Source organism: Streptomyces sp. NPDC025833 (assembly GCF_055558055.1).
The window spans coordinates 57672-102153 of record NZ_JBVHNF010000024.1; the positions used below are offsets into that span (position 1 = coordinate 57672).

The 44482-nt window shown below is 73.3% G+C and carries 41 protein-coding genes and 3 pseudogenes (1 of these 44 running past the window's edge); 27 read left to right on the plus strand and 17 right to left on the minus strand.

Translation table 11 applies throughout. The features are described from left to right. The 9 genes from ACZ4K2_RS33335 to ACZ4K2_RS33375 form a co-directional block, all read left to right on the plus strand. Window positions 1-110: the 3' portion of a geranylgeranyl reductase family protein gene (locus ACZ4K2_RS33335; protein ID WP_467479336.1), read on the plus strand. It extends 1171 nt beyond the left edge of the window; the window shows 110 of its 1281 coding nt (coding positions 1172-1281); its start codon lies beyond the left edge, outside the window; the stop codon is at window positions 108-110. 248 nt (window positions 111-358) lie between these two features. Beyond that, window positions 359-991: an ABC transporter ATP-binding protein gene (locus tag ACZ4K2_RS33340; protein WP_467479334.1), complete on the plus strand. Its 633-nt coding sequence runs from the start codon at window positions 359-361 to the stop codon at window positions 989-991. Continuing rightward, window positions 988-1782 carry a hypothetical protein gene (locus tag ACZ4K2_RS33345; RefSeq protein ID WP_467479332.1) on the plus strand — a complete coding sequence of 265 codons (795 nt, stop codon included), beginning with the start codon at window positions 988-990 and terminating at the stop codon, window positions 1780-1782. Before ACZ4K2_RS33340 ends, ACZ4K2_RS33345 begins: the two co-directional genes overlap by 4 nt. A 316-nt stretch (window positions 1783-2098) precedes the next feature. After that, complete coding sequence (locus tag ACZ4K2_RS33350) at window positions 2099-3136, plus strand: C40 family peptidase (protein WP_467479331.1); 1038 nt, start codon at window positions 2099-2101, stop codon at window positions 3134-3136. A 638-nt stretch (window positions 3137-3774) separates the two neighbouring features. Next, window positions 3775-4620: a hypothetical protein gene (locus ACZ4K2_RS33355; RefSeq protein ID WP_467479330.1), complete on the plus strand. Its 846-nt coding sequence runs from the start codon at window positions 3775-3777 to the stop codon at window positions 4618-4620. Next, window positions 4617-6749, plus strand: coding sequence for a bifunctional serine/threonine-protein kinase/ABC transporter substrate-binding protein (locus ACZ4K2_RS33360; protein WP_467479329.1), 2133 nt, complete (start codon window positions 4617-4619; stop codon window positions 6747-6749). The genes ACZ4K2_RS33355 and ACZ4K2_RS33360 overlap by 4 nt, the downstream gene beginning before the upstream one ends. A 2-nt stretch (window positions 6750-6751) precedes the next feature. Further along, entirely contained in the window at window positions 6752-8887 is a 2136-nt protein-coding gene (locus ACZ4K2_RS33365) for a bifunctional serine/threonine-protein kinase/ABC transporter substrate-binding protein (RefSeq protein ID WP_467479327.1), read from the plus strand. A gap of 144 nt (window positions 8888-9031) precedes the next feature. Beyond that, the gene (locus ACZ4K2_RS33370; protein WP_467479325.1) at window positions 9032-9358 is read left to right on the plus strand and encodes a hypothetical protein; all 327 of its coding nucleotides are present in this window, start codon (window positions 9032-9034) and stop codon (window positions 9356-9358) included. Further along, complete coding sequence (locus ACZ4K2_RS33375; RefSeq protein WP_467479324.1) at window positions 9355-9858, plus strand: hypothetical protein; 504 nt, start codon at window positions 9355-9357, stop codon at window positions 9856-9858. Before ACZ4K2_RS33370 ends, ACZ4K2_RS33375 begins: the two co-directional genes overlap by 4 nt. Before the next feature lie 33 nt (window positions 9859-9891). On the opposite strand, the gene ACZ4K2_RS33380 is transcribed toward ACZ4K2_RS33375, so the two are convergent. Then, entirely contained in the window at window positions 9892-10320 is a 429-nt protein-coding gene (locus ACZ4K2_RS33380) for an ATP-binding protein (protein ID WP_467479396.1), read from the minus strand. Window positions 10321-10805: 485 nt separating this feature from the next. On the opposite strand from ACZ4K2_RS33380, the gene ACZ4K2_RS33385 reads away from it, so the two are divergent. Next, window positions 10806-11138 carry an STAS domain-containing protein gene (locus tag ACZ4K2_RS33385; RefSeq protein WP_467479322.1) on the plus strand — a complete coding sequence of 111 codons (333 nt, stop codon included), beginning with the start codon at window positions 10806-10808 and terminating at the stop codon, window positions 11136-11138. 330 nt (window positions 11139-11468) lie between these two features. Here the strand turns inward: ACZ4K2_RS33385 and ACZ4K2_RS33390 are convergent, their stop codons facing one another. Beyond that, window positions 11469-12035 carry a hypothetical protein gene (locus tag ACZ4K2_RS33390; protein WP_467479320.1) on the minus strand — a complete coding sequence of 189 codons (567 nt, stop codon included), beginning with the start codon at window positions 12033-12035 and terminating at the stop codon, window positions 11469-11471. Window positions 12036-12486: 451 nt separating this feature from the next. On the opposite strand from ACZ4K2_RS33390, the gene ACZ4K2_RS33395 reads away from it, so the two are divergent. The 3 genes from ACZ4K2_RS33395 to ACZ4K2_RS33405 all read left to right on the plus strand — a co-directional run bounded on the left by ACZ4K2_RS33395 (window position 12487) and on the right by ACZ4K2_RS33405 (window position 14610). After that, window positions 12487-12837, plus strand: a complete 351-nt coding sequence (locus ACZ4K2_RS33395) for a globin domain-containing protein (protein WP_467479318.1) — start codon at window positions 12487-12489, stop codon at window positions 12835-12837. Window positions 12838-12932: 95 nt separating this feature from the next. Continuing rightward, the gene (locus ACZ4K2_RS33400; protein ID WP_467479316.1) at window positions 12933-14039 is read left to right on the plus strand and encodes a globin domain-containing protein; all 1107 of its coding nucleotides are present in this window, start codon (window positions 12933-12935) and stop codon (window positions 14037-14039) included. A 10-nt stretch (window positions 14040-14049) separates the two neighbouring features. Continuing rightward, on the plus strand, window positions 14050-14610 hold the full coding sequence (locus tag ACZ4K2_RS33405) for a DivIVA domain-containing protein (protein WP_467479314.1): 561 nt from the start codon (window positions 14050-14052) through the stop codon (window positions 14608-14610). A 206-nt stretch (window positions 14611-14816) separates the two neighbouring features. On the opposite strand, the gene ACZ4K2_RS33410 is transcribed toward ACZ4K2_RS33405, so the two are convergent. Continuing rightward, window positions 14817-15116, minus strand: coding sequence for a DUF1876 domain-containing protein (locus ACZ4K2_RS33410; RefSeq protein WP_467479312.1), 300 nt, complete (start codon window positions 15114-15116; stop codon window positions 14817-14819). Between the two features lie 511 nt (window positions 15117-15627). Here ACZ4K2_RS33410 and ACZ4K2_RS33415 point away from each other — a divergent pair. Then, window positions 15628-16071: a universal stress protein gene (locus ACZ4K2_RS33415; RefSeq protein WP_467479310.1), complete on the plus strand. Its 444-nt coding sequence runs from the start codon at window positions 15628-15630 to the stop codon at window positions 16069-16071. A 112-nt stretch (window positions 16072-16183) separates the two neighbouring features. Here ACZ4K2_RS33415 and ACZ4K2_RS33420 read toward each other — a convergent pair whose 3' ends face one another. Both ACZ4K2_RS33420 and ACZ4K2_RS33425 read right to left on the minus strand, forming a co-directional pair. Then, window positions 16184-16642, minus strand: a complete 459-nt coding sequence (locus ACZ4K2_RS33420; protein WP_467479308.1) for a CBS domain-containing protein — start codon at window positions 16640-16642, stop codon at window positions 16184-16186. 240 nt (window positions 16643-16882) lie between these two features. Next, window positions 16883-17087: pseudogene (locus tag ACZ4K2_RS33425) on the minus strand (CBS domain-containing protein); the annotation flags it as partial. Between the two features lie 239 nt (window positions 17088-17326). On the opposite strand from ACZ4K2_RS33425, the gene ACZ4K2_RS33430 reads away from it, so the two are divergent. Both ACZ4K2_RS33430 and ACZ4K2_RS33435 read left to right on the plus strand, forming a co-directional pair. Next, on the plus strand, window positions 17327-18232 hold the full coding sequence (locus tag ACZ4K2_RS33430; RefSeq protein WP_467479307.1) for a universal stress protein: 906 nt from the start codon (window positions 17327-17329) through the stop codon (window positions 18230-18232). A 230-nt stretch (window positions 18233-18462) separates the two neighbouring features. Next, a complete protein-coding gene (locus ACZ4K2_RS33435; RefSeq protein WP_467479306.1) occupies window positions 18463-19533 on the plus strand; it encodes a zinc-dependent alcohol dehydrogenase family protein in 1071 nt (356 codons plus the stop codon). A 228-nt stretch (window positions 19534-19761) separates the two neighbouring features. Here ACZ4K2_RS33435 and ACZ4K2_RS33440 read toward each other — a convergent pair whose 3' ends face one another. The 6 genes from ACZ4K2_RS33440 to ACZ4K2_RS33465 form a co-directional block, all read right to left on the minus strand. Next, a complete protein-coding gene (locus ACZ4K2_RS33440; RefSeq protein ID WP_467479305.1) occupies window positions 19762-20415 on the minus strand; it encodes a CBS domain-containing protein in 654 nt (217 codons plus the stop codon). A gap of 43 nt (window positions 20416-20458) precedes the next feature. Then, complete coding sequence (locus tag ACZ4K2_RS33445; RefSeq protein WP_467479304.1) at window positions 20459-20917, minus strand: cyclic nucleotide-binding domain-containing protein; 459 nt, start codon at window positions 20915-20917, stop codon at window positions 20459-20461. 588 nt (window positions 20918-21505) lie between these two features. Beyond that, complete coding sequence (locus ACZ4K2_RS33450) at window positions 21506-21793, minus strand: hypothetical protein (RefSeq protein WP_467479303.1); 288 nt, start codon at window positions 21791-21793, stop codon at window positions 21506-21508. A gap of 217 nt (window positions 21794-22010) precedes the next feature. Next, window positions 22011-22610, minus strand: coding sequence for a DJ-1/PfpI family protein (locus ACZ4K2_RS33455; RefSeq protein WP_467479301.1), 600 nt, complete (start codon window positions 22608-22610; stop codon window positions 22011-22013). Then, window positions 22607-23578, minus strand: a complete 972-nt coding sequence (locus tag ACZ4K2_RS33460) for a GlxA family transcriptional regulator (protein WP_467479299.1) — start codon at window positions 23576-23578, stop codon at window positions 22607-22609. Before ACZ4K2_RS33460 ends, ACZ4K2_RS33455 begins: the two co-directional genes overlap by 4 nt. Window positions 23579-23695: 117 nt before the next feature. Further along, window positions 23696-24283, minus strand: coding sequence for a TetR/AcrR family transcriptional regulator (locus tag ACZ4K2_RS33465; RefSeq protein WP_467479297.1), 588 nt, complete (start codon window positions 24281-24283; stop codon window positions 23696-23698). A 78-nt stretch (window positions 24284-24361) separates the two neighbouring features. On the opposite strand from ACZ4K2_RS33465, the gene ACZ4K2_RS33470 reads away from it, so the two are divergent. The 3 genes from ACZ4K2_RS33470 (at window position 24362) to ACZ4K2_RS33480 (ending at window position 27781) form a co-directional block, all read left to right on the plus strand. Further along, the gene (locus ACZ4K2_RS33470) at window positions 24362-25582 is read left to right on the plus strand and encodes an FAD-dependent monooxygenase (RefSeq protein WP_467479295.1); all 1221 of its coding nucleotides are present in this window, start codon (window positions 24362-24364) and stop codon (window positions 25580-25582) included. A gap of 417 nt (window positions 25583-25999) precedes the next feature. Continuing rightward, window positions 26000-26914, plus strand: a complete 915-nt coding sequence (locus ACZ4K2_RS33475) for a YceI family protein (RefSeq protein ID WP_467479395.1) — start codon at window positions 26000-26002, stop codon at window positions 26912-26914. A 213-nt stretch (window positions 26915-27127) separates the two neighbouring features. Continuing rightward, a complete protein-coding gene (locus ACZ4K2_RS33480; RefSeq protein ID WP_467479293.1) occupies window positions 27128-27781 on the plus strand; it encodes a YceI family protein in 654 nt (217 codons plus the stop codon). Between the two features lie 56 nt (window positions 27782-27837). On the opposite strand, the gene ACZ4K2_RS33485 is transcribed toward ACZ4K2_RS33480, so the two are convergent. After that, the gene (locus ACZ4K2_RS33485; RefSeq protein ID WP_467479291.1) at window positions 27838-30306 is read right to left on the minus strand and encodes an MMPL family transporter; all 2469 of its coding nucleotides are present in this window, start codon (window positions 30304-30306) and stop codon (window positions 27838-27840) included. A gap of 170 nt (window positions 30307-30476) precedes the next feature. Here ACZ4K2_RS33485 and ACZ4K2_RS33490 point away from each other — a divergent pair, with 170 nt between their 5' ends. Beyond that, the gene (locus ACZ4K2_RS33490) at window positions 30477-31061 is read left to right on the plus strand and encodes a TetR/AcrR family transcriptional regulator (RefSeq protein WP_467479289.1); all 585 of its coding nucleotides are present in this window, start codon (window positions 30477-30479) and stop codon (window positions 31059-31061) included. 216 nt (window positions 31062-31277) lie between these two features. Then, window positions 31278-32483 (plus strand): PP2C family protein-serine/threonine phosphatase, encoded by a 1206-nt coding sequence (locus tag ACZ4K2_RS33495; RefSeq protein ID WP_467479287.1) that lies wholly within the window; start codon window positions 31278-31280, stop codon window positions 32481-32483. A gap of 72 nt (window positions 32484-32555) precedes the next feature. Here ACZ4K2_RS33495 and ACZ4K2_RS33500 read toward each other — a convergent pair. Both ACZ4K2_RS33500 and ACZ4K2_RS33505 read right to left on the minus strand, forming a co-directional pair. Further along, window positions 32556-32642 (minus strand): annotated as a pseudogene (locus ACZ4K2_RS33500) (VOC family protein); the annotation flags it as partial. A gap of 94 nt (window positions 32643-32736) precedes the next feature. Further along, on the minus strand, window positions 32737-34038 hold the full coding sequence (locus ACZ4K2_RS33505) for an alpha/beta hydrolase family protein (RefSeq protein ID WP_467479285.1): 1302 nt from the start codon (window positions 34036-34038) through the stop codon (window positions 32737-32739). Between the two features lie 297 nt (window positions 34039-34335). Here ACZ4K2_RS33505 and ACZ4K2_RS33510 point away from each other — a divergent pair. Further along, window positions 34336-34464, plus strand: a pseudogene (locus ACZ4K2_RS33510) (IS481 family transposase); the annotation flags it as partial. A 23-nt stretch (window positions 34465-34487) separates the two neighbouring features. Here the strand turns inward: ACZ4K2_RS33510 and ACZ4K2_RS33515 are convergent. Beyond that, window positions 34488-35678, minus strand: coding sequence for an MFS transporter (locus ACZ4K2_RS33515; protein ID WP_467479283.1), 1191 nt, complete (start codon window positions 35676-35678; stop codon window positions 34488-34490). A 108-nt stretch (window positions 35679-35786) separates the two neighbouring features. Here ACZ4K2_RS33515 and ACZ4K2_RS33520 point away from each other — a divergent pair, with 108 nt between their 5' ends. Continuing rightward, window positions 35787-36629: a LysR family transcriptional regulator gene (locus tag ACZ4K2_RS33520; protein ID WP_467479282.1), complete on the plus strand. Its 843-nt coding sequence runs from the start codon at window positions 35787-35789 to the stop codon at window positions 36627-36629. A gap of 149 nt (window positions 36630-36778) precedes the next feature. Here the strand turns inward: ACZ4K2_RS33520 and ACZ4K2_RS33525 are convergent, their stop codons facing one another. Beyond that, window positions 36779-37789: a metallophosphoesterase family protein gene (locus ACZ4K2_RS33525; protein WP_467479281.1), complete on the minus strand. Its 1011-nt coding sequence runs from the start codon at window positions 37787-37789 to the stop codon at window positions 36779-36781. A 178-nt stretch (window positions 37790-37967) separates the two neighbouring features. Then, a complete protein-coding gene (locus ACZ4K2_RS33530) occupies window positions 37968-38504 on the minus strand; it encodes a hypothetical protein (protein ID WP_467479279.1) in 537 nt (178 codons plus the stop codon). Window positions 38505-38875: 371 nt separating this feature from the next. Here ACZ4K2_RS33530 and ACZ4K2_RS33535 point away from each other — a divergent pair, with 371 nt between their 5' ends. The 4 genes from ACZ4K2_RS33535 (at window position 38876) to ACZ4K2_RS33550 (ending at window position 44264) form a co-directional block, all read left to right on the plus strand. Next, complete coding sequence (locus ACZ4K2_RS33535) at window positions 38876-39619, plus strand: SOS response-associated peptidase (RefSeq protein ID WP_467479277.1); 744 nt, start codon at window positions 38876-38878, stop codon at window positions 39617-39619. Window positions 39620-40004: 385 nt separating this feature from the next. Then, a complete protein-coding gene (locus tag ACZ4K2_RS33540) occupies window positions 40005-40637 on the plus strand; it encodes a serine/threonine-protein kinase (RefSeq protein ID WP_467479275.1) in 633 nt (210 codons plus the stop codon). Beyond that, a complete protein-coding gene (locus ACZ4K2_RS33545) occupies window positions 40559-42247 on the plus strand; it encodes an MFS transporter (protein ID WP_467479273.1) in 1689 nt (562 codons plus the stop codon). The genes ACZ4K2_RS33540 and ACZ4K2_RS33545 overlap by 79 nt, the downstream gene beginning before the upstream one ends. A gap of 190 nt (window positions 42248-42437) precedes the next feature. After that, window positions 42438-44264 (plus strand): glycoside hydrolase family 3 protein, encoded by a 1827-nt coding sequence (locus ACZ4K2_RS33550; RefSeq protein WP_467479271.1) that lies wholly within the window; start codon window positions 42438-42440, stop codon window positions 44262-44264. Window positions 44265-44482 lie beyond the last annotated feature (218 nt).

A 44482-nucleotide genomic window follows, 5' to 3' on the forward strand; every position in this document is an offset into this window, starting at 1 on the left:
TCCTGCGGAGCCTGATGTTCAAGCTGTGGGCCAACCTGTCCGACCCGCACAGCAAGGACGCGCTCGACCGCGTGATCACCGCCGTGCAGCGCCTCGTGCCGCCGGCCTGACGTCCGTGCGCCCGGCGGGGCAGGGTCTGGGGCGGGCCCGCCGGCCGTGCCCCGGCGGGCGTGTGCGTCGTTGAGGCTCTTGGCCGTGTGCATCCGGCCGCACGCCGTCGCAGGGGAGTTCCGGTGCCAGAGGTGAGTCCACCGCCCGTCGAGCGGGAGAACCGGTGTCCGCGAGGGCGCCGGGGGGCCGACCGCCGCCGCGGCCCGCGGCACGGCCGTGGCGCCGTCGCCGCGGGGCGGGCCCGCGGATGAGGCGGGAGCCGGCCGTGCTGCTGCGCGTGAGCGGGGTGCGCAAGGCCTTCGGTTCCCGGCGGGTGCTGTGCGGGGCCGGCTTCACGGCACGGGCCGGGCAGGTGGTCGGCGTGGTCGGTGAGAACGGTGCCGGCAAGACCACCCTGCTGCGCGTCCTCAGCGGTGACCTGCCTCCCGACGAAGGCCGCGTCGACCTGGCGGGCCGGTGCGGCTACTGCCCCCAGCAGCCGGTCCTCGACGCGGAGCTGACCGTACGCCAGCACCTGCGGCTGTTCCAGATCGCCTACCGGCTGCCCCACCTCGCGCGCGCCGAGCGGCTCGTCGAGATCCTGTCGCTCACGGCCTACCGCGACGAGCCGGTGCGGATCCTCAGCGGCGGCACGCAGCAGAAGCTGAACCTGGTGCTGGCCTTGATGCACGACCCGGAGGTGCTGCTGCTGGACGAGCCCTACCAGGGGTTCGACTGGGAGACGTACCTGCGGTTCTGGGAGGTCACCGAGGAGCTGAAGAGCCGGGGCCGCGGCGTGGTCATCGTCTCCCACCTCGCGCACGACACCGCTCGGCTGGACACGGTGTACCGCCTGCGGGACGGGCTCCTGCACGCCGGGCCCGCGGCGGGCACCGCGTGAGCGCCTTCCTCACCGCCTGCCGGTACGGCCTGCTGGCCATGGCGAAGAACCGGCTGGCGGCCGTGCTCCTGGTCGTGTTCATCCCGCTGTGGATCACCGTGGCCAAGACCGTCACCACGCCCAGGAGGTTCCCCTTCCGGCTGCGGGCCACCGGCACCTGGCTGCATGCCGGCGGCGACGAGATCACCATGATCAGCGGCTCGTTGAACGCCGTGTCCCTGCTGGTGGGCTTCCTGATGTTCAGCACCGCCCGCCGCACCCGGGCCTTCGACCGGCGTCTGGCGGCGGCCGGCTATCCCCGTACCGCGCTGATCGCGGCCAAGCTCACGGCCCTGCTCACCGCCGCCGTCTTCGTCAGCGCGTACGCCACCGGCTGGATGCTGGTCTTCTGGTCCCCCGCCCAGCCCGTGCTGCTCGGCGTCGCCGTCCTGGCCGTCGCCCTGGTCTACGGCGTCATGGGCACCTGCCTGGCCGTCTTCCTGCCCGGCGAAGTCGAAGGGCTGGTCACCATCATCATGGTCAGCATCATCGACCTGGCCCCGCAGAACCCCGTCGCCGCCACCACCGCCGACAACGCCCTGGTGGAACTGCTCCCCAGCTACGGTTCCCTCCAGACCAGCCTCGCCGCCGGCTACACCCACCAGACCGTCCTGACCCCGCTCACCCACAGTGCCGCGTGGCTGGCCGCCCTCGCCGCCACCAGCGTCGCCGCCTTCACCCGCCGCACCCGTACGTACCCGACCTCGTCCCCGGACGCACCGGGCGGAAGGCGGAAGGGCAGGCGCCGCTGACCGGGTCCGGAGCGCCTGCCGGCCGCCGCCAGGCGGTCGCCGCGGCCCGGGCCCGTGTCGGGGTGTTAATTCTGCCGGTGGTTCTGCATGGTCCCGCCCCACATGCCCGTGATCGACTTGCCGGGGGTGCGGGGACGCCGGTTCCCCCTCCCCCTTTCGCAGGTCCGTGCCACCGGGGAGAGGAGCATGCGCGTACGGCGACCGCCCGCACGATGCCCGCCCCGCGACGACGAGGTCCCCGAAAGCCGTCTCGCCCCACCCCCGCTCAGGCCGTCGACACATCGGCCGGCGGCAGAAGGAACAGGAGTCCGACCCTGTGACGTCCCATCGACGACCCAGACAACCGAGCCGTACGCGCGTGACCGTGCTGACCACGGCAGCAGCAGCCGCCGTCGCCCTGAGCGCGAACGCCGCCGACGCCACGCCGGGGCAGCGGTCCGGCAAGGACGAGGTCCAGGCGAAGGTCGACAAGCTCTACGAGCAGGCGGAGCAGGCCACCGAGAAGTACAACGGGGCCAACGAGAAGCAGCGGAAGCTGCAGAAGGAGATCTCCACCGTCCAGGACCGCGTCGCGCGCGGCCGGCAGGAACTGAACGTGCTGCGTGACGGCCTGGGTTCACTGGCCACCGCCCAGTACCGCTCCGGGGGCATCGACCCCGCGGTGCAGCTCCTGCTCTCCTCGGACCCGGACGGCTTCCTCGCCCGGGCGTCCACCCTGGACCAGTTGAGCGGCCAGCAGGTCGACGCCCTGCGGAAGATCCAGGACAAGCAGCGGCAACTCGCCCAGGAGCGTGCCAAGGCCACCGAGAAGCTCCGGGACCTCGTCACCACCCGCACCGAGCTGGGCGAGAGGAAGAAGGAGGTGCAGGGCAAGCTCGCCGAGGCGCAGAAGCTGCTCAACACCCTGACCGCGCAGGAGAAGGCGGCCCTCGCCGCCGAGCAGCAGCGCGCCAGCCGCGCCTCCACCGAGCGGGTGGAGCTCGACCCCGGCACCCCCGCGTCCGGCCGGGCAGCCGCCGCGTTCGCCGCCGCCCAGACCCAGCTAGGCAAGCCCTACGTCCGCGGTGCCACCGGCCCGTCCTCGTACGACTGCTCGGGCCTGACCTCCTGGGCCTACGCCCAGGCGCAGGTCTCCATACCGCGCACCTCCGAGGCCCAGTCGGGCATCGGGACGCGCCTGACGCGAAGCCAGCTCCAGGTGGGCGACCTGGTGGTCTTCTTCAACGACCTGCACCACGTGGGCCTGTACGCGGGCAACGGGCAGATCCTGCACGCCCCGCGCACGGGCACGGTCGTCCGGTACGAGTCGATGGACACCATCGGCGGACCGTTCATGTTCGGCGTCCGCGTCTGACGTGACGGTCCACCGTCCCCCCGGCTGACGGGCAGCGTCCCGATCCGCCGACGGGCCGCGTCCCGGCGAGCGTCCGGTCGGCCGCGTACCGCACGGCCGGCCGGGCGCCTGCGCGGTGTGCCCGCCCGGACCGGCGGGCACCGCCCGCGGAGAGCGGCCACGGCCGTCGTCGCGAGGTGGAGGCGGACCACCCGCACCTGCTCCACGCGGAGTCGCCCTGGACGCCGCCGCTCACGGTGCCGAAGGCCGGGGCGGCGTCAGCACCTCCAGTCGCCGCGCGGCAGGAGCGACCTGTACGGGTGGAAGGTCGTCGACACCTTGCCGCCCGGCTTCACGACCTCCCCGCCCCCACACGCAGAAGTGCTCCACGTGGCAGGGTTCCGCAGCCTTCGGCTTCGACGCGGCCACGGCGGCCGGTGCGGTGTATCAGGGGACGCGGGCCGGGGAATGTCTCGGCCGTGGAACCGGACGGATACGCTGAACGACCCTGTACAGGTGCGGAGTTACCTGTTCACACCGGCGTGCGGACGCCGACGGTCCACCACCCCGGCGGCTCCCGCCCGATGACGGGCACGGGCTGTCCAGGTGGTCGACTTCGGTGCGGTACGGGCGAGTCGGTCGAAGCGGAACGGAGAACAGTGGGACACACAGGGGGGAGACGGCGGGGTGGGCGCACCGGCGCCGCGCTGGCCGTCTGCGGGGTGCTGCTCGCGGGATGTTCCGGCGGCGGCCACGGATCCGGCGCGACGGCCACGACGAGCCCGGCCGCGTCCACCACCGTGTCCGCGCCCGCCGGTGGCGGGGGCGACGCCGTGCCCGCCGGCGGCGGAGGCAGGTCGCCCTTCCGGGCCGACCCCGCACGGCTGCCGAGGACCAGGCCGGCCGCGCTGGAGTGGCTCCGGACCGTCACCGTCGGCCCGGAAGGCTTCGGCCCCGGCTACGTGCGGCGCACCCCGTACGAGAGCGACCCGGGCGACTGGCCGGTGCTCGACACCGGTTGTGTCTGGCGGCAGCAGCCGCTCCCCCGCGACGTACTGGGCAGCCTCAGCCGGTACAGCAGGCTGCCTGCGGCCGGCGGGAAGGGCGAGGTCCACACCACGGCGACCGTCACCGTGCACCGCACCGTCGCGCAGGCCGACTGGGAGATCGCCGGGACCCTGGAGGAGGCGCTGCGCTGTCCCGACCAGCAACTGCGCGCTGCCGAGCGGATCTCCGGACTGAACTCGGTCGGCTCCGGCTACGGCACCAACGACAACCTGGCCGCCGACGACGTGGTGATGGAGCTGGGCGAGTACGTCAATCCCGCCCTCGGCCGGGGCCCGCTGACCTACGCCTGGTACCAGGTGCGGCTCGGTCCCGTCACCATCGCCGTCGCGGTCCAGGGCGGCCGGGGACTCGCCCAGGGCGACCTGATGACGGTGGCGGCGCAGGCGGTGGCGGACATGGAGACGAAGGTGCGCGACACACTGGGAGCGATGAGGTGACCGACCGTACGCTGCGGCCGTCCGACCCGGCTTTCGTCGGTGGCCACCGGCTGCTCGCCCGGCTCGGCGAGGGCGGGATGGGCGTCGTCTACCTGGGCCGGACGGAGTCGGGGGCGCTCGCCGCCGTCAAGGTGATCCAGGCCGCCTACGGAGAGGACGAGGAGTTCCGCGCCCGGTTCCGCCGCGAGGTGCGGGCCGCGCGGGGGGTGGACAGTCCGTGGGTGGTGAAGGTTACCGGAGCCGACCCGGAGGCCGGACAGCCGTGGCTGGCCACCGCGTTCGAGCCGGGCCCCTCCCTCGCCGAGGCGGTCGGCACGCTCGGTCCGCTGCCGCCGCGGGCGGTACGGGTGCTGGGCAAGCTGCTGGCACGGGCGCTGACCGCCGTGCACGCGACCGGCCTGGTGCACCGCGATGTCAAGCCGGGCAACATCCTGCTGGCCGCCGACGGGCCGCGGCTGATCGACTTCGGCATCGCCAGGGCCCCGCACGACACGGCCCTCACCTCCACCGGTCTCGTGATCGGGACGCCCGGCTTCCTCTCCCCCGAGCAGGCGGCCGGCGGCACGTCGCTGTCGCCGGCGAGCGATGTCTTCTCGCTGGGCTGTGTGCTGGCGTACGCGGCGACGGGACGTCTGCCGTTCGGTGCCGGGGCGGCCGACGCGCTGCTGTACCGGACCGTGCACGACGACCCCGACCTGGGCGGGGTGGAGCCGGAGCTGGCCGACGTCCTGCTGCGGTGCCTCGCCAAGGACCCCGCGGACCGGCCCACGCCCGCCGAACTGGACGCGGCGCTGGTCGAGGACGTGCCGTCGGGCACCGCGGACTGGCTGCCCCCGGACATGGTCCGGATGGTCGCCGAGCGGTCGGCGCGGATGCTCGCCCTGCCCGAGATCGAGGCCACCCGAGCCGAGCCGCCGGCCGCCACCGGACCGTCCCGCCGCTCCCTGTTCACCGCCGCGTTCACCGGGGCCGCCGCGCTCGCCGTCGGCGGCGGGGCGGCGGCCTGGGCGGCGCTGCGCGGCCGGAGCGGCGGGCCGGCGAAGCCGGCCGCGCCCGCGCGGGCGATCGGGGTGCAGGCCGACCTCAGCGGCCCGGGGAAGGCGGCCGGGCAGGCCCAGCTCCAGGGCGCCCAGCTCGCCGTCGAGCAGTTCAACGCACGCCGCGACAGGCCGTTCACGCTGCACCTGCGCAGCGCGGACGACGGCGGCAGCCCCGACCGCGCACCCGCAGCGGCACGCCGGCTGGCCGACGACGACGGCGTGCTGGCGGTGATCGGGTCCAGTACCGACCTGACGACGAGGGCCGCGCTCGCCGTCTACGACGCCGCGCTGCTGCCGGTGCTCACCATGTCCGCCGGGCAGAACCTGTACCGGAACGTCCGCTCCTTCGTGCGCGGCCGACCGTTGCACAACGCGGTCGCGATGAAGCTGGTGTTCCACTGGGCGGCGACGAGCGCGGCGGCACCCGTCGGCCTCCTGATGGACCGCAGCGGTGGCGACCTGTCCTGGATGACCGTCCAGATGGCCAACGCCCTCGTCCGGACGTACGACCGCACCACGCACCCCCGGGTCGTGCCGCCCGGGACGAGGGACCTGCGGCCCGTCCTTGACGAGATGCGCTCCGCGGGCATCCGGGCCTTCGTGTACGCGGGCCCGCTGGACGGCGCGATCCGAGCGGCCCGCGGCCTGGCCGGTTTCACCGGACCCAGGTACGCGGCGGAGCCCGCCCTCGACGCCCGGTTCGCCGCCGAACCGGCCGCCGCGGGCTGGACGGTGCTGGCCAGCGCCATCGGCCCCGGCGCGGTCGGGGTCCGCCGCTTCGCCGAGGCGTTCCGCGCCCGCCACGGCCACCCACCCGGCTTCTGGGCCGCCGAGGGGTACGACGCGGCGAACCTGCTGATCGGGCGGCTCACGGCGGCCGGGAGCGCGCGGCCGGCCCGCAAGTCGCTGATCGCGCCGCTCCAGAAAGTGAAGTACCGCGGGATCACGAGGGACTTCGTCTTCGACTCGAAGACGGTGGGCACGCCCATGCTGGCCACGCCCGCCAGCTTCGTCCACCAGGTCCGTGACGGCGCCTTCGACTACCTGGGCCCGGCGCCGGACAAGGCCGTTCCGCTGAAGGCAGGCTGACGGTGCGTCCGCTGACCGCGGGCGACCCGGAGTCCGTCGGCGGGTACCGGCTGCTCGCCCGGATCGGGGCCGGGGGCATGGGCGTGGTCTATCTCGCCCGGTCCCCGGGCGGCGCGCTGGCCGCCGTGAAGGTGATCCGCGCCGAGCACGCCGCCGACCCCGGGTTCCGGGCGCGGTTCCGGCGGGAGGCGGAGGCGGCGGCCCGGATCGACGGGCGCTGGACGGTACCCGTGCTGGCCGCCGACCCGGAGGCGGCCCAGCCGTGGCTCGCCACCGGCTTCGTGCCCGGCCCCTCGCTCGGCGAAATCGTGGCCGGGCACGGCCCGTTGCCGCCGGACACCGTGCGCGCGCTGGGCGCCCGGCTCACCGAGGCGCTCGCCGCCGTGCACGCGGCCGGGCTCGTCCACCGCGACATCAAGCCCGGCAATGTGCTGCTCGCGCTGAACGGGCCCCGGCTGATCGACTTCGGCATCGCCCGGACGGGCGGCGCGACCGCTCTGACCCGGACCGACGCGGTCATCGGCACGCCCGGTTACCTCTCGCCCGAGCAGGCGCGGGCCCGGGGCGGTGAAGCGGGGCCGCCGAGCGATGTGTTCTCGCTGGGCTGTCTGCTGGCCTACGCGGCCTCGGGGCGGGCGCCGTTCGGCAGGGGTGTGGCGGCGGCGGTGATCTTCCGTACGATCCACGAGGCCCCGGACCTCTCCGGGGTCCCCGACGCCTCCCTGCGCGCGCTGATCGCGGAGTGCCTGGCGAAGGACCCCGCCGACCGCCCCACGGTCCCGGAACTCCGCACGGCACTGGGTGACTTCGGCACCGACGGCTGGCTGCCGCCCGGCCTGCCCGCCCTCATCGCCGAACGCTCCGCGCGGGTCCTGGACCTGCCCGAACCGGAACGGACGGTACCGGAGGGGCCGGAACCGCCGACGTCGTCGGCCGAACCGACCCGGCGCCGCTTCCTGCTGCTGGGCACCTCGGCGGCCGGCGTCCTGGCGGGCGGCGCCGCCTGGTACGCCACCACCCGCCCCACCGGGCGCACCCCTGCCGTCCCCACCCGTACGCTCGCCGTCCATGCCGATCTCAGCGGCCCCGGCAAAGCCGTGGGCGTGGGGATCGAGCAGGCCGTCCGGCTCGCCGTCGCGCAGCACAACGCGCGCACGGACCGCACGTTCGGCCTCGCGCTCCAGGTGCACGACGACCGCGGGCAGGCCGCCCGCTCCCAGGCGGTGGCCCGGCGCATCGCCGCCGACGGCCGGGTGTGCGCGGTCATCGGCCCGTCCTCGGACGCCACCGCGCTCGCCGCCCGCGACGTCTACACACGGGCGTCGCTGCCGATGGTGACCGCCTGGGCCGGCTCCACCGACCTGTACGACACCGTGTCGATCAGCCATCCGACCGTGTTCCAGCTCCGGCCTGCCGACGTCGCGATCGCCACTCCCCTGTTCCGCTACCTGACCGGCATCCGGCCGACCGGCCGCTGGACCCTGATCGAGGACAAGGCGGACCCGGCCTTCAGCTGGTGGGTCGCCAAGCCGCTGCGGAACAACGCCCCGGCCCACGGCTCGGTCGTCACCCGGACGGTCGCCGCCGGCAGCGACGACTTCCGCCCCGCCGTCGCCGCCGCGCTCGCCGCCCGCGCCCAGGCGGTCGTCTACTGCGGGAACTCACCGCACCGGGCCGCGGCCTGCGCCCGGGCGCTGCGGGCGGCCGGTTTCACCGGCACGGCCGCGGCGGCCCAGCCGGTCCTCGACCCTGCGTTCCTGTCCGCGGCCGGTGCCGCGGCCGAGGGCTGGGTGTTCGCGTCGACCTGGGTGGACCCGGCGCGCCTGGCCTCGGCCAAGGCGTTCGCACGGGCCTTCACCGGGCGGTACGGCGTGCGGAGCGTCCCGGCCGGTGCGGCCGAAGCCTACGACGCCCTCGGTCTCGTGGCCCACGGCCTCACCGCGTCCGGGACGGGCCCGGTGGACCCGGGCGCCCTGGCCCACCGGCTGCGGTCGATGTCCTACCGGGGCATCACCCGCACCTTCTCCTTCGACGCCTCGACCGGCACGGTGGATCTGAACCCCGGCCTGTTCCTCTGGCGGGTACGGCACGGCAGGCCGGACTTCCTCGGCCAGTACCAGCAGGTCAGAGGCGCGTGACGCGTGGAGTGCCGCTTCCGGGCAGGAGGTCGCCCAGAACGGCGCGGCGCCGATGCCGACGTCGGGCGCGTGCCAGCGCCTTGGCCGGGTCGCCATCACCCTCGCCAGGCCGCGGATCACCAACGCCCGCCGGACCGCGACCTGTTGACCCGGCCGACGGGCCAGGGTGCCCGTGCTCACCTGTCGGCGGCGGGGACGGTGCCGGGGGCGCTCGACCGCTTGCAGGAAGTGGTGGAGCCCGCCCGCCGCCGCGTCGCCGAGGTGCTGGCCCGCTACACCCCCGAGCAACGCGAGCTCCTCTTGGACTACTTCCGGCAGGCCGCACCCGCCTTCCGCGCGGCAACCGAGGAGATCCGGCAGGCGACCCCGCCGCGGCGCAGGAAGGCCACCGGGAACAAGGCCGAAGCTGACACGGCGGGGCAGACGGCGCGACCGCTCCGTCCGTCGGCGCAGAGAGGGAGTCACCGTTGACCGTCGCGAAACGAGTTCACCGAGGGCTCGTCCTGCCTCTCGCCCTTGGCATCCTCGGGGCCGGGGCGGGCTGCGGCCTCGTGCCCTCCGACCCCGCCGACCCGGTACTGTTCGGTGCCCGCGCCGGCGGCGGGTCCATCACCGTGAAGATCCCGCTGTGCCCGTCGGACCGGTTGGTGCGGGTCCAGGTGTACGACTTCGACCGGCCCGACGAGTCGGTGCCGGCGGTGTGGTCGGCATCCGGACTCGGGACGAACCGGGTGAAGGACGGATTCGTGGAGCTGTGGACGGGAGAGGGGTTCGCCCGCCACACCCCTCGGCCGACGCACGTGCCACGCAACCTCGACGTCGGCTACACCGACGCCTCGGGCGATGGTCGCGGCGACGTCCTGCCGTTGCGGGAGATCACCGGCGCGCACCTGCGCTCCGGCGAGTTCTGGACCGCTGACGGTCCCGCGACCGCGGCGTCGATCGACGCACAGCTCGACTGCGACCGGTGAACGGGAACCGGCCACGTCGCGCCGACGGCCGTTCTACAGGGGCAGGCGTCCGCTGACGGCGCCGCCGGGGTCGTCGGCCAGGGCGATGCGGGCGGTGATGCGCTTGCCGACCGGCTCGCGCCGCGCTTCGAAGCCCTGGGCGACCGCCATCACGATCTCCAGACCGTGCTGGCCGACCCGGCCGACGTCGGCGGCGCGGGCGACGGGCAGTACCGGGTCGGAGTCCCACACCCCGATCTCGATCACGTCGCCGAGGACACGCAGGTCCAGCAGTACGAGGCCGGGGGCGTACTTGCGGGCGTTGGTGACCAGCTCGCTCACCACCAGCCGGGTGAGGTCCATGGCACGCTGCGAGACGGGCAGCCCTTGATCGGCCTGGATGCGGGTGAGGAAGGCGGTGGCCAGCTGACGGGCCTGGGCGATGACCGCACCGTCTCCGTCCAGGGCCACCGTGGTCCGCATCGCCTGCTCGGCCAGCGTGACGCACTCCTCGCCCGCGGGCACTGAATACCGGGCAACCGCCTTCGAAATGGGTTTCACGTCGCCGCGTGTACCCGGCTCCGGCAGAACAACACCTGGTGAATTCTCCGTCCGGCCGGAACGGCGGACCGCCCGCTCCGACCGGCCGGGACCCGAGCCGAGCCGCTCGGCGCCCCGCGACCTCTCGCCCCCGCGCTCGGACCGTCGTCCGGAACGCCCCCGGGCCCCGGACGCCGGAGTGCTCCGGCGACTGGTGCCGGCCGTCCTGCCTGTGCGACGCTCGGAGCAATACCAGCCTGGTCTGGTGAGAGGCCCCGCGCGGCCTTCGGAGATCACCACCCCGGTGACCGGGGCGCGGTGCGGGTTTGTCTCGCTCGGCTGTACGCGGCCCCATGTCGCGTTCTTGGCGCCCCTCCCGCGTGGAGGGCGTGATGGGCTCGACCCCGTGAATGCGAGGGGCGAACCGAATGAGCGACTTCACCGTCGTCACCCAGCAGCACATCGACCGTACTGTGATCACCGTCAGCGGAGAGATGGACCTGCACACCTCCCCCCGGCTGGCGCACACCGCGGCCGGCATCCCGAGGAGCGGCAAACCGCTCAGCCTCGATCTGACGGACGTGCCCTTCATGGACTCCAGCGGGCTGACCCTCCTGATGCGCCTGCGCCAGCGCGCGGACGCCGATGGCGCCCTCCTCTCCGTCACCGGCCTCCAGCCCCAGCTCACGCGCCTGCTGGAGCTGACGGGTACCTACGACCTCCTCACCGACGACACCCCGACCGAGGCCCACGCCGACTGACAAGTCCGGCCGGGGCGCGCCGGGACCGGATCGGCAGACGGCCGACGATCCCGCGGAGGCCTGGGGACACGGGCGGGCCCGGCCGCCCTCCCTCGGCGGAGACGGCGGCAGCGCGCCGAGAACGGCCTGAAGTCGAGGACTTCGTCCGGCCCGAGGGCCGGCGGGCTGAGCCGGGACCGGGTCCCGCGGGAGCCGGGCGGGCCTGCGCGCCCGCGGCCCCGGGGGTGTGACGCCGGGCGGGCGCGAGCCCTGCGGGGAGCGGTAGGCCAAGGGGCGTGGATCGAGGGGCGTCGCGGAACACGGACGGCGTACGCCGGGACGCGCCGGGGTTCAGCGTCGGCCCGGACGCCGGCCGCGCTGAGGGGGCCGTCCGGACCGTCGCGCGGGCGCGGGGCGCTCCTCCTCGGCTCCCGCCGCGGCGGGAGAGGAGAAACCGCCGGGGACCCCCGGCAGCGCGGGCACCGGGACCGGCGGTGCCGACTGCTCGACGGTGCGGTGCACCCGCTCGGCACGGGCGACGACGGTGGCGTTCGGGATCAGCGGTGCGCACGCCGCGCAGACCTCTTCCACGCTCCAGACCTGGCCCACACTCGGGTCGTGCCGCAGGATCAGCACCACCGTGCCGGCGCAGTGGACCGTGCCCGGGTGCGCGGAGCACTGCTGGGAACCGCAGTGGCAGAACGCGTTGGGGCGGACGGTGGCCGCCTTCGCGTGAGCGGCGGCGTGCCGGACGGCGAAGGCCCGCAGGGCGGGGAGGTCCCGGGTGCGCGGCGGCATCCTGCAGCCTTCCCGGCTGCAGGAAAGGGTGGCGGTGTGGTCGCGGTGCCCGGTGAGCCGGATCGTCCAGGCGCGCCCGGGGACCCGCTCGGCACGGGGTTCGCTGTACGCGGTCGTCACAACAACGGCCGTCCATTCTGAGTAGCTCGGAAGTATGCGTTCACTATGAGCTACCCACGAGACGGCCACGCACCGGTTTTCGACCGGCCGGGCGCGATCCGGACTCTCCCGCCTCCGAAGTCGTCCGAATCCCCCTGGGAGCAGTCTCGCAGGAGGGTTCGCCGGCCAGGCTCGACCACCGGCCGGCGGCGGACCGACTCGCCCCCACCAGCGAACACACCGCGCTCCGCCCGCCGTCACTCCGCAAACCGCACAGTCGTCGAAATTCCCGGATGAAATGTCAGACGTGTGTCGGGAATGCGGGAGAAAGCAGACGGTCACCAACAGAACGGTTGCATCCCGGCCCCAACTTGTTCGATTAGCAAGCCTGTGGCTACAGTCGGCCGCCGTGATCGCAGACCTCTCACTCATCCGGAGCAGCTTCGCGGCTGTTCAGCCCCACGGTCTCCAAGTGACCGCCTACTTCTACGACCATCTGTTCGCCCGCCACCCAGATGTGCGCCACCTGTTCGCCCCGCACCTCGACGAGCAGCGCGACCGCCTGTGGGCGGCGCTGGGTGCCCTGGTCGCCAACCTGGAGAACGCGGACGCGCTGTCCGAGATGCTGCACAACCTGGGGCGTCGCCACGTGGGGTACGGGGCGCTGCCCGAGCACTACCCGGCCGTGGGGGCCAGCCTGATCGCCACCTTGCGCCACTACGCGGGCGAGGCGTGGACACCGGACGCCGAGAAGGCGTGGACGGCGCTCTACGACGTGATCAGCAGCACCATGATCTCGGCCGGCCCGGTCACCGCGAGTTGACGAGGCCGCCGGCGGCTCGTCGCTGACGAGCCGCCCACGGGCTCCCGACTGTTCCTGGAGGTCACCCCGTTGATGTCAACCACTGGAGGGCGGACGTGAGCGATTCACAGGCGCTGAGAGATTCCTTCGCCCTGGTCGGCAAGTCGGGGGACGAGGTACCGCGGTACTTCTACTCCTACCTGTTCATCATCGCGCCGGAGGTCCGGCCGATGTTCCCCGTGTCCATGGGGGCACAGCGCGATCGGCTCGTGTCCGCCCTCGGCCGGATCGTCGCGGAGGCCGACGACCCCGACCGGCTCGTCCCGTACCTCCAGCAACTCGGGCGAGACCACCGTAAGTTCCAGGTCGTGGCACAGCACTACGATGCGGTGGGGCAGGCGCTGCTGGCCACGCTGGCCTACTTCCTGGGCGACGCGTGGACGCCGGAACTGCAGCGCGGCTGGACCGAGGCCTACACCCTGGTGGCCCGCACCATGGTCCAGGCCGCCGAGGCCGACAGCATGGCCAACCCGCCGTGGTGGCGCGGCGAGGTGGTGCGGCACGAGCAGCGCGGCTTCGACATCGCGGTCCTCACCCTGCGCCTGGACCAGCCGATGTCGTACATGGCCGGGCAGTCCGTGATGGTGGAGGCCCCGATGCTGCCGAGCACCTGGCGGGCCTTCACCCCGGCCAACGCGGCCCGCGCCGACGGCACCGTCGAGTTGCACGTGCGGGCCGTCGACGGCGGCCTGGTCAGCCCGGCCCTGGTGTACGGGTTGCGCCAAGGTGACGTGCTGCGGCTCGGGGCTCCGGTCGGCGACCGGCTGACGCTCGGGCGGTCGGGCGGACGGGATCTGGTGCTGATCGCCGGGGGCACCGGACTGGCCCCGCTGCGCGCCCTCGTCGAGGAGGTCGCCCAGCACGGCCGGCCTCGCCAGGTGGACCTGTTCGTCGGGGCGCGCGACACCCACGGCCTCTACGACACTCCCGTGCTGAGGCAACTGGCCCGGGCCCACCCGTGGCTCCGCATCACGCCGCTGGTCGGCGCGGACGCCGGCACGTTCGACAACCGCAGCCTGGCCGGCCCGGTCCTGCGCGCGGCCATGTGGAACGACCGCTCCTTCTACGTCTGCGGCTCGCCGGCCATGGTCTCCGCGACAGTGCGCGATCTGGCACAGGCCGGTATCCCCCACGAATTGCTGCACTTCGAAAACGCTCGATGATGGGAGACACGTGAACGAGACGGGACCACACCATCCGGAGGCGCACCTGGTGACGCCCGAGGCACTGCGGTCGATGACGTTCCCCCGCGCCTCCCTGACGCGGCGCGGCTACAGCGAGGACGCCGTGCACGACGTCCTGCGGCGCTGCGAGGCGGCCCTCAACGCGCTGACGGAGGAGAACAACCGGCTGCGCACGGACATGCAGCGCCACCGGGACTGGATCCGGGCGAACAACATCGGCGACGGCACCGGCCCCACCGGCGTGCCGACCGTGGACGCCGTGCTCCAGCAGGCGCGCGCCCAGCAGTCGGCGGAGCAGACCGTCTCCGCGGCGCGCTCACAGGCCCGCAACATGGTGCGGGCCGCCAGGGCGCAGGCCGAGGCGCTCCTGCAGCAGCGGTGGGAGCAGACCGCCCAGGCGCCCGACGGCGACCAGGAGGGGACCGAGCGGCTCATCTCCTACCTGCGCGAGGTCGCGCAGTCCCTGACCGTCACCGCGGACCAGTACGCCGCCAAGCGCCCCGACACGCCGCCTCCCGCGGCCCACACCGCCGCCCCCCAGGACATCTGACCGCCACCGGCGGACCGGCACACCCGCACCGGATCCGCCGTACAGCCCGGGACACCCACTCCCCCACGGCTCTATGAGAGGGCAGTCGCCCGCGCGACACCGGCACGACCGGCTGCCCCAGCCCCCTCACCAGTACCCGCGGCCCGGCCCGCGTCCGTCCGCGGCCACCGGGCGCACCCGCGCGGTCACGGCAGGCCCCGCGGCAACTACGGCTCCGTACGCGCCCATTCACCGGCGGGCCGACGGGGGCCGGGCCGTCTGGCGGCCATGTCCCGGACATCGTGCTCGGCCGTCTCCAGCAGTTGGTGTGCGAGATCCACCAGGGCCCTGCCCGCCGCCAGCTCGTCGCCGATCTCCGGCACGTTCGTGTCCGCCGGATGGCAGTGCGCGGTTCCGTGTCCGGTGAGCGCCGTGGTGCCGGTGTCCAGCACCAGGTGTGCCTTCGTCGTTCCGTCGTCGTCCTCGAAGAGGTCGAGACGCGCTTTCCACTGTCCCGTGTGTGACATCGCCGTCTCCTCGCCTCCGCGTCCGGCTGCCCTTCCACGATCGGCCGCCGTGGCCGACGCCCACAGGGCCGAACGTCCCCACAGGACCGGTGTCCGGCCCTGGAAACCGCGTCCGGCGACGGGACACGCCGTTTGGCGCGTGGCCGTGTTGCCCGGGGGCACCGCGGGGGTGACCGTGGAGGTGGGGGGAGCGAGGGAGCGAACACCGTGCGAGCGCTCGTCCACCACGCGCCTACGAGGTGTTCGCCCAGGGCACCGGCACGGGCGCCCTCGAAGTCGTCCTGCACCGGGAGTGAGGCGCGGTCGCCGCGGTGACGCGGGAGCCGGCGGGCGCGGATCCGCGACGGGGCCGCCGTGGGCGGGAGGTGTGCACCCGGCGTAGTCCTACGCACGCCTCCGTCATGCCGCCGGCTGCTCATCACTGGCGGCACGGCGACGGGTCCCGCAGCGTGGGGAGCGGGGGCGGACCGGCCGGCCTGTCGGCACGGACACCTGAGGAGAGGTTGGACGCATGGACAAGGATGCCTCCGAGCACCGGGTGGTGGTCGGTGTCGACGGGTCGCAATCCTCGTACGAGGCCCTGCGCTGGGCCGTGCGTTTCGCGGGTCTGGTCGGCGGGACCGTGGAGGCGGTGGCGGTGTGGGAGCTGCCGGGCCTGTACGGCTGGTCGGGGCCCGCCGTGGACATGGACGTCGACGAGGAGGAGACACGGCGGAACATGGGCCGGGAACTGGCCGAGGTGCTCGGCGCGGATGCCGCCGGCTCGGTGCGGACCCGTGTGGTGCACGGCAACCCCGCCGACGTCCTGCTGCGCGCCGCCGAAGGCGCCGAGGTCCTGGTCGTCGGCAGCCGGGGAAGGGGAGGGTTCGCGCGCGCCCTGCTCGGCTCCGTCAGCCAGCACGTGTCCCAGCACGCCGACTGCCCGGTCGTGATCGTACGTTCCGGGCAGCCCTGATCCTGGGCGCGCGATCGCACCGGGCGCGCCTCGCCGGAGCACCGCGTGGTGCGTCGTACCGCCCGTCGGCCGGCCGTCCTCGCGCGGCGCGGCGGTTCCCGGCCGGGCCGGGTCACGGCCCGTGCGGCGCTCCGGGCTCCGGGCTCGGCCCGGGCGGCTCCCGCAGCACGCTCCAGGCGACCGGACCCAGCAGGTCGGCGAGGTGCCGGAAGACCTCACAGAACAGGTCGTCGATCGTCAGTACGCCGACCACCCGGCCCGCGTCCGTGACCGCAAGCCGGCGGACCCCCGTGCGCCGGAAGGTCCGGTAGGCCACCTCCAGGTCGTCGGCCGCCTCGACGGTGGCGACGGGTGCCGACATGACGCGCTCCACCGGGGCCGCCGGGCCCGAGTCGGCGCGCATGCCGCGCACGGCGAGGTCACGGTCGGTGACGATGCCGTCCAGCACTTCGCCCTCGGCGACGAGGGCGGACCCGACCGCGTGCTCGGACATGCGGCGGGCCACTTCTGCCAGGGAGGCGTGGGGCGGTACGCACAGCGGCGGAGCGCTCATCATCTCGGAGACCTTCATGCGGCAACTCCTCACTCCGTGCGACCGGTTCCGGGTCAGAGGACCACGAGCAGCCCGGCCACGGGCCGCCGTGGGCTCACCGCGCCTCGGGGGCCGTGGCCGAGCCGGAACGCGGCAGGTACGTCTCGACGGGAAGGGGTTCGAGGTCCCCGGCGGGGCGGTGCAGGACGTCCGCGAACGCCTCGGTGTCCGCGCGCTCCACGCGGTGGCCGGCCAGGAACAGCCGGACGTAGCCCGCACCGGGATCGTCCCGCAGTTCCTCCTTGGGCAGCAGGTCCGCTTCGGAGACCACGCCCACCACCCGTCCCTCGCCCTCTATCACGGGCAGGGCGCTGATCCGCCGGTCCTGCATCAGCTGCACGATCTCCTTGAACGGGGCCCGTCGGGCGACGGCGGCCACGGTCTGGGTCATCACGTCGCTCACGATGTGCGGGGTGCCGTACATGGTGACTCCACAAGCGCCTCGTCGGGGACTCCGGCTTCCTCCAGGGTGTCCCGGTGGGGAGGGAGCGCGCCAGGGCCGCCCGGCCCCCGCAGCGGCCCGTCCGGCTCGCGGAACCGCGCGGAGGGTCGGTCGGCCCCTCGTGAGGCCGTGTGGCCCCTGATCCCGCGGGCGCGGCGGCGCCACGCTGGGAGCAGCGGCCTCAGCCCGGGGGTGGATGCCTCAGCCCGGAGGTGGAGACCATGTCCCGAACCGTCATCGCGGGCCTCGACGACTCGCCCGAGAGCCGCGCCGCGGTCGAGTGGGCGGCACGCGAGGCGGTACTGCGCGACCTGCCTCTCCGGATCGTGTACGTCCGGGAGCCGGCACCCAGGTTCATGGCGCGGACCCCGCTGCTGGATCCCGGGGCCTACCGTCGCTGGTCCGAGCGGCTGACCCGGGAATCCGCCGCCGGTGTCAGGCTGCGTCATCCGGGGATCGAAGTGAGCGCCGAGCAGCTCCAGGGGGCCGCGGCCGACGTCCTGTGCGAGGCAGCGGGTGCCGCCGAGATGCTGGTCCTGGGCTCGCGGGGCTCCGGAAGGATCGGCGGCTTCGTGGTGGGCTCTGTGAGCCTGGCCGTCGTGGCCGGCGCCGAGCGGCCCGTGGTGCTGGTCCGGGCGGGTGAACAGGCCGCCGACGAGCACGTGTTCGACCAGGCGGGGGTGCCGTCCGCGGCGGCGCCCTTCCGGCCCGTCGTACTGTGGCTGGACACGGACCACCCGGACGACACGCTTCTGGAGTTCGCCTTCGACGCGGCCGCGCGCAGGGAGTCACCGCTGCGTGCCGTCCACGCCCGGCCCGAGCCGCCGGCCCCCTTCCAGCGCTTCGCCGGTGGCGCCGCGTCCCACGACGCGCTCGAACGCGGGCAGGTCTCCCTCCTGAGCGGGGCGCTGCGTCCCTGGCGGGAGAAGTTTCCCGACGTCGAGGTGTGGGAGGCGAGCCGGTGCGGCAGTGCCGCGCAGGTGCTCGTGGGCGAGTCCGGGGACGCGTCCCTGGTGGTCGTCGGCCGCCGCGTCCGCACCGGCCCGTTCGGTGCGCGCATCGGTCATGTCACCCATGCCGCGTTGCACCACGTCACCGCCCCCGTCGCGGTCGTCGCCCACACCTGACGCACCGGCCGGGGGCGGAAGGACACGTCGGGCGCCCCGGGGACGCGTGGGGGCCGCGTGGCCGCCGTCCGGTCGCCTTCGAGGGCCGGACGGCCCAAGCGCGGACGGCCGCGTCCCACGGAGCCTGAAAGGGCGGGACATGTCCGGCATCGCGCCGGAGCCGGACCGCGTCCTCTTCACACGCGCCGGAGCGCCGGTCCCGCGGCAGACCGGAAAGGCTGGGGAACGCCATGAGAGGCTTCGTCTTCCACGGGCCCGCAGACGCCTCCTGGGAGGAGGTGCCGGACCCGGCCGTCAAGGAGCCCACCGACGCGATCGTGAAGGTCGGAGCGGTGACGATCTGCGGCACCGACCTGCACATCCTCAAGGGTGATGTCCCCGAGGTCCGCCCGGGGACGGTTCTGGGCCACGAGGCGGTCGGGGAGGTCGTCGAGGCGGGCGGCGACGTGCGCACCGTACGTCCCGGTGACCGGGTGCTGCTCTCGTGCATCACCTCCTGCGGCCGGTGCCGCTTCTGCCGGGAGGGCGCCTACGGCCAGTGCCGGGGCGGCGGGGGCTGGATCCTCGGCCACCTGATCGACGGCACCCAGGCCGAGTACGTCCGTGTGCCCTACGCGGACCTCTCCGTGCACCCGCTGCCCGCGACCGTCCCCGGCGCGGACGCGGTCCTGCTGGCGGACATCTTCCCCACCTCCTACGAGGTCGGTGTCCTCAACGGACGCGTACGGCCCGGTGACACCGTGGCCATCGTCGGCGCCGGCCCCATCGGACTCGCGGCGATCGCGACGGCACGCCTGTTCGCACCGGAGCGGATCATCTCGATCGACATGGCTCCGGCCCGGCTGGAGGCCGCCCACCGGCTCGGTGCCGACGCGGTCGCGGACGTCGACGAGGCTCCCGGACAACTGGTCGCGGACCTGACCGACGGGCTCGGGGCGGACGTGGTGATGGAGGCGGTCGGCGTGCCGGAGAGCTTCGAGCTCTGCACGCGCATGGTCCGCCCCGGAGGGCGTGTGGCCAACATCGGCGTGCACGGCAGGCCGGCCACGCTGCACCTGGAGGACCTCTGGAGCAGGAACGTGACGATCACGACCGGTCTGGTGGACACCTACTCCACGCCCACCCTGCTGCGGATGGCCGCCGCCGGGCGGCTGCCGGCCCGGCAACTGGTCACCCACACCTTCCCGTTGGACGCCATGGCGGAGGCGTACGAGATCTTCGCCAAGGCGGGCGAGACCGGCGCGCTCAAGGTGGTCCTCGGTGTGGGCCAGCACGCGGAAGTGGCCGTTCCCACGGCCTGAGCGGATGAGCGCCCCGGGCCCCGGAGGGGGTGGCAGCGCCTCCCGCTCGGCCGTCGCCGGGCCCCTGGCGGGCCCGGCTCGGCCTGACACGCGGGCAGCCGGAGCGGCGCGCCGGCCCGGCATGACCTCAGGCCACCTGACCGTCCTCCCCGCCGCGCCTGCCTGGCCGCCGACGTGGATGCGCTTGCCGACGTCCCCGCCGAGCCCGGACAGCGGTCGTCGCGCGGATCAGGCCGCGTCGGCGGCCGTCAGGCGGCAGTCCACGTCCACGACGCCTTCCACGCCCCCGACCAGGCGGACGGCCAGTGGGATGCGCACGGGGTCGTCGACGCGCCCGGTGAGGGTCGCGACACCGTCGGTGACCATGACGTGCACGGGCTCGACCGGGGCCGGGAAGAGGACGTCGACGATGTCGCGGCGGATCTCGTCGGCGAGTTCGCCGTCCGTGCGGAGGAACACCTTCAGCAGATCGCCCCGGCTGACCACCCCTTCGAGCACGCCCTCCGCGTTCACGACGGGCAGTCGTCTGACGTGGCGCAGCGCCATGATGCGCGCCGCCTCGGGGAGGGTGGCGTCCGCGTGGACGGTGACGGCCGGCGTGCTCATCAGCTGCTCGGCCGAGACGGCACCGGCCTTGGCGAGGTCGGGCAGCCGGCGCAGCCTGGTGAGCCGGTCCGGGTCGGCGTCCCGGAACTCCTCCTTGGGCAGCAGATCGGCCTCGGAGACCACCCCGATCACCCGGCCGTCGCCCTCCAGCACCGGAAGGGCACCGACCTGCCACTGCACCATGCGCTCGACGACGTCCTTGAACAGGGCCTCGCGGCCCACCGCCACGACGGCGCGCGTCATCACGTCACCCACCCGGTGCGGGCTGCTGTCCATGCCGGCCTCCTCGAATGCCCGGGCTCGTCCGGCGCCCGTGCGGTCAGGCCAGGCTTCCGCTGCCGTACGGGGCGTAGAGGTCGAGCAGCCGTACGCGCGAGGCGTGCAGCCGCTGAGCGACCACACAGCCGACCCAGACCGCGACGGCCCGCCCGAACACCGCGTCCTCCGCGCAGATGAGCCGCACCACCGCGGCGTCGAACTCCCAGGCCCGCACCGGGCTCATCGTCTCGGCGCCGAGGTGCCAGAGGTACGGCGGGAACTGCCAGGACCAGCCCACCAGTTCACCGCTGCCGAGCGTCTCGATGACGGCGGAGCGGCGGCCGGGGACATGCAGGTCGAGGGCGACGGTGCCGGTGCGCACGATCCAGAAGCGGTCGGCTCGCCGGCCTTCTTCGAACAGGCGGGCCCCGGCCGCGAAGGAGACCTCGCGGGCGAGGCGCATCAGCCGTTCGCGGTGTGCCGGCTCAAGAGCCATGGTGATGGTGGTGGCGGAGGTCATCGCACCTGCTCCCTTCACGGGCTGCCGATCCCAGCGTGCGCGCCCCCGTGCCCCCGCGCCACAGGCCGCCAGGCCCTGGCCGGGGGCTGTTCGGCCCATGCGTCCGAACATCACGGGCGTCTTCGCCGCTCCGACGCGCCCCGGTCCGGGGCGCCCGTACCGGGCCGCCGGAAGCCGACGGAGCGGGCCCCGGCCCCGGGCCGGCGCGGTCGGCACAGTGCCCGGCGAGCAGGCCGACGGTCGACCGGAGCAGTTCCTCCCCGATGGCGAGCCGCGACAGCCACGGAACGGCCGGCAGGGCGGGCGGTCCGTGTCGCCGCCGACCGCACGCCTCAGCGCGGCGGGGATCGCGTTGGCTGCCGGGGCCCGGGGAAGGCCGGCACCCCGGTCGTGCGCGGCACCGAGGGCGACGGTGAGACCGGGTCGCCGGGCGGGTACACGAAGCCGTCCTCGACGCTCTCGGCGAAGCGCGCGCCGGCCCACACCGCTCCCCCGGCCGGCAGACACCCGACGGCGGCCATGAGACCGGGCCCCACCGCGAGGACGGGGCCCGGGGCTGTCACCGTCGGCCGGGGAGTCCAGCCGGGATCAGTCGAGACCGCGATGGGCGGCCCACAGCGCCCCGGCACGGCTGGCGGCGTCCGAGACCAGGGCCGCCATTTCGGGCTTGTCGGGGACGGGGAACGACACGTACGCGCCCCGGCCGCCACCGACCGGTCGGCCGTAGGCCTTCACGGCGAGGTGGCCGTTCGGGAGGAGCCGGACGTTGAGTGTGGTCAGCGTGAACGCCTCACCGCGCCGCGTGTCCGTCCAGCGGAGCGCCTGCGGGATAGTGACGTTGATCGCTAGAGCACTTACTTCCAGATCGCTGCTCATGGACGGATGATCCCACGCGGGACGCCGCCGGCGCCCGCCGTCGGCTCGTGCGACAGGCAGCCCGCTCACCGCGAAGTACGTGCACCGGCAGTGCGGTTGGCAGGGCGACGAGGTGTGGCCGGAGGCGCCGCGCGTCCAGGCGCGGGCACCTCCGGCCGTGTGACGGGGTGGCGGATCAGCTCTGCGACTCCGGCCGCGCGCCGCCCCGATCGGCGACCTACTGCGGTTCGTCGGCGAGGTACGGAGGGGCGGGCTCGTACTGGATGTAGCGGCGCACGGCCCGGGCGTGGTCGCGGCCGTGCAGCCGGCCGGTCAGCCAGAGGGACATGTCGATGCCGGCGGACACGCCCTGGCTGGTGACCAGGTGGTCGTCGACCACGTAGCGCGCGTCCCGGACCACGGTGATGTCCCCGCGGGCCTGGAGGGTGTCCTCGAAGGCGTGGTGCGTGGCCACGCGGCGCCCCCGGGCCGGTCCGGCCTCGTGCAGCAGCAGGGCCCCGGTGCACACGCCGGTGGTCCAGGTGGCCTCGGCGGAGGTCTTGCGGATCCACTCGACGAGTACGGGGTTGGACACCTGGGTCCGGGCGCCGTTCCCGCCGGGCACGAGGAGCACGTCTAGGGGCGGGTGGTCGTCGAACGTGTGGTCGGGCAGTACGCGCATGCCCTTGTTGCAGCGTACGGGGTCCGGCCGTTCGGCGATCAGTACGGCGGTGTCCCCCTGCTCGCGGATCATGGCGGAGGAGGTGAACACCTCCCAGGGGCCGGCGAAGTCGAGTTCCTCGGCTCCCTCGAACAGCAGCAGTCCATAGACCGTCATGTGTACTCCTCGCTGGATCGGAATCTGTTCCGGTACTCGGACGGCGCGACGCCGACCTGCCGGTGGAAGGAACGCCGCAGCGTCTCCGCCGTACCGAACCCGCAGCGGTGGGCGATGGCCTCGACCGGGTCGTCGCCTTCCACCAGGGCCCGGCGGGCCGCTTCCACGCGCGCCCTCTCCACGTAGGCCGCCGGCGGCGTGCCCAGTTCGGCGGTGAACCGGCGCTGGAGGTGACGCGGGCTCAGGCCCGCGTGCGCGGCCAGCTCGGCGATGCCGTGCCGGGCGCGGGGGTCCGCGTGAATCGCCGACACCGCCGCCCGGACGGGGTCGGTGGACGGCTGGCGCGACCACAGCGGCACGCTGAACTGCGACTGACTGCCGGGTCGGTGCAGGAAGAGCACCAGCTCCTGGGCGACGGCATGGGCGGTGTCCCGGCCCAGGTCCTCCTCCACCAGGGCGAGCGCGAGGTCCATGCCGGCGGTCACACCCGCCGAGGTCCACACCCGCCCGTCCCTGAGGAAGATCGGGTCGCTGTCCACGCGCAGGTCCGGGTGGTGCCGGGCGAGTTGCTCGGCCCGGGACCAGTGGGTGGTGACCCGGTGGTTCCCGACGAGCCCGGCGGCCGCCAGCAGGAACACCCCGCCGCACACGGAGGTGACGCGGCGGGCGGATGCCCCGGCCGCGGCGATCCACCCGGTCAGCGTCCCGTCCGTGACCGCGTGGTCGACGCCGTCGCCACCGACCGCCACCAGGGTGTCGGTTCCGCGCGGGTCGAGGTCGGCCGCACCGTGCCCGGCGTGCACGGACAGGCCGCTGCTGGAGCGGACCGGGCCGGCGGTGGGCGCCAGGACCTGGCAGTCGTAGCCTCCCGCGAGCGCCCCTGCGTGCTGGAAGACCTCGTGGGGGCCGGTCAGGTCCAGGGCCTGGAAACCATTGAAGATCACGAAGACGATGCGGCGTGGTTGCACGTCTTGAGCCTGCTGGGTCCGGCGGAACGGCGTCAACGACGTCCGTCCCACGATTCGCGCCATCGCGGCGGATCGCGGGCACCGGGTGCGGGAGAGGCCCGGGCGAGGGGCCGGACCTCAGGGCTGCCGTGGTGCGGTGCAGGCGTGGATCACGTCGAGGAGACTGCGGCGCAGTTGCCCGGTGGTGAGCCGGTGCGGGGCCGCCGCGGTCAGCTGGTTGAGGAGTATGCCGTCCAGGAGGGCCACGAAGGCGTTGGCCTGTGCCGCGGGGTCGGGCGCGCCCGCCGTCGCGAGCAGGTGTTCGGCCACGGCGCGGTGGCGGCTGCCCGCGGTGTGCAGGGCCTCGCGCAGCTCGGGGCGGCGGGGTGCCTCCAGGGCGAGTTCGTAGCGGGCCAGCATGCGTTCGCGTCCGGCGGTGGTCCAGTGCTCGATGAGCTGCGCGGCGGCCTCGGCGATTCGGTCGAGGCTCGCGGGTCCGGTGAGGGCGGGTCGCTCGTCGATCTCGGCGAGGTCCAGTTCGGCCAGGCGCTCGACGGCTCCGCGCAGCAGGTCCTGGCGGGTGCGGAAGTAGTACGAGCACGAGCCTGCCGGGACGTCCGCGGCCTGGTCGACCGCGCGGTGGGTGAGCCCGCGCATGCCGGAGCGGGCCAGAGTGCTGATCGCCGCGTCGGCGAGCCGTTGCCGCCGGAGCGTGGGATGGGTCACCGGTTTCCTTCCTTGCCTTCGCCTTCCTCTACAAGTGTAGAGTGCCTCGCGTCCACTACAGATGTAGAGGGAGTTCTGATGGACGGGACGGGACACGCGGGCACCGGCGGAGGGCGCTCCGCGATCGTGGTCGGCGGGGGCATCGGCGGACTGGCCGCCGGCGTCGCGCTCACCCGGAGCGGCTGGCAGGTCCAGGTGCTGGAGCGCGCGGCCGCCTTCGGCGAAGTGGGAGCGGGGCTGTCGCTGTGGCCCAACGCGGTGCGCGCGCTCGACGCCCTGGGCGTGGGTGACCAGGTGCGCGCGCAGGCCCTGGCGGAGACCCGGGCGGGCATCCGGAACAGGTCCGGCCGCTGGCTGTCACGGACGGACACCCAGGAGCTGGCCAGGCGGTTCGGCCCGGTGGTGATGATCCATCGGGCCCGGCTGTCCGGCATCCTGCGCGCGGCCCTCCCGGCGGGGGCACTGTGCGCCGGCACCAGGGTCACCGGGGTCGGGCTCCGCCGGCGAGGGGTCGAGGTCGAGGTCGCGCACGGCGGAGGCGTCCGTCGGGCCGATCTGCTGGTGGCCGCCGACGGGATCGGCTCCACGGTACGGCGGTCGCTGTGGCCGCAGGCTCCGGCACCGCGGTACGCCGGGTACACCGCATGGCGTCTCGTGGTCGACCCGGGCCGGCGGCTGACGGCCGGCGGCGAGAGCTGGGGACGCGGCGAGCGCGTGGGCATCGCTCCGCTCGCGGACGGTCGCGTCTACCTCTTCTGCGTCGCCGACGCCCCCGAAGGACAGCGCGGCCCCGGCGGGGAACTGGCCGAGCTGCGCCGCCGCTTCGGGCACTGGCACGACCCGATCCCCCGGTTGCTGGCCGCCGCCGACGAGGAGGCGGTGATGCGCCACGACATCTACGAGCTGCCTCCGCTGGCCGGTTTCGTCACCGGGCGCGCGGCACTGCTCGGGGACGCCGCCCACGCCATGACCCCGAACCTCGGCCAGGGAGCCAACCAGGCGCTGGAGGACGCGGTCACGCTGGCCGCCCTCCTCGACACACATCCCCGTGTCGAGTCCGCCCTGGCCGCCTACGACGAGCAGCGGCGTCCCCGCACCCGGATGATCGCCCGTCGCTCCCACCTGATCGGCGCGGCCGCGCAATGGCACTCCGCACCCGCCGCCGCACTGCGCGACCTGCTGCTCCGCATGACCCCGGCCTCGGCCGTCCTCGACGCGCTCACCCCGATCCTCGACTGGCGGCCACCCGGTCCCGGCAGCGCCGTCACGACTCGGGGCGGCGAGCCCCGAAGGGTATGACGCGCACCCGACGGTGACCGAGCAGAGCGCACTCGGGACGGGCCGCACCAACGACGGACCTCCCGGCCGCGAGACGCGGCGCGCCCACTTGTGTCAGGTCCGTGGGGAAACCGCAGACCGGTTGTGAACATCACGGCATCCTTCCGTGCCCTTCACCACAGCACCGATGCAAATCGACGACGTCGAGGTGTGGCGATATGGCCGGTCGTTGTACCGATATGTGCCCCCGCTTCCATCGACAGAGACGTTTGAGCAGCATTGACACCTGCCCGCACCACCCTCACGCGGGGGGTTTTATGATCGTTGGTGAACTACCGGCTCCACGCCCGCCCTCCCGTCGTCGACGGTTCTTGGCGACCGCGAACACAACCGTCTGCGCGGGTCGCGTGGAGCACACAACGAGGAAGGGTGAACTCCATGGTTCTCGGGCTGCTCCGACGTCGGCGTTCCCACGGCGCCTCCGGTGCCGGACCGGCCATCTCGGTCCCCCTGCCACCCGGTGCCGGAGCCTTCGGCTTCGAGGTCGTCGATCCCGTGGGACAGCCCATGGGCGGAGTCGATGTCACCGTGACCGCGCTGGACACCCACCGGGTCGCCACGCGTGGGACCACCGACCCGCACGGCTATTTCATAGCGACGCTGCCACCGGGCTCGTACAGCGTGCTGATCGCGGCCGAGGGCCTCTCGCCCGCCCGGGAGGACCTCGGCATCACCGCCGGGACAGCTCTGCCCCCGGTGCGCATCGCGCTCCAGCCCGCCCGCCAGATGGAGCTTCCGACCGCCGGGACCTGGCTGTTCGACCCTCCGCACACCGCGATCCGGTTCATCGCCAAGCATGTCGGCATGGCGCACGTCCACGGGCGGTTCACCCGCTTCCAGGGCGGCATCCGCGTCGCACCGAACATGGCCGATTCACATGTCTCGGTGCGCATCGACGCCTCCAGCCTCACCACGGGCAACACGACCCGCGACAACCACCTGCGCTCCGCCGACTTCCTCGACGTCGAGCGCTACCCGCACATCGACTTCACCAGCACCCGGTTCGCCCACCACGGCGGCTCCAAGTGGACCGTGCACGGCACGCTCACGATGCACGGCACCAGCCGCTCCGTCGGCCTCGACACGACCTACCTCGGCACGGTCAACGGAGGCTACGACCAGGAACTGCGCTGCGCGGCGCTCGCGAAGGCGGAGCTCCACCGGGAGGACTTCACCCTCAACTGGCGCTCCATGCTGGCCCGCGGCATCGCCGTGGTCGGTCCGACCGTCCAACTGGAGCTGGACGTACAGGCGATGTACCACACCCACGACACGCCCACGCCTCCGCAGTAGGCCGCGCTCCGCGACGCCCGGCGTGGGCCGCGTTCCGGCGGTCCACGCGGCGGCGTACGAGACCCGCACGACGGCGGGCCTTCACATCATGTCGGTCCTGTGCAGCTTCACCGTAGACCTCATGGAACCCAGACGAGGCCACCGATCTCGCCCGGCGGTACCCGGCGGCAGCGTGATAGCACGGAGCGATCAGATGGGAAAGGGTTCACCACCATGGGCATCTTCAGTCGTCGTCAGACCGCCATCGACGAGCTGACCCCGGCTGTCGGCGCCGGCAGCTCCGTCGCGGAGGCCGCGCCCCAGGGCGTCGCGCTCGACCCGGCTCTTCGAGCGCTGACCGGACGGTGGATCATCGACCGCCCGCACAGCCGTATCGGATTCTCCGTGCGGCACGCCATGGTCACGACGGTCCGCGGGGCCTTCACCGACTACGACAGCACGTTGTACTTCGACGGGGCCCGCCCCGCCGAGTCGCGCGCCGACCTCGTCATCCGGGTCGCCAGCGTCGACACGGGCGTGGAGCAGAGGGACGCGCACCTCGTCGGCCGCGACTTCTTCGACGCGCGCCGCTACCCGGAGATGACCTTCCGCAGCACTTCCACCGTGCACGAGGGCGGGGAGACCTTCCGCATGACCGGGGAGCTGACCATCCGCGACGTCACCCGGACCGTCGACATGCAACTCGACTACCTCGGCTCGGTCCTGGACCCCTTCGGCTACGAGCGGGCCGGTTTCGACGGCACCACCACCATCGACCGTACGGAGTGGGGCCTGGTCTACAACCAGCGCCTCAAGGCGGGCGGCACGATGGTGAGCGAGAAGGTCAGGCTCCAGTTCGACATCTCCGCGGTCCGCGCGGCCTCCTAGGGGGTGTGCCGGCCGGTTCCACGGCCGGCACACCCCCCCCTTCGCCTCGTGGGGTGTCAGTGCGGAGAAGCGGGGTGCGGGAGCCGGCCCGTGCGGCGGGCCCACACGTCGAAGGCCACGGTCATGAAGGGCGGTACGGCGGCCAGCAGCGCGAGGAGCGTCGTGCGGCCCAGCCGCCACCTGAGCCGTATCGCCACCCAGACCGTCAGGATCACGTAGGCGACGAAGGCGGCGCCGTGCAGGGCCCCGAAGATCCGTACGCCGAGTTCGGTGGTTCTGGGGATGTACTTGAAGTACATCCCGGTCAGGAGACCCGCCCAGGTGCACGCTTCGACGACCGCGACCCAGGTGAAGGCGCGCAGCAGGCGGCCTGTCGGGACCGCGGGTCCGGCCGCCGGTGCGGACGGGGTCGTGCGGCGTGCGGGCCACAGGGCGCGGTCGCCGAGGAGCCGGACGACGGCGGGGACCAGGAGGGGGCGGACGAGGAAGGTGTCCAGCAGGATGCCGAAGGCCATCGCGAAGCCGAACTGGAACAGTTCACGGATCGGCTGGGTCATCAGGACGGCGAAGGTCGCCGCGAGGATGAGTCCCGCGGAGGAGACGACGCCGCCGGTGCGGACGAGGGCGGTACTGATGGCCTGGACCGGGGGCAGGGCGCGCAATTCCTGCTTGAACCGGCTCATGATGAACATGTTGTAGTCGACGCCGAGCGCGACGAGGAAGATGAAGACGTACGCGGTGACGCGGTTGCCGATGCCTTCGTCGCCGAGGACGGTGCGGGTGAAGAAGGTCGTGGCGCCCAGGGTGGCCAGGAACGACAGGACGAGCGTCGCGACCAGGTAGAGCGGTGCGAGCAGTGAGCGCAGCAGGAGGACGAGGACCGCGGTGACGATGGCCAGGACCAGGAGCACGACGAGGGTCGTGTCGCGGTCGAGGGCGGCGCGGATGTCGGCACTCCGCGCCGTCTCCCCGCCGATGAGCACCGTGGCGTCCCGCACGCCCGCGGTGTCGGCCGCGGCCTTCGCGGCCTTGTGGAGCGGGGCGATCGTGTCGAGCGCCCGGGAGCTGTACGGGTCGAGGTCGAGGACGACGTCGTAGAAGACGCTGCGGCCGTCGTCGCCGAAGCGGGGTTTCCCGACCCGGCCGACGCCGTCGGTGTCCGCCAGCGCGGCGGCGATGTCACCGGTTGCGGGTCCGGAGCGCAGGTCGTCCCGGGACTGGACGACGACGGTGCCGGGTGCGATCTCGCCGGGTCCGAACTGTTGCCGGATGAGCTGCTGCCCGTGCGCCGACTCGGTGGTGGTGCGGAAGCCGCTGAGGGTGTCGAAGGTTTCCCGGTAGCCGAGCAGGCCGGCGCTCAGCACCACGAGCAGCACGAGGGCGCCCGAGACGACCCGGACCGGGGCCCGGGTGACGAGAGCGGCGGTGCGGTGCCAGACGCCCGCGCCACGACCGCGCCCGGCCGCTCTGTCCACGCCGCCCGGCCAGAAGACGCCCGAGCCCAGGAGGAGGATCAGGGCGGGGACGAAGGTGAACGCCACGACTGCCATGACGGCGACGCCGAGGGCGAGGTAGGGGCCGAAGCCGTGCAGCGCCGGGGAGGCGGCCACCAGCAGGGCGAACATGGCGAGCACGACGGTCGAGGCGCTGGCGAGGACGGATTCGGCGGTCCGGGCCACCGCGGTCCGCATCGCACGGGGGCGGTCCGGCTCGTCGAGGAGCGCCTCGCGGTAGCGGGCCGTGATGATCAGCACGTAGTCCGTGCCCACTCCGAACAGCAGCACCGTCATGATCGAGGCCGTCTGGGAGCTGATCGTGATCATCCCGGCGTCCGCGAGGACCGCGCCGGTGGTCTGCGCCACGCGCATCGCCACGCCGACGGCGAGGAGCGGTACGAGGGCCATCAGGGGTGAGCGGTAGATGGCCAGGAGGATGACGAGGACGAGCAGGACGGTGGCCAGGAGCATGACCTTGTCGCCACTGCTGAAGACCTTCACCGTGTCGGTGGCGATCCCGGCGGGGCCGGTCACGGCGACCTCGGTGGGCCCCGCGTGGCGGGACGCCAGGTTCCGCACCTCGTCGACGGCGGTCCGGAAGGATTCGTCCGTGGGGCTTCCGGTCATGGGCGCGATGATCAGCTGAGTGCGGCGGTCCGGCGCGATCAGCTCGGCCGCGGCCTCGGGAGTGGTCACCGTGGAGATCACGCGTGCGACCTGGCCGGGACGGGCGCTTCCCGACAGGGCCGAGGTGATGCGGGCGACCGCTCCGCCGGTGTCCGTCGCGGCCTCGGCACCCCGACCGTGCACCACGATGATCGCCGGTGTCGCGTCCTGGCCCGGAAGCTGCGCGCGTACGAGGTCGCGGGCCTTCATGGAGTCCGAGGCGGCGGGCGGGAGATTGGCGGAGGCGTTGTCCTCGACGGATTCCAGCGTGGGGGCGGCTCCGGCGAGGAGGCCCGCGAGCACCACCCAGAAGGCCACCACCACGGCGGCGCGCCGTCTCGATCCCAGGAGACATCGGAGCATGCGGGAGTACATCGGTCGCATCAGGAACCCTCGGCAGGAGAGGCAGGGACAGAAGTTGGAGACAGGGGTGTCTCCAAGATGGCGTCAAGCTAGCACGGGGTCCCCGGCCGCTGCGGACGCGGGGATAGATTGGAGGGAGACGGCGCGGTGCCCGAGGCGGAGCGGAGAGCATGCCCAAGATCGAAGCCGGCAGTGTCCGTGAGCACCGGGCCCAGCGGCTCGCCCAGCTCATCGACGCGGCCGAAGCAGTCCTGAACGAGGGCGGTGTGGAGAGCCTCACCGCCGGTGCGGTCGCCGCACGGGCCGGCATCGCGCGCAACAGCATCTACCGTTACTTCGACTCCATCGAAGACCTGCTCGAACTCGTCGTCACCCGCGAGTTCCCCGCCTGGATCGAGGCCGTGGAGCGGGCCATCGCGGCCGAGACCTCCCCCCGTGAGCAGGCAGCGGCCTACGTCCGGGCCAACCTCGAACAAGCCGCGCGCGGCACCCACGGATGGCGGGCCTCCCTCTCCCGGACCTCGCTCTCCCCGTCGGCGCGGGAGCGCGTGCGGCATCTGCACACCTCCCTGCACGAGGCGCTCGCCAGGGTGGTCCGCGACCTGGGCCATCCGCAGCCGGAGTTGACCGTCGCCGTGGTGCAGGCCGTCGTGGACGCCTGTATCCGCAGGATCGACCAGGGCGACGAGCTGACGACCGTGTCCGACTTCGCCGCGGGAGCCGTGCACCGGCTGCTGGCGCACGACCCGCGATGAGGGAGCGGCCCTCGACGCCCACCCCCTCCGTGCCACGCCATGCCAACGGCCCGTAGCGGAGCGTCACCACGGGGTCGTCGGCGGTCCGGGCGCGCTGAGCCGGCCGGGCGGCTACCGGGTCCCGCTCCCGGCCCGCCCCAGCTGATGGCCGGCCGCGACGCGTGCCGTCGCCGGAAGGCCGGGCACTCGGCAGGGGCGGACCGGGAGGTGACCGGCATGCCTGGTGAGGGTCTGGGCCTGGACGAGGTTCTGAAAGCCGCGGAGGACGCCGCGCCCGTGGAGTCGGTGGACGTGGTGGCCCGGAATCTGGAGAAGCGGTTCGGGGCGAGTGAGGTGTCGTTCCTGTTCGTCGACGTGATCGGGCAGGAGGTCGTACGCCTGCCCAGGGCGGGCACGGCCGCGCAGCCACTCGGTGAGACGCAGCGGATCCCGCTGCCGGGGAGCCGGTACGACCGTGTGCTGCGCGGTCAGCGTCTGCTCGAGGAGGACAGCGCCGAGGGCGACTACCGGATCCTCGCCCCGGTGACGAACCGCGGCGACTGCATCGGCATCCTGGAGCTGGTCGTGCCCCACTCGGACGACACGGTCCGCGACTCCGTGGCGCAGGCCGCACACGCACTCGCCTACATCGTGGTCACCGACCGCCGCTTCACCGACCTCTACCACTGGGGCCGGCGCACCACGGCCATGAGCCTGGCCGCCGAGATACAGCACCAACTGCTGCCCTCGGCGCCCTGTTGCGAGGCGGCCCAGTTCACCCTGGCCTGCGGGCTGGCGCCGGCCGACGACATCGGCGGCGACACCTACGACTACAGCCTGGACCAGGGCAACCTGCACCTGTCCATCACCGATGCCATGGGCCACGACACCGCCTCCGCCCTGCTCGCCACGCTCACCGTCAACGCCCTGCGCAGATGCCGGCGTGCGGCAGGCGGCGTCCTGGAGCAGGCCGACGCCGCACATCACGCACTCGTCGACCACTCCCGTGGCATGACCACCGGCCAGCTGATCTGCGTCTCGCTGGACACGGGAGCCTGTCACCTGGTCAACGCCGGCCACCCCTGGCCACTGCGGCTGAGCAACGGCCGGGTGGAGGAGCTGCCCCTGAAGGTCAACCTGCCGTTCGGTGTCCCCGCACCGGTCACCTACGAGCTCCAGGAGTTCAGTCTTCTACCGGGTGACCGCCTCGTGCTGGTCACCGACGGCATGCACGACCGTGAGGCCGCCGCCGTCGACCTGCCCGCCGTTCTGCGGGACACCAGCGAGGAGCATCCACGCGAGGTGGTACGGGCACTGACCGACGCCGTGCACCACGCATGCGGCGACTCGCTGGCCGACGACGCCACCACCATGGTGCTGGACTGGCACGGCGGCCGGTCCGGAGTCCGCCACACCGACGCGGGCTCCGCCTCCGCGACCTGACCGCTCCGTGCGCGCGAACTCGAGGGCGCGTTGCGGCAGATCCCCCGTAGGCGGCAGGCCGGGGGGGGTGGCCTCCAGCCGGCCCTGGCCGTCCGGGGTCCGCAGCATCGCGATGTCGCTGGGGACCCCGTCGAGCCCGACGGCCCGGTCCGCGAAGAGCCGGCATGTCCCGGGGCGGGCCATGACGGAAGCGGGGGTTCTGCGCTCATGGGCTCATGGGCCGGCCCGACCCCGCCGGATGCTCCCCCGCGCCTCAGTCGATGAAGCGGACGTCCGGGTGGAGCGACGTGGGCCCGTCCAGCAACGGCCGGTGGCGTCCGCGCAGATGCTGGTCGAAGAAGGCGGTGAGGTAGGCGCGCCGGCTCACGGTGAAGCGCGCTGGGTCGACGGTACCGACCATTCGGGACGGCAGTCCTTGCGGCAGCGTGAGCCGCTCGGCGAGGCCGGGCAGGACTGTCTGGTAGTCGGTGAACGAGTTGTGCTCGGCCGCCTCCGTCCACAGGTCGCGCTTCCAGCCCGTGGAGTTCCGCCACATCGCCCGCCAGGACGGGGAGTGCTCATGGGTGTGCGGCACCCTGCCGGAGGGGACCGCGAGCCATGCCCCCATCTGCAGGAACGGCCGGTCCAGCCCGGTGCGGGCGACCGGCAGCAGCAGACCGGGGTCGGTCCAGTCGTAGCCGAGCGGCCCGTCGAGATTGACCCCGGCCCGGATACGGCGGTCCACGCGCATCGCCTCGGCGGTCGTCATCCCGCCCAGCGAATGCCCGAACATCCCGGTGCGCGCGAGATCCAGGACCCTCCCGAGACCGCGCGGCAGTGGCCTGTTCCCGGCGTCGGGGTTACCGCCCCGTGCGAGTACGGCGAGTTGGTCCAGGACGAACGGGATGTCGGCGACCCGGACCTCCAGCGCCGCCCTGGACTGCTCGGCGCCCGCCTCGATGGTGCCGAGCCCCGGCGCGGGCTCGATGACGCGGCCGCCCGGGAACTCGACCGCGTGGGCCTCGTGGACCGGATCGACGGTGACCACCACATAGCCGTGGCTCACGAGTTCCGCCACGGCGGTGGTGTCGAGCGTACGCTCGTTGTACATGCCCGGCGAGTACAGCACCACGGGCACCCGCCCGGCCCTGGCCGCCGCAGGCACTCCGACGCGGGCGTGGGTTCCGAACCCGGCCCAGTCGACGGCCCCTTCGCCGACCCCGAGGATCCGTGCCGCGCCCGCCCCGAAGACCGCGGCGGCGCCCGCACGCATGTAGGGCGCGCGGGGCCCGTCCCCCGCCGTGGCACGGGCGGCCGGGTACCAGACGCTCACCATGAGCTCCCGGAACTCCCCGGACGCGGCGCCCGCCCACCAGGGGCCGCGACGCGTCCGGTCCACCAGATGCAGCTCCGTGACGCCGAGCGGATGTGGTCCGGTGGGCCGGGGGAGGTCCAGCCGTACGGGTCCGGCGGGGTCCGTCGGCGCCACGGCGGCGTGGGCAGCCGGGCCCAGAGCCGAGGTGGCGCCCAGTGCGGCCAGAGCGCCGACGCCGGCCAGCAGACGCCGACGCGTCACCGACGGGGCCGAGGAATCGGAAGGGCCGGATAAGCCCGGGAGGCCGGATGAGCCGGGAGCACATGTGCATCGCATGCCGCGATCCTGGTCCCGTCCCCGCCCCGGGTCCATGGGGCCAGCCGGATGGTATCGGGCGCCCGATTGGCCTACCAGGGCCCCGCCGGGTAACTCGGCCCGGCCTACGACCGGTTGCGTCCGGCGCCCCGCCGGAGCCGGTCCGGGACACGAGCACGCGGACCGCCCCGGACCGTCGCCCGTCCACCGGGCCCCACACCCGGACCTTCGGCAGCGCCCATGTCCGAAACCGAACGCCGCACACCCTTCCCGCAATGGCCACACACCTGCGATCACCACCGCGGACACACCGCGCTGAAAGCACAACCACCCGCCAGCCGCGTCCCCAACCTCACCGGGCAATACACCTAGTCATTCCGTTTCCGCTCCCCAAGTCACCGTTCGGGGGCGTCGGAGGCGTGCTCCCCCGGCCTCCGGTGTCGCCCGCCCACCCTGTCGCGCGGGGACGGAAGGCGGCGGGTCAGCAGGCACCCGGTCAGCGCGGTGGCCAGGCCCGCCAGTCCGGCCGCCGCGAAACCGCCCGCCGGCACGGAGACGTCGATCGCCACCCCGATCAGCGGGGCGCCGAGCGCGAACCCCGCGTTCTGCGCCGCGTACTGCAGACCGGTGGCCTCGCCCCGCACGCCGGCCGGCGCCAGTCGGCTCACGGCGTCGGCCACCGCGGAGAGGGTCGGCGCCGCGAGAAAGCCGGTGCCGACCACGGCCACGCACAACCAGGGCCAGGCATGGACGAGTCCGGCGAGAATCGTCATGAGGCCGAGCAGGCCGAGCAGGAGCCATGTGGGCAGAGACCGGGGCAACGCGCCGTGGATGAGCCCGCCGGTGACGGAGGCCACGCCGAGCACGGCCACGACCACGGCGGCCTTGGAGACCTGGGCCGTTTCTTCGAGCGCGGCGACGATGGCGAGGTCGACGCCGCTGAGCAGCGTCGTGGTACCGAACGCCATCGTCAGTACGGCGATCATGCCGGTGCCCAGCCATTCCCGGCGCGGAGGGCGTCCGGCCGCCCCGGCATCCGCCTCGGCCGCGGACCGCAACGGCGGATCGAGCAGGGCGAGCCCGGTCCCGCCGGCCACGATCGCGGCGCCGATCCCCCACGCCACCACGGTGGGGGACGTCCGCGCGGCGCACAGGATCACGACCGCCGGGCCCACCATGTACGACAGTTCGCCCTGCACCGACTCCAGCGCGAACGCGGCCCGGCGCTGCCGCGCCGTCGTCATGGCGGTGATCGCCTGCCTGGTCACCGGCTGGACCGGCACCATCAGCACCCCCGCCACGAAGGCGGCGCCCAGGAGCGCTCCGTACCGCAGGACCGGCACGCTCGACCAGAACACGGCCTGCGCGACGATGGTCGGCGGCAGCACCGCACGCAGGCCCCGCCCGTCGATCACGCGGCCGAGCAGCGGCCCTCCCAGTGCCAGCCCGGCGGTCAGGGCCGCCGCGACACCGCCGGCCGCCGCATAGCTCATCTCCAGGTCCAGCACGACGTACATCGTCAAGGCCATCACGACGGACGTGATCGCGGTTCGGGCGAGGAACGAGACACCCAGCAGTGATGCCATTCCGGGGACGGCGAGCAAGTGTCGGTATCCGGTCACTGACGCGACGGTAGATCTTCCGGTCCGCCATAGGTAGTGGTTCATTCACTGGGGCCGTCATAATCAATCGTTATGGCCAGGGATCTCGAGACCGCGTTGCTGCGGTCCTTCGTCAGCGTGATGCGGGCGGGCAGCATCAGCCGCGCCGCGACCGCCCTCGGGCATTCCCAGCCCGCGCTCAGCCAGCAGGTGCGCAAGCTCGAAAGGGCGGTCGGCCGGCCGCTGTTCCACCGGTCGCCGTCCGGCGTCTCGCTGACCCGCGCGGGTGAGGAGTTCCTGCCGTACGCCGAACGGATCCTCGCGCTCTCCGCACAGGCGCTCACCGAGACCGGGCGCGTGCTCACCGGCCGCTGCGGCGTCGGGTTGCTGGAGGATCTCGCGGCGTCCCAGCTCCCCCAGGCCCTCGCCGACCTCGCCCGGCTGCACCCCGGCGCGACCCTGGAGGTGCTCAGCATGTCCAACGCCGCGATGCGGGAGGCCTACGACACGGGCCGCGTCCAACTAGTCCTCAACGAGGTGCCCGCCCTTCCCGGACCGCCGCGCTGGACCGTGCGCCGCCCCCTGGTCTGGGCGATCGGCCAGGGTGTGGACGTGGCCGCCGATCCGCTTCCGGTGGTGCTCTTCTCGAACACCTGCTCCTGGCGTACGTCGGTACTGGAGACCCTGGAACGCGCCGAGCGGCCCTGGCGGGTGGCGTTCGAGAGCAACAGCCTGGTGGGGGTCCTCGCCGCGGTGCGGGCGGGGCTCGGCGTCGCGGCGCTCATGCCCACCAACCTCGAACCGGGCATGGCCTGCCACGACGTGGACGCCCTGCCCACCCTGCCGGACGTCGAACTCGGCCTCGCACGGCACCCGCGGTCCGAAGGCGACCCCCTGATCGACGCCGTGGAGACGGCGCTCCGCCGCATGGCCTGAGCCGCGCGTGATCGAGGGTGTACGCCAGCGCCAGACCCTCCCGCGGGGGTCGGCCGCCCAGGCCGGGTGCCCCGGTCCGGCACAGTCGGGTACGTGCAGGACCGCGGCGGCCGGTGTCCGGAGGCCGGCCGCCGCGGTGCGGGCTCCGCTCAGATCCGGTTGGACAGGGGCACCGTGACCTGCTTCAGCCAGGTGCCGGTGGCGAAGTCGCGTGCCTTGAGGACCACGCGGTCGCGGTACACCTCCACCTGGAGGCCCTGGTTGAAGGCGCCCTCGACCGTCTTCTCGCCGCCCTGCCCGTTGTCCGCGAAACCGGTCTGCACGGCACCGGTGTTGACGACCGAGAAGCCGTCGAGATTGGCGGTGCCCGGCACCACGCGCCGCACGTACCAGTCCGACAGCCCGAGGTCCCAGTGCGTGTGCCCGCTGAAGAGGAACACGTCCCGGTGGCGGCCCAGCAGACCGAGCAGGCGGTCGGCCTGGAGGTAGTCGCTCATGTAGAGCTTGTTGCGGGTACCGGAGACCGTGTTGGGCAGCGGGTGGTGGGTGATCACCATGACGGGCCTGCGCCGGCGCGCCCAGTAGGCGAGCCGGTCCGCCAGCCACTGGAACTGCGCCTCGCTCAGCCACACCTCGTCCCACAGCTTCGGGTCGTGGTAGTGCATGTAGCGCTCGGTCCCGATGGTGAGGACGGGTATGCCCGCGAACGTCGTCTCCGCGTAGACCTTCCCACGCTCCGCGAACCGGTGGAAGCTGCGAAACAACGAGTCCTCGGTGGTGCCGTTGGGCCAGGTGGCCTGCGCGAGGGTGTCGGGGTCGGCCCACTTCGGCACGTAGAACTCGTGGTTGCCGATCGCCCAGGCGACCTCGCGCGGATGCGGGTTGCGGGCCAGGACCCGGCGCACCTCGGCATACTCGGCGTCGTAGCCGCGCGGGGTGATGTCGCCCGCCACGGCCAGTCCCGAGCTGTGCGGGTTGGTGGCGTGCATGTCCTTGAGCGCGGTGGCCAGATCACCCAGGTCGCCCTGGATGTCGCTGATGACGTTGAAGGTGGTCAGCGGCCCGCCACCGCGTTCGGTGCGGGCCTCGGCCGGGGTCGGGGTGAGCGCTCCCAGCGCGACGGCGCCGGCGGTCGTGGCGATAAGGGCTCTGCGTTCCACGGGATTCCTTCCGTATCGGCACGGGCGGGGTATGCCGGTGCCTGCTGTACGTGGTCCAGACCCGTTACCTTTACGCGACCCAAGCCGCCGCCAAGTGAACACCGGACGACAAGCGGGGCGGTCCGCGGGCATCCGCACCGGTTCGGGGGCACGAAGGTGTCCGGCGCGAGCCGGGCCGTCAGTGCTCGCTCATGCTGTCGAGTGCCTCGGTGATCAGGCGGGTGGCGAAGTTCTGGTCCTCGGTGATGCGGTTGATGTGCTCCGCCAGCAGCAGGACGGTGCCCTCCAGGGCGGTCATCTCCTCGTCGGTCCAGTAGCCGTACTGCCGGCGCCACAGGCCGGGGCTCAGACCGGTTCCCGCGGCGACGACCAGGCCCGTCATGGTGGGGATGACCTCGGGCGGGAAGCTCTTGGGCATCAGGCGCATCGTGGCCACCAGGCTCGGCACCACGTACTCGACGGGGTCCTTGCCGTGGTTCTCGTGAGCCCTGCGCAGCCAGGTCATGAACATGAAGATGAGGGTGCAGGCGCCGTCCAGCAGGTCGTCGAGTCCGCCCGCGCCGAGAGAGGCGGCGTACTGCGCCGTCAGTGCCTGCTGTTCGGCCGCCGGCCGGCTCCTGCCGTCGTAGACGGCCTTGAGGTGGGAGTCGATCACCATGAGCACCGCGCCGACGTCGCCGACGGGAGCGTACTGGGGGTCACAGGGCGATGACACGGAAATGCCTCCTCATCCGGCCGGCGCGTGGCCGGCGTGGTCACGCAAGCACTATGCCGGGCGCGGAGGACCCTCCGGCGGCCGATCCCCGATCCCCGGTGAGCGGGCCGCCGCCGGGCGCCCTCCGGTACGACACCAGCACCGTGGTCGCGTCCGTGATCGGGCGGTGGTTTCGAGCACGTGGTCGAGGAGGTCGTCGCGGCCGAGCCGGTGGACGAGTGGTGGGAGTTGCCGGTCTTCGGGGTACCGCCGCGTTCGCCGGAAGCCGGTGGCGCGGCCCGTCCCGCCGGCGGCGGCCCCGGCGCGGGACACGTCCGCCGGATGCCGCAGCGGAGCCCGGTCGAGCGGCCGGACGGTGGGAGAGTGGTCGTATGTGCGGTCGATACGTCTCCACCCGGCGCCCGCAGGACCTGGCGCAACTGTTCCACGTCGCCCGGTGGCCGGCCACCGAGGCGCTCGCACCGAACTGGAACGTCGCCCCGACCGACGACGTCTGGGCGGTCCTGGAGCGCACCCCACGCGACGCGGACGGAACCGCGGCGCCCGTGCGGGAGCTGCGGCCGCTGCGCTGGGGCCTGGTGCCGTCCTGGGCGAAGGAGCCGGGGATCGGCGCGCGGATGATCAACGCCCGGGTGGAGACCGTGCACGAGAAGCCGACCTTCCGCCGCGCGTTCGCCGGACGCCGGTGCCTGCTTCCGGCGGACGGCTTCTACGAGTGGCAGCCTGTCGAGGACCCGGCCACCGGCAAGGCCCGCAAGCAGCCGTACTTCATCCACCCCGAGGACGACCGGGTGATGGCGCTCGCCGGCCTGTACGAGTACTGGCGCGACGCGGCCGTCCCCCAGGACGACGACCCGGCCGCCTGGCTGATGACCTGCACCATCATCACCACCGAGGCCACCGACGCGGCCGGCCGCGTGCATCCGCGCATGCCCCTCGCCCTCACCGAGGAGCACTACGACGCCTGGCTCGACCCCGCGCACCACGACCCCGGCGAACTGCGCGCCCTCCTCGGCCGGCCCGCCGACGGACTCCTGGACGCGCGCCCCGTCTCCACCGCCGTCAACAACGTCCGCAACAACGGCCCGCAACTCCTCGACCCGGTCGGCCTGTAGCCGCCGTCGGCCCCGCCGGAGCCGACGCGCCGGGCCCGCGCGGAGGCCGGGGAGGCCGTGTCAGGCGAAATTCACGGGTGGGGCGGACACTGTCGGCGAGCGTGCGGAGCACGGCCGGAACAGTGGTGCCGTGTCGCCCGTGTTCGCTCGCAACCAGCAGGTCGGCAGCGGAGGTTGGGTACGTGAGGTCACGAGGGTCGGCCGCGGGCGTGTGGCTGCCTCCTGCGCGGGTGGGGCCCGCACGTCCGCGGGACACCGCGTCCGCCACGGGGAGCGAGCCCCACCGCCCGCACACCCTTGCCGGTCGGCGGCCACGCGGTGCAGCCTGTCGCACCGGTGCACCGACATGCCGGATGCGGACGATCCTGACCGGGGAGGCGTAGCAGTGCGGGACCTACTCCTGGGAAACCGGTACCGGTTGGTGAAGCAGCTCGGCGAGGGCGGAATGGGGCAGGTGTGGGAGGCGCAGGACGAGAGGCTCGGGCGGCCCGTCGCGGTCAAGGTGATCTCCCTGCTCGCCGGCGGCGGAAGCCACGGTGACGAGGCACGCGCCAGGTTCCTGCGTGAGGCGCGCATCACCGCCCGGCTCCAGCACCCCAACATCGTGACCATCCACGACCTCGGCGAGGCCGACGCGGGGGGCGCCACGGTCCCGTTCCTGGTGATGGAGAGGGTCCTGGGCGAGGGCCTGGACGCGATGCTGCGCCGGGGCGCCGTCACCCTGCCGGACGCCGCCCGCTGGGGCGAGCAGATATGCGAGGCGCTCGCCGACGCGCACGGCGCCGGCATCATGCACCGGGACATCAAGCCGTCCAACATCCTCATCACGCCTTCCGGCAACGTGAAGGTCCTCGACTTTGGCATCGCGCGGGCCGCCGACCCCTGGCGACCTCGGACCGGCTCACCCAGACCGGTTTCATCGTGGGCACACCCCCGTACATGGCTCCCGAACAGGCGCGCGGTTTCCCCGAGCCGCGCAGTGACCTGTACGCGCTCGGTTGTCTCCTGTTCGAGCTGATCACCGGCCGGCTGCCGTTCCAGGCGCCCGACACCGTGGGCTACCTCACGGCGCACCTCACCCAGGAACCGCCCACCCCCAGTTCGGTGGCCGCGAGCATCCCGCCCGCCTGGGACGAGGTCGTGCTGACCCTGCTGCACAAGGAACCCGGCCGACGGTACGCGCACGCCGCCGATCTCTCCCGGGCCCTGCGGCAACTCGACCGCGTCCCCGGAACCGTGCCGGCGACGCGCGGTTTCACGCACCCTCCCACCGTGCCGGACCACGGTGCGCTCGTTCCCAGCCCCAACACGCCCCCCGCGCCCCGCCGGTGGGGCCTGGCCGCGATCGCCCTCGCGCAACTGGCGGTGCTGTTCGGGGCGACGATCGGGGGCCGGTACGACTACAACGGCCTGCCGCCGATGTTGTTCCACGCCTTCGCGATCGCCTTCGGTGCCCTGTTGCTGCCCGGCGGCCACCTCGCGGACGTCGTGGGACGCAGACGAACGCTGGTCACCGGTCTCACGGGTTTCACGGCGGCCACCCTGCTCTGCGGCGTGACGACCGCCTTCCCGCTCTCCTCCGCCATGCCCGCGGTGATCCTCTCCCGTGTCCTCCAGGGCGGTTTCGGCGCGCTCCTGACGACGGCGGCGCTGGCCATGGTGGCCACCGGTGCCACCGGACCAAGGGAACGCGTCAAGGCCTTCGGGCTCTATGCCGCGGTCAGCGTCGGCGGCCCGGTGCTGGGACTCCTCGCGGGCGCGTCCCTGGCCGCGGGCCCGCTTCTGGGCTGCACCTTGATCTTCGCCCTGCTCGCCCTGACCGGCGTCCGCGCGCTCCCGCACGACACCCCGGACCGCACGGGCACCGGCACCGGTACCCGCTTCGACCTACCCGGTGTGCTGCTCGGCTCCCTCGGGCCGGCCGCCCTCACCTTCGGCTTCGCCCGCGCCCAGTGGTGGACCGGCTGGGCCGACCAGTGGGTGGTCGGCGCGCTCGCCACCGGCCTCGTCCTGGTCACGGCCTTCCTGTGGTGGCAGCGCCAGGCGTCGAGCCCGCTGCTGCCGTCGTACCTCCTCGGCGACCGCGGTCGCCGCGGCGGCCTCCTGACCATGGCCCTCACCGGTGTCGGCATCCTCTGCCTGATGCCGCCACTGGCCCGGATCGTGGGCGACGACACCGCCCTTCCGATGCTGCCCATGCTCGTCGCGATCGTCGTCTGCTCGACCCTGATCGCCCCGCGCCTACTCGCACGGGCCGTACCGCCCCGGCGCCTCATCGTGGCGGGCATCCTGATCACGCTGCTCGGACTGGCCCCGGGGATCGTCGCCATCGGTGCCGATGCCCCGTTCCCGGTCCTGCTGTCCTGCGTGGTCACCGCGGGCCTCGGCATCGGTCTCGTCTTCCCACCGCTCTTCGCCGGCACGACCGCCGGCGTCGCCTCCCGGCACTCCGGTGCGGCGGCGGGCGCCCTCGTCACGGCCCAGAGCCAGGGCCTCGGCACGGCGGTGTACAGCGGCCTCGACGGACCGCCCTGGTGGGCGGTCTTCTGCCTCCTCCTCGCCGGTCTGACCGCAGCCCCACTGACGACGGCCGGCACGTCCGACACCCGCACGCGAAACGGGAGTTAGACCGCCGGGCCACCCCCCGCTCGCCGCCTGGTGCGCCCGGGTCAGGGGGCAGGCCCCGCATATTGTCTAGACCTATTTTGTCCATACCTCTTGCCCGGCCGTGGCCCCCGGGCTACGTTTCCCGCCGTTCGGAGTACTTCACGTTTCCTTCAACTCCCCTGACGGGCAAGGCTGGAAGGAGCACGTCCGCATGCAGGACCGGAGTCTGTCCAGACGCAGCGTTCTCGCCTCCGCGACCGTGGCCGCCGCGAGCGCGACGGGCGTCGTAGGCATGACGGCCACTCCCGCTGCCGCGCACCGGCGCGACGGCCGCCTCAAGAAGATCCTCTCCAGGATGAGCATCGAGGCGAAGATCGGCCAGCTCTTCGTGCCGTACTTCTACGGTACGTCGGCGACTTCCCCCAGCCAGTTCGACCAGGACCGCAACCTCAGGGAACTCGGCGTCCGCACCGTGGCCGAGCTGATCGCCAAGTACCACGTCGGCGGTGTCATCTACTTCGCCGGCTGGGCGAACAACATCCAGGACCCGCGCCAGATAGCGGACTTGTCGAACGGTGTGCAGCGGGCCTCGCTCGCCCTGCCCACCCCCGTCCCGTGCCTGATCTCCATCGACCAGGAGCACGGCGCCAACGTCCGCATCGGCAGCGGCGCCACCCAGTTGCCGGGCGCGATGGCGCTCGGCGCGGGCCATTCGCCCTCCGACGCGCGCACCGCCGGCCGGATCTCGGGCACCGAGCTCGCCGCCCTGGGCATCCACCAGAACTTCGCCCCGGTCGCCGACGTCAACGTCAATCCGGCCAACCCGGTCATCAACGTCCGCTCCTTCGGCGCCGACCCCCGCGAGGTCGGACGCATGGTGTCGGCCCAGGTGACCGGTTACCAGCAGGTCGGCATCGTGGCCTGCGCCAAGCACTTCCCGGGCCACGGGGACACCGGGGAGGACAGCCACACCGGACTGCCGGTGATCACCCACACCCGCGAGGAGTGGGAGCGCATCGACGCCCCGCCCTTCAAGGCCGCGATCGCCGCCGGCGTCGACGCCATCATGACCGCGCACCTCCAGGTCCCCGCGCTCGACCCCAGCAACGATCCCGCCACCCTCTCGCGCCCGATCCTCCAAGGCGTGCTGCGCGACGAACTCGGCTTCGAGGGCGTGATCGTCACCGACGCCCTCAACATGCGCGGCGTGCGCACCAAGTACGGCGACGACCGCGTACCCGTCCTCGCCCTCAAGGCCGGCGCCGACCAACTGCTGTTCCCGCCTGACATCGACGTCGCCTACAACGGTGTCCTGGCCGCCGTCCGCGGCAAGGAGATCACCGAGGACCGCCTCGACGAGTCCGTCCTGCGCATCCTGCGGCTGAAGGACAAGGCCGGCCTGCTCAGCGGCAGCCCCTACGTCTCCCCGAAGGAGGTCGACCGGGTCGTCGGCGCCCGCGGTCACCGGCTCGCCGCCGCCCGGATCGCCGAGCGCACCACCACCCTGCTGGTCAACAGGAACGAGACGCTGCCGCTGCGCCGCGGGCAGAGGAAGCTGCTCGTGGTCGGCGCCAGCCCGGCCTTCCCGACCGACGACACCCGCACGACGGTGCCCGAGCTGGCCGAGGCGTTCGACGAACTGGGCTACCGCACCACCCAACTCGTCACCGGCCGGACGCCCGACGCGGCGAAGATCGACGAAGCGGTGGCCGCCGCACGCGGACGGGACGCGGTGGTGGTCACCACCGACAACGTCGGCGCCACCAGTGCCCAGCGCACCCTGGTCTCCCGGCTGCTCGCGACGGGCGTCCCCGTCGTCCACCTCGCGGTGCGCAACCCCTACGACATCGCCCACCTCGGCGGCGTCCCGGCCTCGCTCGCCTCCTACTGCTGGACCGAGGTCGAACTGCGCGCCGCCGCCCGGGTGATCGCCGGCCGGGTCGAGCCGCGCGGCAAGCTGCCCGTGCCCGTCCAGCGGGCCGACGACCCGGCCAAGGTCCTCTTCCCCGCCGGGCACGGCCTGTCGTACGACGACTGACACCCCCGTCCCCGCACGGCTACCGGCCCCGTGCCCTCTGATGAGAGGGGGCACGGGGCCGTCGGAGCCACCCGCTGGTGCGGTGACCGCTCCCGTGCCCCGGAGGGGTGTGTGTTAGGGTCAGGGTGTTGCAGTTTTGGTACCCATGAAGCTATGTGCGCCTGACGGGAATGTTTCTCCTGCAGGCGCATTGTTTGTTTTCCGGCGTCTTCCGGATG

Excerpts from the sequence above, each read along its gene's own strand:
- ACZ4K2_RS33340 (WP_467479334.1), top strand. The coding sequence starts at position 359 with ATGAGGCGGGAGCCGGCCGTGCTGCTGCGCGTGAGCGGGGTGCGCAAG.
- ACZ4K2_RS33380 (WP_467479396.1), bottom strand. The coding sequence starts at position 10,320 with ATGCGGACCACGGTGGCCCTGGACGGAGACGGTGCGGTCATCGCCCAG.
- ACZ4K2_RS33385 (WP_467479322.1), top strand. The coding sequence starts at position 10,806 with ATGAGCGACTTCACCGTCGTCACCCAGCAGCACATCGACCGTACTGTG.
- ACZ4K2_RS33410 (WP_467479312.1), bottom strand. The coding sequence starts at position 15,116 with ATGTCACACACGGGACAGTGGAAAGCGCGTCTCGACCTCTTCGAGGAC.
- ACZ4K2_RS33415 (WP_467479310.1), top strand. The coding sequence starts at position 15,628 with ATGGACAAGGATGCCTCCGAGCACCGGGTGGTGGTCGGTGTCGACGGG.
- ACZ4K2_RS33420 (WP_467479308.1), bottom strand. The coding sequence starts at position 16,642 with ATGAAGGTCTCCGAGATGATGAGCGCTCCGCCGCTGTGCGTACCGCCC.
- ACZ4K2_RS33430 (WP_467479307.1), top strand. The coding sequence starts at position 17,327 with ATGTCCCGAACCGTCATCGCGGGCCTCGACGACTCGCCCGAGAGCCGC.
- ACZ4K2_RS33435 (WP_467479306.1), top strand. The coding sequence starts at position 18,463 with ATGAGAGGCTTCGTCTTCCACGGGCCCGCAGACGCCTCCTGGGAGGAG.
- ACZ4K2_RS33440 (WP_467479305.1), bottom strand. The coding sequence starts at position 20,415 with ATGGACAGCAGCCCGCACCGGGTGGGTGACGTGATGACGCGCGCCGTC.
- ACZ4K2_RS33445 (WP_467479304.1), bottom strand. The coding sequence starts at position 20,917 with ATGACCTCCGCCACCACCATCACCATGGCTCTTGAGCCGGCACACCGC.
- ACZ4K2_RS33450 (WP_467479303.1), bottom strand. The coding sequence starts at position 21,793 with ATGAGCAGCGATCTGGAAGTAAGTGCTCTAGCGATCAACGTCACTATC.
- ACZ4K2_RS33455 (WP_467479301.1), bottom strand. The coding sequence starts at position 22,610 with ATGACGGTCTATGGACTGCTGCTGTTCGAGGGAGCCGAGGAACTCGAC.
- ACZ4K2_RS33470 (WP_467479295.1), top strand. The coding sequence starts at position 24,362 with ATGGACGGGACGGGACACGCGGGCACCGGCGGAGGGCGCTCCGCGATC.
- ACZ4K2_RS33475 (WP_467479395.1), top strand. The coding sequence starts at position 26,000 with ATGGTTCTCGGGCTGCTCCGACGTCGGCGTTCCCACGGCGCCTCCGGT.
- ACZ4K2_RS33480 (WP_467479293.1), top strand. The coding sequence starts at position 27,128 with ATGGGCATCTTCAGTCGTCGTCAGACCGCCATCGACGAGCTGACCCCG.
- ACZ4K2_RS33485 (WP_467479291.1), bottom strand. The coding sequence starts at position 30,306 with ATGCTCCGATGTCTCCTGGGATCGAGACGGCGCGCCGCCGTGGTGGTG.
- ACZ4K2_RS33490 (WP_467479289.1), top strand. The coding sequence starts at position 30,477 with ATGCCCAAGATCGAAGCCGGCAGTGTCCGTGAGCACCGGGCCCAGCGG.
- ACZ4K2_RS33495 (WP_467479287.1), top strand. The coding sequence starts at position 31,278 with ATGCCTGGTGAGGGTCTGGGCCTGGACGAGGTTCTGAAAGCCGCGGAG.
- ACZ4K2_RS33515 (WP_467479283.1), bottom strand. The coding sequence starts at position 35,678 with ATGGCATCACTGCTGGGTGTCTCGTTCCTCGCCCGAACCGCGATCACG.
- ACZ4K2_RS33520 (WP_467479282.1), top strand. The coding sequence starts at position 35,787 with ATGGCCAGGGATCTCGAGACCGCGTTGCTGCGGTCCTTCGTCAGCGTG.
- ACZ4K2_RS33535 (WP_467479277.1), top strand. The coding sequence starts at position 38,876 with ATGTGCGGTCGATACGTCTCCACCCGGCGCCCGCAGGACCTGGCGCAA.
- ACZ4K2_RS33545 (WP_467479273.1), top strand. The coding sequence starts at position 40,559 with ATGGCTCCCGAACAGGCGCGCGGTTTCCCCGAGCCGCGCAGTGACCTG.
- ACZ4K2_RS33550 (WP_467479271.1), top strand. The coding sequence starts at position 42,438 with ATGCAGGACCGGAGTCTGTCCAGACGCAGCGTTCTCGCCTCCGCGACC.